Source organism: Actinosynnema sp. NPDC037264 (assembly GCF_055603705.1).
On sequence record NZ_JBVJVK010000011.1, the window covers coordinates 101,418 to 159,088 of the forward strand.

The 57,671-nt window shown below is 73.1% G+C and carries 48 protein-coding genes and 2 pseudogenes (1 of these 50 only partly in view); 29 read left to right on the top strand and 21 right to left on the bottom strand.

Features of this window, described 5'->3' with window-relative positions; all coding sequences use genetic code 11:
- Window positions 1-128: 128 nt before the first annotated feature.
- From ACZ7GX_RS15575 to ACZ7GX_RS15595, 5 genes are all read right to left on the bottom strand, one after another.
- Window positions 129-764, bottom strand: coding sequence for a hypothetical protein (locus ACZ7GX_RS15575; RefSeq protein WP_498777029.1), 636 nt, complete (start codon window positions 762-764; stop codon window positions 129-131).
- Window positions 765-869: 105 nt separating this feature from the next.
- Window positions 870-1,520, bottom strand: coding sequence for an LPXTG cell wall anchor domain-containing protein (locus ACZ7GX_RS15580; RefSeq protein ID WP_498777031.1), 651 nt, complete (start codon window positions 1,518-1,520; stop codon window positions 870-872).
- Between the two features lie 115 nt (window positions 1,521-1,635).
- Window positions 1,636-5,076, bottom strand: a complete 3,441-nt coding sequence (locus tag ACZ7GX_RS15585) for a TM0106 family RecB-like putative nuclease (protein WP_498777033.1) — start codon at window positions 5,074-5,076, stop codon at window positions 1,636-1,638.
- A gap of 148 nt (window positions 5,077-5,224) precedes the next feature.
- Window positions 5,225-6,370: an aKG-HExxH-type peptide beta-hydroxylase gene (locus tag ACZ7GX_RS15590; protein WP_498777035.1), complete on the bottom strand. Its 1,146-nt coding sequence runs from the start codon at window positions 6,368-6,370 to the stop codon at window positions 5,225-5,227.
- Window positions 6,367-7,497 carry an FxsB family cyclophane-forming radical SAM/SPASM peptide maturase gene (locus ACZ7GX_RS15595; RefSeq protein ID WP_498777037.1) on the bottom strand — a complete coding sequence of 377 codons (1,131 nt, stop codon included), beginning with the start codon at window positions 7,495-7,497 and terminating at the stop codon, window positions 6,367-6,369. The genes ACZ7GX_RS15590 and ACZ7GX_RS15595 overlap by 4 nt, the downstream gene beginning before the upstream one ends.
- Window positions 7,498-7,710: 213 nt before the next feature.
- Between ACZ7GX_RS15595 and fxsA the strand changes: the two genes are divergently transcribed.
- The 5 genes and pseudogenes from fxsA to ACZ7GX_RS15620 all read left to right on the top strand — a co-directional run bounded on the left by fxsA (window position 7,711) and on the right by ACZ7GX_RS15620 (window position 13,897).
- The gene (fxsA, locus tag ACZ7GX_RS15600) at window positions 7,711-7,878 is read left to right on the top strand and encodes an FxSxx-COOH cyclophane-containing RiPP peptide (RefSeq protein ID WP_498777039.1); all 168 of its coding nucleotides are present in this window, start codon (window positions 7,711-7,713) and stop codon (window positions 7,876-7,878) included.
- A gap of 98 nt (window positions 7,879-7,976) precedes the next feature.
- Window positions 7,977-8,111 (top strand): annotated as a pseudogene (locus tag ACZ7GX_RS15605) (cellulose synthase operon protein YhjQ/BcsQ); the annotation flags it as partial.
- A gap of 213 nt (window positions 8,112-8,324) precedes the next feature.
- Window positions 8,325-11,711: an FxSxx-COOH system tetratricopeptide repeat protein gene (gene fxsT, locus ACZ7GX_RS15610; RefSeq protein WP_498777204.1), complete on the top strand. Its 3,387-nt coding sequence runs from the start codon at window positions 8,325-8,327 to the stop codon at window positions 11,709-11,711.
- Window positions 11,712-11,730: 19 nt separating this feature from the next.
- Window positions 11,731-12,693: a hypothetical protein gene (locus ACZ7GX_RS15615; protein ID WP_498777041.1), complete on the top strand. Its 963-nt coding sequence runs from the start codon at window positions 11,731-11,733 to the stop codon at window positions 12,691-12,693.
- Between the two features lie 31 nt (window positions 12,694-12,724).
- Window positions 12,725-13,897 carry a hypothetical protein gene (locus ACZ7GX_RS15620; protein ID WP_498777043.1) on the top strand — a complete coding sequence of 391 codons (1,173 nt, stop codon included), beginning with the start codon at window positions 12,725-12,727 and terminating at the stop codon, window positions 13,895-13,897.
- A gap of 85 nt (window positions 13,898-13,982) precedes the next feature.
- Here ACZ7GX_RS15620 and ACZ7GX_RS15625 read toward each other — a convergent pair whose 3' ends face one another.
- The 3 genes from ACZ7GX_RS15625 to ACZ7GX_RS15635 form a co-directional block, all read right to left on the bottom strand.
- On the bottom strand, window positions 13,983-16,268 hold the full coding sequence (locus ACZ7GX_RS15625) for a hypothetical protein (protein ID WP_498777045.1): 2,286 nt from the start codon (window positions 16,266-16,268) through the stop codon (window positions 13,983-13,985).
- Entirely contained in the window at window positions 16,265-17,212 is a 948-nt protein-coding gene (locus ACZ7GX_RS15630) for a hypothetical protein (RefSeq protein WP_498777047.1), read from the bottom strand. Before ACZ7GX_RS15630 ends, ACZ7GX_RS15625 begins: the two co-directional genes overlap by 4 nt.
- Before the next feature lie 243 nt (window positions 17,213-17,455).
- On the bottom strand, window positions 17,456-18,844 hold the full coding sequence (locus ACZ7GX_RS15635; RefSeq protein ID WP_498777049.1) for an SDR family NAD(P)-dependent oxidoreductase: 1,389 nt from the start codon (window positions 18,842-18,844) through the stop codon (window positions 17,456-17,458).
- 76 nt (window positions 18,845-18,920) lie between these two features.
- Here ACZ7GX_RS15635 and ACZ7GX_RS15640 point away from each other — a divergent pair, with 76 nt between their 5' ends.
- From ACZ7GX_RS15640 to ACZ7GX_RS15655, 4 genes are all read left to right on the top strand, one after another.
- On the top strand, window positions 18,921-20,618 hold the full coding sequence (locus ACZ7GX_RS15640; protein WP_498777051.1) for a hypothetical protein: 1,698 nt from the start codon (window positions 18,921-18,923) through the stop codon (window positions 20,616-20,618).
- Window positions 20,615-21,055: a hypothetical protein gene (locus tag ACZ7GX_RS15645; RefSeq protein ID WP_498777053.1), complete on the top strand. Its 441-nt coding sequence runs from the start codon at window positions 20,615-20,617 to the stop codon at window positions 21,053-21,055. Before ACZ7GX_RS15640 ends, ACZ7GX_RS15645 begins: the two co-directional genes overlap by 4 nt.
- Window positions 21,056-21,454: 399 nt before the next feature.
- The gene (locus ACZ7GX_RS15650) at window positions 21,455-21,814 is read left to right on the top strand and encodes a cupin domain-containing protein (RefSeq protein ID WP_498777206.1); all 360 of its coding nucleotides are present in this window, start codon (window positions 21,455-21,457) and stop codon (window positions 21,812-21,814) included.
- 87 nt (window positions 21,815-21,901) lie between these two features.
- Window positions 21,902-22,612 (top strand): AfsR/SARP family transcriptional regulator, encoded by a 711-nt coding sequence (locus ACZ7GX_RS15655; RefSeq protein ID WP_498777055.1) that lies wholly within the window; start codon window positions 21,902-21,904, stop codon window positions 22,610-22,612.
- Between the two features lie 133 nt (window positions 22,613-22,745).
- On the opposite strand, the gene ACZ7GX_RS15660 is transcribed toward ACZ7GX_RS15655, so the two are convergent.
- Window positions 22,746-23,702, bottom strand: a complete 957-nt coding sequence (locus ACZ7GX_RS15660) for a LysR family transcriptional regulator (protein ID WP_498777208.1) — start codon at window positions 23,700-23,702, stop codon at window positions 22,746-22,748.
- A 212-nt stretch (window positions 23,703-23,914) separates the two neighbouring features.
- Here ACZ7GX_RS15660 and ACZ7GX_RS15665 point away from each other — a divergent pair, with 212 nt between their 5' ends.
- The 8 genes from ACZ7GX_RS15665 to ACZ7GX_RS15700 all read left to right on the top strand — a co-directional run bounded on the left by ACZ7GX_RS15665 (window position 23,915) and on the right by ACZ7GX_RS15700 (window position 33,071).
- Window positions 23,915-24,712, top strand: coding sequence for a 2-amino-3,7-dideoxy-D-threo-hept-6-ulosonate synthase (locus tag ACZ7GX_RS15665; protein ID WP_498777057.1), 798 nt, complete (start codon window positions 23,915-23,917; stop codon window positions 24,710-24,712).
- 85 nt (window positions 24,713-24,797) lie between these two features.
- Window positions 24,798-25,871 (top strand): 3-dehydroquinate synthase II family protein, encoded by a 1,074-nt coding sequence (locus ACZ7GX_RS15670; RefSeq protein WP_498777059.1) that lies wholly within the window; start codon window positions 24,798-24,800, stop codon window positions 25,869-25,871.
- 6 nt (window positions 25,872-25,877) lie between these two features.
- Window positions 25,878-27,233, top strand: a complete 1,356-nt coding sequence (locus ACZ7GX_RS15675) for a class I adenylate-forming enzyme family protein (RefSeq protein ID WP_498777061.1) — start codon at window positions 25,878-25,880, stop codon at window positions 27,231-27,233.
- Window positions 27,234-27,258: 25 nt separating this feature from the next.
- Window positions 27,259-27,837, top strand: a complete 579-nt coding sequence (gene idi, locus ACZ7GX_RS15680; protein ID WP_498777063.1) for an isopentenyl-diphosphate Delta-isomerase — start codon at window positions 27,259-27,261, stop codon at window positions 27,835-27,837.
- A gap of 175 nt (window positions 27,838-28,012) precedes the next feature.
- Window positions 28,013-29,275, top strand: a complete 1,263-nt coding sequence (locus ACZ7GX_RS15685) for a DUF1996 domain-containing protein (protein WP_498777065.1) — start codon at window positions 28,013-28,015, stop codon at window positions 29,273-29,275.
- Window positions 29,272-30,981, top strand: a complete 1,710-nt coding sequence (locus ACZ7GX_RS15690; RefSeq protein WP_498777067.1) for a discoidin domain-containing protein — start codon at window positions 29,272-29,274, stop codon at window positions 30,979-30,981. The genes ACZ7GX_RS15685 and ACZ7GX_RS15690 overlap by 4 nt, the downstream gene beginning before the upstream one ends.
- A gap of 54 nt (window positions 30,982-31,035) precedes the next feature.
- Window positions 31,036-32,022, top strand: a complete 987-nt coding sequence (locus tag ACZ7GX_RS15695; protein WP_498777069.1) for a LacI family DNA-binding transcriptional regulator — start codon at window positions 31,036-31,038, stop codon at window positions 32,020-32,022.
- Window positions 32,023-32,351: 329 nt separating this feature from the next.
- A complete protein-coding gene (locus ACZ7GX_RS15700; RefSeq protein ID WP_498777071.1) occupies window positions 32,352-33,071 on the top strand; it encodes a DUF998 domain-containing protein in 720 nt (239 codons plus the stop codon).
- Here ACZ7GX_RS15700 and ACZ7GX_RS15705 read toward each other — a convergent pair.
- A complete protein-coding gene (locus ACZ7GX_RS15705) occupies window positions 33,038-34,645 on the bottom strand; it encodes an AMP-dependent synthetase/ligase (protein WP_498777073.1) in 1,608 nt (535 codons plus the stop codon). The genes ACZ7GX_RS15700 and ACZ7GX_RS15705 overlap by 34 nt on opposite strands.
- 45 nt (window positions 34,646-34,690) lie before the next feature.
- Here ACZ7GX_RS15705 and ACZ7GX_RS15710 point away from each other — a divergent pair, with 45 nt between their 5' ends.
- The 6 genes from ACZ7GX_RS15710 to ACZ7GX_RS15735 all read left to right on the top strand — a co-directional run bounded on the left by ACZ7GX_RS15710 (window position 34,691) and on the right by ACZ7GX_RS15735 (window position 40,628).
- A complete protein-coding gene (locus ACZ7GX_RS15710; RefSeq protein ID WP_498777075.1) occupies window positions 34,691-35,239 on the top strand; it encodes a TetR/AcrR family transcriptional regulator in 549 nt (182 codons plus the stop codon).
- Between the two features lie 4 nt (window positions 35,240-35,243).
- Complete coding sequence (locus ACZ7GX_RS15715) at window positions 35,244-35,651, top strand: hypothetical protein (RefSeq protein ID WP_498777077.1); 408 nt, start codon at window positions 35,244-35,246, stop codon at window positions 35,649-35,651.
- A gap of 38 nt (window positions 35,652-35,689) precedes the next feature.
- Window positions 35,690-36,088: a hypothetical protein gene (locus tag ACZ7GX_RS15720; protein ID WP_498777079.1), complete on the top strand. Its 399-nt coding sequence runs from the start codon at window positions 35,690-35,692 to the stop codon at window positions 36,086-36,088.
- A gap of 165 nt (window positions 36,089-36,253) precedes the next feature.
- Window positions 36,254-37,654: a cellulase family glycosylhydrolase gene (locus tag ACZ7GX_RS15725; protein WP_498777082.1), complete on the top strand. Its 1,401-nt coding sequence runs from the start codon at window positions 36,254-36,256 to the stop codon at window positions 37,652-37,654.
- Window positions 37,655-37,770: 116 nt separating this feature from the next.
- Complete coding sequence (locus ACZ7GX_RS15730) at window positions 37,771-39,015, top strand: SEL1-like repeat protein (protein WP_498777084.1); 1,245 nt, start codon at window positions 37,771-37,773, stop codon at window positions 39,013-39,015.
- A gap of 320 nt (window positions 39,016-39,335) precedes the next feature.
- The gene (locus ACZ7GX_RS15735; protein WP_498777086.1) at window positions 39,336-40,628 is read left to right on the top strand and encodes an eCIS core domain-containing protein; all 1,293 of its coding nucleotides are present in this window, start codon (window positions 39,336-39,338) and stop codon (window positions 40,626-40,628) included.
- A 10-nt stretch (window positions 40,629-40,638) separates the two neighbouring features.
- Here ACZ7GX_RS15735 and ACZ7GX_RS15740 read toward each other — a convergent pair whose 3' ends face one another.
- Genes ACZ7GX_RS15740 through ACZ7GX_RS15750 form a run of 3 tightly spaced genes read right to left on the bottom strand, consistent with a single transcriptional unit; the run spans window position 40,639 to window position 43,641 of the window.
- Window positions 40,639-42,117, bottom strand: coding sequence for a glutamate-cysteine ligase family protein (locus tag ACZ7GX_RS15740; protein ID WP_498777088.1), 1,479 nt, complete (start codon window positions 42,115-42,117; stop codon window positions 40,639-40,641).
- A gap of 22 nt (window positions 42,118-42,139) precedes the next feature.
- Window positions 42,140-42,799, bottom strand: coding sequence for a 4'-phosphopantetheinyl transferase family protein (locus ACZ7GX_RS15745; protein WP_498777090.1), 660 nt, complete (start codon window positions 42,797-42,799; stop codon window positions 42,140-42,142).
- Window positions 42,796-43,641, bottom strand: a complete 846-nt coding sequence (locus ACZ7GX_RS15750; protein WP_498777092.1) for a metallophosphoesterase family protein — start codon at window positions 43,639-43,641, stop codon at window positions 42,796-42,798. Before ACZ7GX_RS15750 ends, ACZ7GX_RS15745 begins: the two co-directional genes overlap by 4 nt.
- A 417-nt stretch (window positions 43,642-44,058) precedes the next feature.
- Between ACZ7GX_RS15750 and ACZ7GX_RS15755 the strand changes: the two are divergent.
- The 3 genes and pseudogenes from ACZ7GX_RS15755 to ACZ7GX_RS15765 all read left to right on the top strand — a co-directional run.
- A pseudogene (locus tag ACZ7GX_RS15755) lies at window positions 44,059-44,400 on the top strand (transposase); the annotation flags it as partial.
- Between the two features lie 102 nt (window positions 44,401-44,502).
- Window positions 44,503-44,754, top strand: a complete 252-nt coding sequence (locus ACZ7GX_RS15760; RefSeq protein ID WP_498777094.1) for a hypothetical protein — start codon at window positions 44,503-44,505, stop codon at window positions 44,752-44,754.
- 24 nt (window positions 44,755-44,778) lie between these two features.
- Window positions 44,779-45,579 (top strand): alpha/beta fold hydrolase, encoded by an 801-nt coding sequence (locus ACZ7GX_RS15765; RefSeq protein ID WP_498777096.1) that lies wholly within the window; start codon window positions 44,779-44,781, stop codon window positions 45,577-45,579.
- Here ACZ7GX_RS15765 and ACZ7GX_RS15770 read toward each other — a convergent pair.
- Window positions 45,576-45,971, bottom strand: a complete 396-nt coding sequence (locus tag ACZ7GX_RS15770; RefSeq protein WP_498777098.1) for a winged helix-turn-helix transcriptional regulator — start codon at window positions 45,969-45,971, stop codon at window positions 45,576-45,578. The two genes, ACZ7GX_RS15765 and ACZ7GX_RS15770, sit on opposite strands and share 4 nt — an antisense overlap.
- 86 nt (window positions 45,972-46,057) lie before the next feature.
- On the opposite strand from ACZ7GX_RS15770, the gene ACZ7GX_RS15775 reads away from it, so the two are divergent.
- On the top strand, window positions 46,058-46,900 hold the full coding sequence (locus ACZ7GX_RS15775) for an NAD(P)H-binding protein (RefSeq protein WP_498777101.1): 843 nt from the start codon (window positions 46,058-46,060) through the stop codon (window positions 46,898-46,900).
- A 7-nt stretch (window positions 46,901-46,907) separates the two neighbouring features.
- Here the strand turns inward: ACZ7GX_RS15775 and ACZ7GX_RS15780 are convergent, their stop codons facing one another.
- From ACZ7GX_RS15780 to ACZ7GX_RS15790, 3 genes are read right to left on the bottom strand one after another with little or no spacing between them, the layout of a single operon-like run.
- Entirely contained in the window at window positions 46,908-49,802 is a 2,895-nt protein-coding gene (locus ACZ7GX_RS15780) for a TIR domain-containing protein (RefSeq protein ID WP_498777103.1), read from the bottom strand.
- Between the two features lie 19 nt (window positions 49,803-49,821).
- A complete protein-coding gene (locus ACZ7GX_RS15785; protein ID WP_498777106.1) occupies window positions 49,822-50,994 on the bottom strand; it encodes a GAF domain-containing sensor histidine kinase in 1,173 nt (390 codons plus the stop codon).
- Window positions 50,991-52,712: a sodium/solute symporter gene (locus ACZ7GX_RS15790; RefSeq protein ID WP_498777108.1), complete on the bottom strand. Its 1,722-nt coding sequence runs from the start codon at window positions 52,710-52,712 to the stop codon at window positions 50,991-50,993. Before ACZ7GX_RS15790 ends, ACZ7GX_RS15785 begins: the two co-directional genes overlap by 4 nt.
- Window positions 52,713-52,825: 113 nt before the next feature.
- Here ACZ7GX_RS15790 and ACZ7GX_RS15795 point away from each other — a divergent pair, with 113 nt between their 5' ends.
- Complete coding sequence (locus ACZ7GX_RS15795; protein WP_498777110.1) at window positions 52,826-53,998, top strand: RNA-guided endonuclease InsQ/TnpB family protein; 1,173 nt, start codon at window positions 52,826-52,828, stop codon at window positions 53,996-53,998.
- An 89-nt stretch (window positions 53,999-54,087) separates the two neighbouring features.
- Here ACZ7GX_RS15795 and ACZ7GX_RS15800 read toward each other — a convergent pair whose 3' ends face one another.
- From ACZ7GX_RS15800 to ACZ7GX_RS15810, 3 genes are read right to left on the bottom strand one after another with little or no spacing between them, the layout of a single operon-like run.
- The gene (locus ACZ7GX_RS15800) at window positions 54,088-54,474 is read right to left on the bottom strand and encodes a DUF485 domain-containing protein (protein WP_498777112.1); all 387 of its coding nucleotides are present in this window, start codon (window positions 54,472-54,474) and stop codon (window positions 54,088-54,090) included.
- Entirely contained in the window at window positions 54,471-55,310 is an 840-nt protein-coding gene (locus tag ACZ7GX_RS15805; RefSeq protein ID WP_230569251.1) for a LytR/AlgR family response regulator transcription factor, read from the bottom strand. The genes ACZ7GX_RS15800 and ACZ7GX_RS15805 overlap by 4 nt, the downstream gene beginning before the upstream one ends.
- Window positions 55,311-55,346: 36 nt before the next feature.
- Window positions 55,347-55,655 carry a hypothetical protein gene (locus tag ACZ7GX_RS15810; protein ID WP_053721693.1) on the bottom strand — a complete coding sequence of 103 codons (309 nt, stop codon included), beginning with the start codon at window positions 55,653-55,655 and terminating at the stop codon, window positions 55,347-55,349.
- 37 nt (window positions 55,656-55,692) lie between these two features.
- On the opposite strand from ACZ7GX_RS15810, the gene ACZ7GX_RS15815 reads away from it, so the two are divergent.
- Window positions 55,693-55,860 carry a hypothetical protein gene (locus ACZ7GX_RS15815; protein WP_498777115.1) on the top strand — a complete coding sequence of 56 codons (168 nt, stop codon included), beginning with the start codon at window positions 55,693-55,695 and terminating at the stop codon, window positions 55,858-55,860.
- A 17-nt stretch (window positions 55,861-55,877) separates the two neighbouring features.
- On the opposite strand, the gene ACZ7GX_RS15820 is transcribed toward ACZ7GX_RS15815, so the two are convergent.
- On the bottom strand, window positions 55,878-57,671 hold the 3' portion of the coding sequence (locus tag ACZ7GX_RS15820) for an AfsR/SARP family transcriptional regulator (protein ID WP_498777117.1). The gene runs 1,155 nt beyond the window's last position; 1,794 of the gene's 2,949 nt are visible here — the last part of the coding sequence; the start codon falls outside the window, past its right edge; the stop codon is at window positions 55,878-55,880.

Below are 57,671 nucleotides of genomic sequence, written 5' to 3' on the forward strand. Positions count from 1 at the left end.
CGGCACCCCCCCCCCCCCCCCCTCCCCCCCCTCCCCCCCCCCCCCCCCCCCCCCCCCCCCCCCCCCCCCCCCCCCCCCCCCCCCCCCCCCCCCCCCCCCCCCCCCCCCCCCCCCCGAGGCGGTGGGCGCTAGTTGTTCGCCGCGCGCTTGCGCAGCACGATCAGCAGGGCCGCGCCGCCGCCGAGCAGCACGACGCCGATCACCAGCGGGATCGCGATGCTCGCGCCGGTGTTGGCCAGGCCGTCACCCGTGTCGGCCACCGGCACGACCTCGGGGGTCGTGGTCGTGGTGGTGGGCGCCGAGGACGGGGACTCCGTCGTGGTCGGCGGCACGGTGGTGCTCGGCTCGGTCGTCGTCGTCGGCGGGAGCGTCGTGGTGGTCGGCGACGTGGTGGTGGTCGTCGGGACGACGCACGCCTCGACGGTCTTCTTCTCCGTGAAGGAGTACTGGTTGCCGTCGTGCGCGGTCACCTCGACCACGAACACGCGCTTGACGTCGCCGCTGACGGAGTAGGAGCCCTCGAAGCTGCGGCCGAAGTCCTTGTTCTCCAGCTCTTCGTCACCAACGGTGACCTTGATGCGGTTGGACTTCTGCGAGGTGCTCTCGGCGTACGCCGTGAGCTTCACGCTGAGGGTCGTCGTGCCGTCCTGGCACTTCGCCTCGAGCTTGGGGGTGTGCGCGGAGGCGGGAACGGCGGCGAAGACGGTCGCGGCGAGGGCGGCGACTGCGGCGCCGACGAGGGCGCCGACTCTGGCGAACTGCATGTGAGGGCTCCTGAGGGAAGGGCTGAGGAGAACCGCGCCACCCTATCGGGGGGTTTATAACAACACGATCCGGGGTTCGGTAACTACTTTCCGTGAATCCGTGACCTAGCGCCGGAGCCGTCGCCGGAGGACGAAGAGGACCGCGGTCCCGCCGCTGAGCAGCAGCACGCCGAGTACAAGGGGGACGGTGACGTCCGCGCCGGTGTCCGGCAGGCCGCGGTCGTCGGCGGCGGGCACCACCAGAGCTTTCCGTTGTGTGGTGGGCCAGTCGAACGTCAGCGGCGTGGTCGTGGTCGTCGTGGTGGTGGTCGCTTCGACGGGAGTCGTAGTCGTGACGGTCGTGGTGGTGTTGACGGGGACCGTGGTGGTGGTCGTGGTGGTCGTCGTCGGCGTCACGCACGGGGGCGCGGTCAATCGCCTCGTGAACGACCAGCCACGTTCCCCCCTCGGGTCATCCCACGCCCGCACGGTCACGGTGAAGACGTGCTCGACGGTTCCTGGCTCGCTGTAGGACCTCCGGAACGACTCGCGGAACCGGCCGTCCTCGAGGGACCGCCCGTTATCCTCGACGGTGACCGCATTGGACCGGCGGCCGTCGTACCGGGTGAGACCGACGGTGAGCACGGCGTTGCCGTCGACGCACCCGGACTTGAGCGACGGGGTGTGCGCGGAGGCGGGTGCGGCGGCCAGCAGGCCGGCGGACGCGACGGCCGCCGCGACGCAGAGTGGTGCCCGGACGGCCCGTGCGAACTGCATGGTGGCTCCTGTGGACGGCGGTGGCGCGGCGGGGAACGCACACCCCTATACGGACGCCACGGCCCGAGCGTTCACCCCGGAGCCTGATGGATCCGGGTGACGCCGCCGCACGGCTTCAGCGGTGCCGCTCGACCTCCCACGGGGCGGCGTCGGCCATCAGGCCGATCATCCCCGAGACGAGGCGGAGCTGGTCGACGCCGCGGATGTCGGCCTCGACCAACCTCGGCGAGCACACCACGACCGCCACGGCCTGCGCCCGCGACAGCGCGACGTTCAACCGGTTGCGGGACAACAGGAAGTCCAGCCCGCGCGGCAGGTCGACGGCGGCCGACGAGGTCATCGTGGTGATCACCACGGGCGCTTCCTGGCCCTGGAACCGGTCCACGGTGCCGACCCGCACGTGCTCGTAGCCGTGCTTCTCCAGCTCGCGCCGCACCAGTCGCACCTGGAGGTTGTACGGCGCCACCACCAGGACGTCGGAGTCGTCCAGCGCCCGCGCGTCCGGCCCGTCCGTCCACATGCGACCCATCAGCGACCGCACCACGCCGACCACCGCGTCCGCCTCCTCGGTGGACGACGTGGTGTTGTGGGAGTGGGGCACCGAGTGCACGTACACGCCCGACGGCACGCCGTCGATCCCGCGCGCGGCGGCACTGGGGTGCGCGTGCAGCAGCCCGGCGTAGGACAGGTTGGACACCGGCGCGCACACGGCCGGGTGCATGCGCCGCGTCTGGTCCAGGAAGTAGCCGAGCTCCGGCGGGATCACGTCGGCGTCGCCGATCAGGTGCCCCAGCGCCGACGCCTCCGCGCCCGCCGGGTGCGTGCCCTGCACGACCTGCGGCAGCTGCTGCGGATCGCCCAGCAGCACGAGGTTGCGCGCGCACGTCGACACGGCCAGCGCGTCGGCCAGCGCGAACTGCCCGGCCTCGTCCACGATCAGCACGTCGAACGGCTGCTCGCGCAGCGCCGCGTTGGCGAACGTCCACGCCGTGCCGCCGACCAGGTGTCCGCCGCCCTGGTCGGCGCGCCACCGCACCAACGCCGGGTTGTCGCGCGGCTGCTCCCACGAGCAGTCCTTCGCGGGCGCGCCCTTCGCGCGCTTGGCCGTGGGGATCGGCACGCCCAGCTCCCGGCCCGCCGCCAAGGCCGCGCTCAGCACGTTCTCCACGGCTTTGTGGCTGGTGGACGTCACGCCGACGCTGCGACCGCCGCGGATCAGGTGCGCGATCAGCCGTCCCGCCAGGTACGTCTTGCCCGCGCCGGGCGGGCCCTGCACGGCGAGCGTGGAGCCGTCCAACGCGTCGACGGCCGCGATCACGTCGGCGATCAGGTCGTCGCTGCGGGGCAGCGCGCCGGTCTTCAGGCGCGGCGGCGTGCGGCGGACCAGGTCGACGCCGGGGTGCGGCGGGAGCGCCGGCAGCCCGTCCACCACCGTGCGCGCCAGCTCGTAGACCGCCTCGTCCTTCGGCTTCGGCTGCACCGGGCTGCCGGGCAGGACCGCGAGGGGCTGGTCACCGTGCACGTCGTCGGGCGCGACGCTCTCCAGCACCACCATGTCCTCGGCGGACTCGGCGAGCACCACGGCGTCACGGGTCACGTTCGCGGGCTTGCCGGGGTAGAGCAGGCGGACCTGGTCGCCCTTCGCGAAGGGGTGCGGCCGGTCCGGGTCGCACCACACCCGCACCTCGCGCTTGGCCTTGCGGACCCGGCCGGACGGCATCGCCCAGTCCTGCGCCCGCACCGACACCGGCACCGCGCACGCGCTGTCGGACTCCAGCTCGGACAGCGGCGCGGCCATCTGGCGGAAGAAGTCCCACCAGGCCGGGTTCGTCTCGCGCCGGTGGTAGCCGACGGCGGCGGCGAGCAGCGCGCGCGCCCGTTCGTCGTCGGTCGCCTCGGCCGGGTTGTCCGGCAGGCCCTCCAGCAGCGGGTCGACGACGGCGGCGAGGCGTTCGGCGCGCTCGGCCCGGCGCTGGGCGGCGAGCTCGTCCTCGATCTCCTCGGTGAACGACGGCTCGGCCTCGTGCGGCTCGATGCCCGCCTCCGCGCGCACCTCCAGCAGGAACCGGTAGAGCCGCAGCGTGGAGACGCAGTCGTAGGTGTTGTAGTCGGCGATGCCGGTGAGCACGTCCTCGGCGCGGGCCGGGTCGACGTGGCGCAGGGCCAGGAACTCCTCGTAGGCCTCGATGCTGGAGACGGCCGTGGTGACGTCGCCCGCGCGTGCACCCGGCATGTAGAGCGGCTCGAGGTACTTGATCGAGTACGACCGCTGGGACACGCGCAGGGCCTTGCGCACGACGGCGTAGAGGTCGACCAGCGCGCCGGAGCGCAGCAGGTGGTCGACGGCCTCCTCACGCGTGCCGTGCAGGGCGGCGAGCTTCTTGAGCGCGTTCACCTCGTACGGCGCGTAGTGGTAGACGTGCGCGTCCGGGTGATCTTGCAGCGTCCGGGTGGCGTGGTCGACGAACCGCTCGAACGCGACCTTCTCCTGCGGGCGGGTGTGCGCCCAGAACGGCGTGAAGCGCTCGTCCGCGTCGACCACGCCGAACAGGTACTCCAGGCCCTCGCCGTCGAGGGCGAACGGGTCGCCCTCCATGTCGAAGAACAGGTCGCCGCGGCTGGGCACGGGCAGCGTGGCCAGGGCTTCCGGCCCGACGACCTCGTAGGCGACCTTGCCGATCGGGTCGTCGTCGGTACGGGAGTCGTCCTGGATGACCTGGAGCGCGGCCTGGGCGCGCAGGCCGGTGAACGTGGCGGCGGACATCGTCGCGGGGCGGTCGGCGCGGGTGGCGTTGGCGAGGGCGTCGATCGTGCCGAGGCCGGCGGCGACGAGCTTGCGGCGCTGGTCGGTGCGGATGCCGGCGACCAGGGAGAGGTCGCGGTCCCGTTCCCGGCCGGTGGCGCAGTGCCTGCCGAAGCGGCAGGTGGCGCACGCCGGGCGTTCGTCGTCCCAGAGCCGTTCGGGCAGGGCCGGTGGTGCGGCGAGGCGTGCTTTCAGGCGGGTCTGGAGGTCGCGGACCAACGGGAGGAAGTCGGCGACCTGGAACGTCTTGGTGGTGCCGTCGCCGAGCAGGAGGTGCATGGCGGGGCCGGCGTGGTCGCGCAGGGCGTTGGCGTAGGCGGTGAGCTGGACGACGGCGGCCGGGGTGGCGTGCCGGGCGAGCTTGGCGTCGTGCGGCTCGTAGCCCCGGTCGGTGGCGACGAGGAAGTCGGCGCGGCCGTGGAAGCCGTCGGCGTAGAAGACGGCCTGGTAGATCACCGGCGCGCGGTCCGCCATCGCCCGTGCGGTCGCCTCGGCCGCTTCGGTGAGGGCGGCGTGCGTGGGCGCGGGTTGGCCGATCTCGACCACGTCGTGCTCGGCGCGGAACCTCGCGAGCACGGCCTGCTCGTGCGCGTGGCCGTGCCGGGTGGCGAGGGTGTCGGGCTGGGCGTCCGGGACGGGCGCGCCGGGCAGGCCGGTGGCCAGGGCGAGCGAGAGCCGGGCGCGGTGGTCGCACTCCAACAGGTCCACCAGGTCCGCCGGGGAGTGCACCAGGTGGCCGTCGGCGGTGAGCATGGCGGGCAGTATCGCGGCCGGACCGGCGAACCCGGCGGACCGCGCACGGCGAGTCGCCGGACTGCTGCCTCCGCCACCTGGCCCACGTCCTGCGTCCTGCGCGTTCAGGTGCCGGGTGTCGAAGGCCGGTGGGTCCTGCGTTCGGGGGTCAGGTCCGGGGGAGGGGGCCGTTGGTGGCTCGCCAGCGGGCTTGGTGGGCGGCGGCTTCGGCGGCGGCCACGGCCTCGGCGGCCGGGGGGAGGGGTTCGGCGCACCAGGCGCGCAGGACGGTGGCCAGCTCGGTGACGAACCGGGTGCCGGTCGGGGTCAGCTCGTCGCCGGCCAGCAGGGTCTCGGCGGTGATCAGGGCCGCGGAACGCCAGCGCGCGTACTCGACCCGCGCGGCCATGCCGGGGCGGGAGCGCCAGAAGCCCGCCACGCCCAGGTGCGCGTACGTGCCGTGCAGCAGACCGGCCGCCGGCCGCGGGTCTTCCCGCCACGGCGCGTAGAACCGGGCCTCGCTGCCGGGCTTGACCAGCGCGAACAGGTCCATCAACGCCACCAGCTTGCTGTGCTGCGCCTCGTGCGCGAGCGTCACGGCCAACGTCTCCGCGTCCGGCGTCGGCGACAGGAACACGCACCCGAACGCGTCGGCCAACGTCGCGCTGCTCGTGCCCGTCGGCGACGACGGCATCGGCGTCAGCACCGACACCACCTCGGCGAACTCCGCGGCGAGCGCCGGGTGGTCCCGGGTCAGCAGGTCCCACGCCGAGCCGAGCGCGTCCCGCCACCGCGGCAGGTCGACCGACGCGGCCACCGGCAGCTCGTCGGGCACGCCGCCACCGGCCCACAGGTCCACCTGGAGGGTGTGCGCGCCCAAGCGGATCTCCGGCAACGGCTCGTAGGCCAACCCCGGCCCCACCACCACGCCCAACGACGGCAGCGAGAACACCTCCACCGGCGGGAACTCCAGGTCCACCGCCACCCCCGCGCGCACCGCCGCCGCGGCCGCCGTGAACGCCAGCTCCGCCGGCCGGGCCTCGTCGCCCCGACGCACCGCCAACGCCGTCCGCGTCGCCCAGGCGCCGACCGACGGGTGGTCGAGCACCCGGTCCACCGCCTCCGGCGCCACCCGCGCCACCTCGCGCAGCAACGAGAACGCCTCCCGCGCCGCCGGGTCCGCCGCGATCGACCTGATCAGCAGCAACGTCCGGCTGCGCCGCGCCAGCCGCAACGTGCGCACCGCCGCACCACCACCGCCCCGCGCGAGGGCGGCGAAGTCCGAAGCGGAAACCCGGAAGGGCCCGACCGTCACGCCAGCGCCGCCAGGTCCGCCGCCACGCGCGACCGCACGTGCCCGATCAGCCGCACGAGGTCCGGGCAGTACACCGACGGCCGGTCGAACCCGGCGCCCTCCAGGAACCGGTGCGCCCGCAACCCGCCGCCGCACGCCGACACCACCGGGCACCGCCGGCACTGCTCCGACAACCCGGCCAACCCGGCACGACCGGCGCGCACGGCCGGCAGGTCCAGCGCCGCGTCGAACGGGTCGCGCGCCACGTGCAGCCCGGTCGCCGAGGCCGCCGGCGAGGACGACGCCAGGATGTCGGAGGCCTCGATCGTGCCGTCGGTCTCCACCACCACCTGGGCCGACGGGCTCAACCCGATCCCCTCCACCCCGGACCGCCCGCCGAGCAACACCGCCAGCAGCTCCTCGAACAGCCGCACGCGCGTGCGCGGCCTGCCGTACCAGACGTCGAACACGGCGATCAGCCACTCCGCGTACGGCGTGGAGTCGTCGTCCGCGACCCGTCCCGGCGGCGGCGCGGACCAGTTGCCGTGCGGCAGCAGGAAATCCACCGCGGGCGGCGAGAATTCCAGCAACGACTCGTAGACGCGCACCGGGTCTTCAGCGACGTCCACCACGCACAGCAGGCCGCCGTACACCTCCGGGAACGAGCGCAAAGCCGTCAACGCCGCCCGCACCGCCGCCCAACTGCCGCCGCCGTCCGGCCGAACGCGGTGCCGGTCGTGCGCTTCCGGCGTGCCGTCCACGCTCACCCCGACCCGAACACCGCGCGCGGAGAACAGCTCCAGGAATTCCCGGTCCAGCAATGTCGCGTTCGTCTGCACGGTGAACCGCACCGGCGCGGGCACGACCGAGCGGAACCGGGTGACGATCGACTCGATCGCGGCACGTCCGGCGAGCAGCGGCTCACCGCCGTGCAACACCACTTCGACTTCGGACAACCGGTGTCCGCGCACGTGTTCGGCCACCCGTTCGGCGGTGTGCGCGACGATCTCCGGCGACATCGCCCGCGGCCGGGAACGCCACCGCTGGTCGGCCAGTTCGTAGACGTAGCAGTAGTCGCACGCCAGGTTGCACCTGCCGTGCACCTTGAGCACGAACTGGCGGAACGGCAACCCATTCCCCGAGTTCACCGCCACCACCCCCGACATTCCCCGCGCCACAAGCAAACCGGAGACCCCACCAGCAATCAAACACAGCGCGCCGCCCGCTACCTCCGCCAATCGGAGGATTCCCGACGGTGACCGTTGTCGTTCACTACGATGGGAAGTGCGCCGTCGGCGTTCGCCGGCAATCAGGCGGCTGCGGTGAAACCCGCAGCATTGCGGTGAGGGGGTAGGTCGGACATGACTTCCGAACCCGTCCTGGAGTCCGAACTCCTGGACGTCACGGGCGTGGACCTGGCCCGGTTGGCGGATCTGCCGGACACCGCGCTGCGCGCCGCGCTGCACCGGATCCTCGCGGAGAACGCCGAGCTGCCCGACCGGTTCGCGGCCTTCGAGAGCTCCTTGTGACCGTGCCTGCTGCCGTTCGGGTGAAACGCGGCTGAGTCGCGGGCGCGCGGCCCGCGCAACCGGTATTCCCAAGTCCCCCCGCCGCTCTGGAGCAGCAGATGAGCACCCCGCGCACCACACCGGGCCCCACCGGGGTCACCGCCTTCCTGTCGGCGACCGGAGGGACCGGCCGCACGAGCGCGGTGGCGAACCTGGCGTGGGCGCTGGCCGCGGCCGGGCAACGGGTCCTGGTCGTGGACTGGGGTTCCGAGGTGCCGCGGGTGCGCGAGTACCTGGAGCCGTTCCTGGTGGCCCGCCTGGGGTTGCCGGACGCGCTGGGCCGCGGCCTGCTGGCCGCGTACCGGGCGGACCCGCTGCGCGAGGACGACCCGGCGCCCGTCGTGGAGCGGTTCGCGCCGCCGGCGGGCGACGTCACGGTCCCCGGCCACATCGACGTGGTGTCGCCGATGCCGGTCGACGCGGCGGGCCGGCCGCAACCCGAGACCAGGCACGGTGACGCGGGCGCGATCGCCGAGCTGCGCGCGCGACTGGCGGAGTCCGACTACGACCAGGTGCTGATCGACGCGCCGACCGGGGCGGGCGACGAGTCGCTGACGCTGATCGCGACGCTGTGCGAGCTGGCGGTGGTGTGCTTCCGCCCGCGTCCCCGGGCCATCGCCGACGCGGCGGACCTGGCCGCGCGGCTGCGCAAGCGCGCGCCGATCCGGATCGACGTGGTGCCGGTGGCGACGTTGTTCGACGACGCCGACGAGTTGTCGCGGGCGCAGCGCATCCGGTCCGCGATCCGCGCCGCGTTCGCCGAACTGCTGGCCGGGCAGGCGAAACGGGTGCCCGACGGCGGCACGATCGAGATCCCCTACCGCCCGTTCGACGCGTTCGACCCGCTGCTGGCGATCCTGGTGGAGGAGCCCACCAGCGGCGGCGCGCTGGAGGCCCAGTACGGCAGGCTGGCCGCGGCGGTCACCGGCGGCGCGGTCACCGAGGTGGTCTCGGTGTCGCCGGTGCTGCGCGCCCGCTACCGGCGGGTGTTCGGGCTGACGTCGACCACCGCGCCGGACCGCGTGGTCCTGGTGTACGCGCCGCGCGACCGGCCCTGGGCGGACTGGGTGCGCGGCCAGCTGGAACGCGCGGGCGCGCAGGTGGCCCGGCTGTCCGAGGCGCGCGGGTGGTTCGAGGCCGACGTGCCGCCGGGCGTGCTGATCCTGTCGTCGCCGCACCTGGGCCCGGTGGAGCTGCCCGCGCTGCCGCTGACCGTGCTGCGGCTGCGGTTGTCCGACGAAGGCCCCGCGGACGGCGGGCTGGCCGTGCACGACCACACCCCGGAGACGTTGAGCGCCCGGCTGCTGGGCCACTTCGGCCTGATCGACCGGCCGGGCACGGTGCACGAGCCGGGCATGCGGGTGCCGGGCAGCGACCCGGCCGTGTTCGAGCTGCCGCCGCGCCACCCCGGCTTCGTCGGCCGGGACGAGGACCTGGAGGCGTTGCGCGACCAGTTCGCGGCGGCCGGCGACGGTCGCGCCGTGGTGACGGTGAACGGCGTGCCCGGCGTCGGCAAGAGCGAGCTGGCGCTGGAGTACGCCTACCGGTTCTCGTCGGACTACGCGGCGGTGTGGTGGCTGTCCGCGCACGACCGGCAGTCGGTGCTCGGCGGCCTGGCCGAGCTGGCGGTCCGGCTGCGCCAGCCGGGCTCGACCGACTACGGCACGCTGTCCGCGCTGGAGCGGCTGTCGGACGACCCGGCGTACGCGCGGTTCCTGCTGGTCTACGACAACGCCGACGACCCGGACGTGCTCGCCGACCTGTTACCCGGCGGCGCCACCGGGCACGTGCTGATCACGTCCGGACCGGGCGCCGGCCAGGCCGTCGAGCTGGTGCCGATGCGCGCCGAGGACAGCGTGCGCCTGCTGCTGGACCGGGTGCCGGGGCTGACCGCGGAGGACGCCGGCCGGGTCGCGGAGGCCGTCGACCACCTGCCGCTGGCGCTGGACCTGGCGTCGTCCTGGCTCGGCGAGACGGCGCGGACCGAGGTCGGCGCGGGTTCCCGGGACGCCGACGCCGCCACCTGGGCCACGCGCACCCTGTTCGAACGCCTCGGCCGGTCCGAAGTGGACGGTGTGGCGCGGGTCGTCGACGTCGCGGTGGACGCGTTGCGGGGCAACGGCACCGGCCGGTTGGCGGTACTGGTCGCGGAGCTGTCGGCGTTCCTCTCGCCGGAGGGCGCGAACCTGGGCCTGGTGCGCTCGCCCGCGTTCCTCGGCCGGGTGATCGCGGCGGGCGGCGTGGACGCCGAGCCGCTGGAGCTGGACGCCGCCGAGATCGACCGGGTGCTCTGGTACGGCGCGCGGTACGGGCTGTTCCGCGTCGACTGGGGCGACCAGTACTCGCTGCGCCTGCACCGCGTGGTGCAGCGCGCGCTGCGCGACCGGATGACCAGGGCCGAGCGCGAGGAGCGGCGGGCCGACGTGCTGCGGGCGCTGGCCGCGGTGGCGCCGACCGAGGTGGAGGACAACTCGCCGACCCGGCACGCCCGGTTCGCCGAGCTGCAGAAGCACGTCATCCCGTCCGGCGCGCTGGGCAGCGACGACCCGAAGGTGCGCCGCTGGCTGGTCAACCAGGTGCGGTTCCTGTTCACCGACGGCGGCGCGGGCGTGCGCCGGGCCGCGCTGGGACCGGGCCGCGCCCTGCTGGACGCGTGGACCCTGCGGTTCGGCCCGGCCGACCCGCTGCGCAACCGGCTGGCCACCGAGCTGGCCAACGTGCACCGCGTGCTCGGCGAGCCGACCGAGGCGCTGCGGCTGGACGACCTGGCCCTGGCCCAGCAGCGGCGCGCGCTCGACCTCACCCACCCGCGCCCGCTGATCACGGCCCGCGGCCGCGGCGGCGACCTGCGCGGGCTCGGCCTGTTCGCCGAGGCGCTGGCGGAGGACCAGGCCACCTGGGAGAGCCTGCGCTCGGTGCTCGGCGAGGACCACCCGGACACCCGCCGCGCGGCGAACAACCTGGCGTCCTCGATGTTCCTCTCCGGTGACGCGGCGGGCGCGCTGGCGCTGGAGGAGGACAACTACCGCAGGCGGCGGCGGCTGTTCGGCACGGGCGACTCGCGGACCTGGGCGACCCTCGCCCAGATCGGCCTGTACCAACGGGAACTGGGGCGTTACCCGGAGGCGCTGGACTCGCTGCTGTACGCGTCGCAGCAGTTGCAGGCGCTGCGGCACGAGCTGAACCAGGTGCAGATCGGCGTGCAGTGGAACCGCGCCATCGCGTTGCGCCTGGTCGGGCGGGTCAAGGAGGCCAAGGAACGCACCGGCAAGGCGTTGCGGGACTACCGCGAGGTCCTCGGCCCGCACCACCCCTACACGCTGGGCTGCGCGTTGAGCTTCGCCGCCGACCACCGCCGCGTCGGCGTCGACCCCGAGCTGGCCGTCGAACTCGCCCGCACCGCGCTGAACGGCTTCCAGCAGCACGTCGGGCTGCGCGACGATCACCCGTTCGTGGCGCTGTGCAAGCTCGGCCTCGGGCTGGCGCTGCGCGCGGCGGGCGACCCGGCCGGCGCGGTGAGCCAGGTGGAGGCCGCGACGCGGACGTTGCGCGCGCGGCTCGGCGACACGCACCCGTGGACGTTGGCGTCGGCGATCGACGAGGCACGGGTGCACGCCGCGGCCGGGAACGCGGACCGGGCCGCCGAACTGATCGCCGAGGCGCACACCGACTGCCTGGAGTTCCTGGGGCACGATCACCCGCACACCGCCGCGGCGGCGCACGACCTGCGACTCGCGGCACACCCGACCGACCAGGACTGGCGGGAGTGCGATGTCGACATCCCGCACACCTGAGCGCGCAGGAGGGAGCGGCGTGGAGCTGCACGAGGAGCAGGCCGAGCACGTCGGACCGGAGTTCGACCTGGCCAGGCAGGCGTGCCGGGCGGCGATCGCGGAGACACCCGCGCTGCACTACCTCGCGCACTACAGCAGCGGCGTGTTCGACTTCGGCGTCGACGCCCTCGGCGACCCGCCGCCCGCGCCGGACGCGCTGCCCGGCGGCACCCGCCGCGAGGAGCTCAAGCGGCTGGGCAGGCACCTCACGTTCCAGGTCGCCACGCTGGACCGGGCGTTGCAGGAGGTGCGCACGGGCCGGCTGATCCGCACCGTGCTGCACACCGAGGAGGGCGCGCTGTTCTGCGACTCCGTGGTGCCGACCGAGCACGTCGTCGGCCTGGTGCTGGACCACGCGGGCGCCGGGCCGCTGTTCGGCCACCCCGCCGTCGACGAGGCGGACCGGGCGGTGGCCGGGCTCGCCACCCGGCTGCGCGCCCAGCTCAGCCTCGGCTCGCTCAACCCCGGTGGCTGGGAGAGCTCGGCGGACGTCGCGCCGTTGCCGGTGCGCGAAGCCGTGAGCCCGCACGTGACGGCGGGGGAGGGGCCGCTGACCGCGTGCCTGGCGGCGGTGCGGCCGGAGGACCTGCACCTGGTCGCGCACGTCGTCGGCGGCGAGGTGCGGGCGATGGTCGACTGCCTGGGCGACCCGTCGCTGGCGCCGTTCTTCAAGCAGGTCACGGTGGAGGCGCGGCGCCGGTTCTACCACGGGTTCGTGCAGGAGCTCGGCGCGTTGACGACCAAGCTGAACCGGGCGGTGAGCCCCGTCGTCGGCGGGCTCATGGCGCGGCTCGTGCTCGACGTCGAGATGGGCGCGATCTACCACTACCGGTTGCGCGCCGGGGAATACCTGGTCGGCGTGACGATCGACCAGTCACGGGTGCGGGCGGCGGATGATCGAATGTCCGCTTTGGCCGCCGAACTCACTCCAATCGGTCCTTGAACGCTCATCCACCCGTGCCTACCGTGGAATGGTGACGCCCGTGATCCGCTCGGCCGTGCTCCTCTCGGCCCTCGGCGCGGGCTGGCTCTGCGCCTGGCAGTTCGGACTCCGCGAAGTCGACCGCTCGCCGGTGTACGGGTATTTCATCACCGCGTTGCTCGGATTCGGTTTGTACGCGAGCACCAGCGGGATCGTGATCGCGGAATTCCGCAGGCAACTGCGCACCGTGGTGATCGCCGTCACGCTCGGTGTGCTGGCGAAAGTCGCGCTGATCTTCGGCGTGATGTTCTTCGCGTTCCGCGACCCGGCGTACCTGATCCTCGCGGTGGCGGTGGCGCAGATCGACCCGCTGTCGGTGGCCGCGATGCACGCGAAGTCGCGGATGTCGGACTCGGCGAAGGCGCTGCTGTCGGCGTGGGCGTCGTTCGACGACCCGATCACCGTGCTGCTCACGGTGTACATCACCGCGTTCGCGCTGAACGGCGGCGCGGTCGGCGGCGTGGGGACGTTCGCGGTCAACCTGGTGCTGAACCTGGCGCTGGCCGGGGTGGCGTTCGTGCTGTGGGCGCTGGTGCGCGGGCGGGTGCGGCGGGCCGAGGCCGGCGGGCGTGCGGTCCGGTACGCGGTGCGCGCGGTGATGGTGGTGGCGGTGCTGGCCGTCGGGTTCGTCGCGGTGCAGTACTCGCTGCTGCTGGCGTTGGCGCTGCTGGGCTTGTTCTTCCGGCCGAACCTGGGTCGGTGGGTGGACGGGTTGGCGCAGGCGGGCATGGTGCTGGCCCTCGCCGCGGTCGGGTTGGTGCTGGCCGCCGAGTTCAGCTGGGTGCTGGCCGGTGTCGGCGCGGTGCTCGGCGTGGCGGCGTTCGGCGCGCAGGCCGTGGTGGCGTTCGCGCTGACGGTGCCGAAGCGGTGGCGCGGCGACCGGGTGCGGCTGGCGCTGGGCCAGCAGAACGGCCTGACCGCGATCATCCTGGCGCTGCTGCTGGAACCGACGTTCCCGGGCGCCATCGCGGTGGTCGCGCCCGCCGTCGTCGTGGTGAACCTGCTGCACGCCGTCGCGAACGGCGCCTACGACCGCGTGACGGCCCGTCCGACCCCGGCACCGGCGGCGCCCGCCCGACCGCCGAAGCGCGTGCCGCGCGTGCCGCTCAAGCCCGCGCCCGCACCGCAGGCGACCCCGGCCTACCGGGTGAAGCCGACCCCCTGAGCGTTCACCCCACCCGTTCCGGCGCCCCGAGTCGAACGCTCGGATCACGCCGGGGACGAGCGGAACACCGCGTGGAACGCTCGGGTCACGCCGGGGACGAGCGGAACACCGCGCGGCGCACGCGGGGGCTCAGGTTGCGCAACGCCTCGTGCACGCGGGCCCGGCGCGAGCCCTGGCCCACCTCGGCCACCAGGCCGCCCGCCCGCGCCGACCACGGCGGCAGCTTGAACAGCGGGTCCAGCAGGAACAGCGGCAGGAACTCCACGATCCCGTCGTAGATGCCGCACAGCTCCTCCAGCCGGTCCTGCGCGTCGGTGTCCTCGGCCGACTGGTACCACTGCGACACCGCGGCCCGGAACGCCTGCACGGCCTTGCGCATGAACTCCGCCTGCGCCGCCGCCTGGGTGAACTCCGGCGTCCGCAGCCGCCGGTGCACGGCCTCCTGGGTGGCCGTCGGCGCGTGGTCGAACGCCTCCTCGAACATCACGTCGACCTGCGTCAGGTCCTCCAACGCGTCCACCGCGTCCCGGAACAGCCGCTCCACCTCGCCGGGCAGCCTGCTCGTCGCCGCCTCCGCCGCCCGGCCCGGCGTGCCGCCCGCCAGCGCGCCGAGCTGCCGCTGGATCGCGCCGAGCTGCCGGTCCGACGACGCCCGCACCCCGTCCATGTGCTCGGCCAGGTGCTCGATGAACCCGTAGATGCTCGACTGCTGCTTGGCCAGCTGGTCCATCCGCCACCGCAGCGCCGACAACGGGTCCGCGTCGCCGGCCGGCCGCCGTCCCGTCGCGCTGACCAGCGCCTTGAAGTCGTCGGCGAACGTCCGGTCGACGTACACCAGCGGCTCGCGGCCGAGCAGCTCCCGCAGCTGGATCGCCACGCCGTCCGCCACCACGCCGTTGACCAGCAGGATCAGCTCGGCGTCCGGCTCGGCCTCGCGCACCGCCGAGATCCGCCGCCGCACCACGCCGAGGTCCGCGTTCTCCAGCAGCGACCGGGTGATCAGCACGGCGCAGCCGGTCGTGTGCTCGGGGAAGGTGACCCAGAAGTCCGCCAGCGAGTCCTCGGCCGTGCCGAGCAGGTGCCGGTGCAGGTAGTCCAGGCCGTTCGCGTCGAGCAGCCGGCGCACCACGCCGTCGATGTCGTCCGAGCTCAACGACCCGAACAGGTCGCGGGCCGCCTGCCGCACCATGTCCTCGGTGACGGCGAACTCGTGGCCGGGCGTGCGCGACAGGTCGTCGGCCATCCGGAACACCCGGTGGCACAACCGGATCACGTTGCGCGCGTTGCCCCGGGCGAGGTCGCGCAGGTACCGCGTGGTGTCCACGGTGAACGGCGCCAGCTGCCGCGTGCCGAACACCTGCTCCTGCGCCAGCTCGACGAACTCGCGCACCTCGCCCTGGCTGAGCCCCGACATCACCACCGTGTACGGGATCCGCTGCCGCACCGCCGGCGGCAGCACGGACTTGAAGTCCGGCAGCCCGCACAGCACCAGGCACGCGCCCGCCTTGGCGAAGACCTGCAACAACGTCTGGAACGCGGCCATGGTCCTGGCCTGCGGCCGGCTGTCGGCGGAGAAGATCTTGTCCAGCTCGTCGACCGCCAGCACGAACCGCCGCTGCCTGCCGCCGAACAGCAGGGCGAACACGCCCATCGCCTCCAGCGCGGCCACCTCGCTGTCGATCGGCGTGTCGATGCCGCGTTCCACGAGCACCTGGTCCGGCGCGCCGCCGAGCAGCCACGACCACACCGAGTGCTCGAACCCCGGCCGCAGCAGCAGGGTGAGCGCGGTGCCGAAGTCCTTGTTGTTCGTCACCTCGCGCAGCGTGTCCTGGACCTTGCGCAGCAGCGCGCTCTCCATCAGGCCCAGCCGTTCCACGACCTCCTGCGGCTCCAGCTGCCTGCTGCCGAGCCACTCCAGCATGTCGCTGGTCAGGCCGCTGCTCTGCAACGAGTCCGCGACGATGTCCGCGTAGTACTCGCTGACCTGCGCGCGCACGCCCTCGCGACCGAGCTTCTGCATGAACCGCCGGTACAGCTCGATGAAGCTCTCCGCGGTCGCGTCGAGGTACAGCGCGTGCGTCGGGTCGGCCAGCACCTGCCGGGCGTGCCGGACCAGCCGCACCGCGAGGTGCGTCTTGCCCGTGCCGTAGTCGCCCAGCACGGCCACCACGGTGCCGGTGCGGTCACGGCCGCCGCGCGCGGGCGGCGCGTCCAGGTAGGAGGTGAGGTGCGCGAGCGCCTGCCGCGTCGCGTCGGTGGTGATCGCCACGTCGACCGCGTCGGGGTCGGCGTCGAAGTCCGTGATCCGGGCGACCGCCATCGGCGAGAAGGGGTTCTTCCGCGAGGGCGGGAGATCGCTGCGGTCGCTCATGGCCCATTCACCGGTCCATTCCGGGACTTCGTGTTCAAGAACGCCCTGATGTCCTCGACGGTCACCAGATCGGCCTCGGTGTAGCCTAGTCCCGCTTCACGTTTGTGTTCGTACGTGCCATGTAAGAATCTCTGCAGCATGGCGACCGATTGGCAGTGCTTCGCCACCAATTCGATCGCGTCATCACTCATCCGTGGATAAGTTCCCGCTTCCGCGTGACGAGACAGCCGGTCTTCGGCGAATCGCTGCGCGTCACCGGTGTCGAGCGGACCGACGTGCAGGGTGATCGGCGGGACCCAGGTTTCCAGTTGCCGCACGACATCGGCCACCTCGTCCGTGCTCAGGTACGCGGATTCGGTCAGGAACAGCACTTTCGCGCTGTTGAGCGTCCGCGCGTAGCGGATCACCTCGTCCACCAGCTCGTTCGGGCTCGGCAGCAGCACGATCAGCGCGACGTCCTCGCGCAGCGCCTGCCCGAGGCGGGGGAACACGCGGCGCGGCACGTCCCGGACCGCGTCGAGCCGGTCCTCGCTCTCCTGGCGCAGCGCGCCGTCGTCCACGAGCAGGTCGAACATCCGGTCGCACACCTCGGCGGTGCGCTGGTCGATGGACAGCTCCTGGTCGGTCGGCAGGCAGCCGGTCAGGTCGAGCACGAGGCCGCGCATGTCCCGCCGCGCGAGCTCGCCGACGACCCAGTCCGCGCACCGGTTGACCAACGCGGTCTTGCCGCACCCGGACTCGCCGGTGACCAGCGCGAGGCGGCCGTACTCCAGCAGCACGCCGAGGTCGCCCATCTCCTGCCGGAACTGGTCGAACGCCTCTTCGGTGCCGTCGACGGGCACGTAGTAGTCGCGGTGCGCCGGCCGGTGCCACGGGCGCAGCGGGCGCATCGGCGTGCTCTCCCAGCCCGGCAGCGGGAACGGGTTGACGCGGGGCTCGGTCACCACGGCGCCACCGGCCCGGTCACGCGCGGCAGTGCGGCGGCTCGACCGGCCCGCCCGCCGTCCATGCCCACCCCCGTCGCCTCGCGGCGGCCTAGCGAAAGCTTCAGCCTACCGACGGAGAGTCGCACACGGACGCGGTTCCGTTAACCGCCGCACCCCGTTCGGCCCAGCCACGTTGGTGCCGGCGGGGAATGCGCGGGGCGGTCGCGGTCGACGCTGAGGTGAACGGTTGCGGCGAACGGCTCACCAGGGCGCGGGCGCGTAGTCCTTCAGGAAGCAGCCGTACAGGTCCTCGCCGAGCTCGCCGCGCACGATCGGGTCGTACACCCTGGCCGCGCCGTCGACCAGGTCCAGCGGCGCGTGGAAACCCTCGGCGGCCAGCCGCATCTTGGTCGGGTGCGGCCGTTCGTCGGTGATCCAGCCGGTGTCGACGGCGGTCATGAGGATGCCGTCCTCGGTCAGCATCTCCTCCGCGCTGGTGCGGGTCAGCATGTTCAGCGCGGCCTTGGCCATGTTCGTGTGCGGGTGGCCCGGTCCCTTGTAGGCGCGGCTGAACTGGCCTTCCATCGCCGAGACGTTGACCACGTACTTGCGGCGCGCGGGCGAGGCGGCCATCGCCGGGCGCAGCCGGGAGATCAGGATGAACGGCGCGGTGCTGTTGCACAGCTGCACTTCCAGCAGCTCCACCGGGTCGACCTCGTCCACCCGCTGCACCCAGCTGTTGACCGGCGCCTCGTCGGGCACCAGGCCGCCCGCGTCGATCTCCTTGGACCCGGCGGTCAGCGCCAGCGCGGTGACCGCGGGGATGGTGTCGGCCAACGTGCCCGCCAGCGCCACCGGGTGCGCGGACGTGGTGTGCCCGAACGTCACCAGCTCGGGCAAGGGTCCCGAGGGCAGCGCGGCGGACTCGGCCGCCACCAGGGGCGCGTAGGCGTTCGACGAGCGGCGCACGGTCTGCGCGGCGTTGTTGATCAGGATGTCGAGCGGCCCGGCGGCGGCCACCGAGTCGGCCAGCTGCACGACCTGGGCCGGGTCGCGCAGGTCGATGCCGACCACGCGCAGCCGGTGCAGCCAGTCGGCGCTGTCGGGCATGGACGCGAAGCGGCGCACCGCGTCGCGCGGGAACCGGGTGGTGATGGTGGTGTGCGCGCCGTCGCGCAGCAGCCGCAGCGCGATGTACATGCCGATCTTGGCCCGGCCGCCGGTGAGCAGGGCCCGCTTGCCGGTCAGGTCCGCGCCCTGGTCGCGCTTGGCCCGGTTCAGCGCCGCGCAGTCCGGGCACAGCTGGTGGTAGAAGGCGTCCACCTCGGTGTACCGCTTCTTGCACGTGTAGCAGGACCGGGCGCGCAGCAGCGTGCCCGCCTTCGCGCCGGGTTCCGGCTCGCGCAGCAGCAGGCCGCGGGTCTCGTCGTCGATGCGGGACGGCGAGCCGGTCGCGGTCGCCTCGATGACGGCGCGGTCGGCGGCCGTGACCGAGGCCCGGCGGTCGGCCTTGCGGCGCTTGCGCAGGCTCTTCCAGATGCCGGCGGTGGCCCGGCGGACGGCTACCGCGTCCGGGTGCTCGGTGTCCAGTTCGTCCACTTGGGCGAGCACCCGTAGGGCGATTTCCAGTTCGGCGGGGTCAATCGACACGTCCAGCACTCTACCTGCGGTGAAATCCGACCTCGGACGGGTGAAATTCACGTGAGCCACCGCTAGGGTGCCCGGCATGCCTACAGCGGGTACCGGCCCACGGGTGCGGCGACTGGCCCATCCCGACGCCGACATCCGGGCGCGTGCCCTCGGCCTGCCGCGCGGGCGCCCGGTCCTGGCGGTGTTCGGCTCGGCCGACGCCCTGAGCACCGAACTCGCCGCCGCCGTGCTCCCGGTGCTGCGCTCGGTGCTCGCGGCGGCGGCCGGAGCGGACGCGGTCGTGGTCACGGCGGGCGCCGACGTCGGCGTGACGCACCTGGTCGGCCTGGCCGCCGAGTCGTTGGACGGCCGGTGGCCGCGGCTGGTCGGCGTCGCGCCGTCCGGGCGGGTGGCCGCGGAGGACGCGGAGCCCGCGGACGGTGAGGTACGGCTCAACGTGAACCACGACACGGCGGTGCTCGTGCCGGGGTCGAAGTGGGGCGAGGAACTGCCCGCGCTGTTCCGCGCGGTGGACGCCGTCACCGGGTCGAAGCGCCCGGCGCTCGCGCTGCTGATCGGCGGCGGCGAGGGCGCGCGGGCCGCGTTGGTCGACCACCTGGGCCGCGACCGGCCGCTGCTGGTGCTCGCGGGCACGGGAGGGTTGGCCGACGAGATCGCGGGCGGTGCGCCCCAGCCCGGCGTGGTGGTAGGGGGTGTACCCCAGCCCGGCGTGATCGCGGGCGGCGCGCCTCAGCCTGGCGTGATCGCCGGCGGTGAGCTCCAGACCGGCACGCCCGGCACGCCCGGCGCGGTCGCGGGCGGTGGGTCCCCGCCGGCCGATGCCGAAGTCGCGCGCGTCACGGGCGCGGCTGCCAAGGTCGCCGCCGCCGGAGCCGCGGGCGTGCAGGCCGCTGCCGCCGAGATCGCGGGTGTGAAGGGCACTGCCGCCGAGATCCCGGGCGTGAAGCGCACTGCCGCCGGGACCGCGGGTGTGAAGGGCACTGCCGCCGAGGTCGCCGCCGTCGAGACCGGGACCGGGAGCGGGAGCGGGAGCGCGAAGGACGCCGCCGGTCCCTTCCCCGCTGCTTCTGTTCCCGCGGCCCCCGCCGCCACCGCGCCGACCCCGTCCGCGGCCGGGAGCGCGCAGGCCGACCCCGCCGAGCGCGACGACGACCTCGCGGTGCTGGTGCGCAGCGGCCAGGTCGCGCTCGTGCACCTGGACGAAGGCGCGGACAAGGTGGTGGCCGTGGTGCGGCGGGTGCTGGGCAACCGGCCCGGCGCGAAGCTGCACGCCGACGTGCCGCCGCCCGCCGTGTGGCCGCGGGTGCCGTTCCGGGCGCCCGAGCCGCACCCCGTGATCGACCCCGGCTACGTGCTCGACTACCCGCTGCTCGCCGACGCGATCCACGAGGCGAACCAGGTGGTGGCCCCCGTGCTGCACGAGTGCGAGGTCGCCGCCCTCCGGTCGCGCGAACGCGCCCGCCTGCTCGTGGTGCTCGCCATCGCCGCCGGCTTCGGCACCACGGTGTCCGCCGCGCTGCAGGTCTGGCTGCGGGACGAGCCGTGGCCCGGTGTGCTGCTGGCCGTGTCCGGCGCGGCGGCGGCGGTGCTCGCGGTCGTGGCGCGGTCCGGCGACGACCCCGACGCCAAGGTCCGGGCCGAGCAGCTGCGCGCCTTGTACTTCGACCACCTGGCCGCACCACCGGCCGTCGACGACGCCGAGCGCGACGAGCGCGCCCGCGAGTTGGCGACGGCCGTGGCGCGGCTCCGGCACGAAGCGGTGAGCCGCACATGACCCGTCCCGGATCGTCCGCCCGGCCGACGGTGGTCCACGACCACCGCGAGCAGTTCCTCCGCGCCTACCTGCGCCACCGGGTCGGCGAACGGCTCGCCGGGTTCGAGCAGGCCCAGGCCCGCTACACCGCCGCACGCCGGTGGACCACGAGCCTGTCGGTGCTGCTGTTCACCGCGGCGGCGGCGTTGGGCGCGGTGGCCGTCGCCGATGACGGGCGGCGCGCGCTGTGGGCGTTCCTGGCGACGGCCGCGGCGGCGCTGGCCACGGCGGTCACCGTCTACGAGGCGGCGTTCTCGTTCCGCGCGCTGTCCCGCCGGTCCGCGAGCGGCGTGGCGTTGCTGCACCTGCTGCAAGCGCACGGCGCGCCCGAGGGCGAGGACGGCGTCAACGCGTTCCGCACGGAGGTGGAGAGCGTGCTGCGGCACGCGGACCGCTGATCGGTCGGCACTCCGGGCTTTCGCGTTCCCGAAGGGCGAGCGGGCCGCGCCGGTGGCGACCCGGCCGACCGGGTCCGGCCTGCCCGCACCCTCCGACCTGCGGCACGACCGGGTCGGACGCGCGCCGGCGGAGGTGGACGGCGAACCGGTGACCGAACTCGTCGGGCACTCGTGGCGAACGTGCGCGCCCCAGCGTGTGGCCGTCGCGCACCGTGGTCGATAGGTTCTGGCGGTAGGCCGTTCGGTGGCAATGGGTTTCCGCCCCGACGTGCCGTGGCGACAACCTCCGGCGGCCACGCCGAGAGTTCGCCGTCGACAACGTCGGATTCCGGTCGGCGCCTGGGAGAGCACCGTGGGACACGTGGAGCCTGCCGCCGTGGTGGGGCGGTAGCCGTGGAGATGCGCCGACTCGACCCGCGGGAACTGGTCCGGGACAGCGGGCTGGTGGCCCGCAGGCTCATGCCGTGGCCGCTGGTGAACGCGCCGTTCGACGGCTCGTGGTGCGTGGTGCAGCCGGGCGCGGCGTCGAGCACCCACTCCCACCGCGAGCACGAGGTCTGGGTGGCCGTGTCCGGTGAGGCCGAGATCGTCGTCGACGAGGGCAGGCTGCCGTTCGCGGCGGGCGACATCGTGCACTTCCGCCCGTACGAGGAGCACCAGCTGGTCAACGACGGCGAGGCGGACTTCCAGTTCTTCGCCGCCTGGTGGGACGTGGAGATGGCCGAGCGCTTCAGCGCGCGCGACGAGGACGCCCGCTGAGTCGTCCGTCCGGCGGAACCATCGCGCGAAACTGCTCGTCACAGTCGCAGATCTATTCGTTAAAGTTCAACGCGACTGGGGGTCGGAGTGGAACTGCGGATCCTGGGCCCGGTCGAGGTCCGGCGCGACGGCGCGGAGCCGAGGGCGTTGCGGCGCAAGCCGGGCCAGGTCCTGGCGGTGCTCGCGGCGCACTGCGGCAAACGGGTGCCGGTGGACCGGCTGCTCGACCTGGTGTGGGGCGAGGACCTGCCGCCACGCGCCCGCAAGTCGCTCCAGGTGCACATCTCGGTCCTGCGCGGCGAGGGCGTGCCGGTGACGCACCAGGACGGCGGGTACGTGTTGCGGGCCGAACCGGACCAGGTGGACGCCCTGCGGTTCCGCCGCCTGACCGCGCGAGCCGCCGTCACCGCCGACCTGAGACACCGGCGCGACCTCTACACCACGGCGCTGGCCCTGTGGCGCGGCACGCCCCTGGCCGGCGCGGAGTCCGAACCGCTGCGCGCCTGGCTCTGCGCGCCGCTGGAGGCGCACCACCTGGCCACCCTCGAAGCGGCCATCGGGACCGACCTGGCGCTGGGCAGGCACGCCCAGGCGGTGGAGGCGCTGACGCAGCTGGTCGCCGAGCACCCGTTCTCGGAGACCCTGCGCCAGCAGCTCATGACGGCGCTGCTGTCCTGCGGCCGGCGCACCGAGGCGCTGCGCGTCTTCCAGGACGTCCGCCGCACGCTGGCCGACGAGCTCGGCGTGCCGCCGGGACCGCGGCTGCGCGAGCTGTACCGCGAAGCGCTGCGCGTTTAGGCGCCGCTTTACCGCAGACCGTTAACTTCACCCCGCCGGGACGACCGGTGAGACTCCGGGCCGTGGGCCAGTGCTGGGCGGCACCCAGGCCCACGGCCCGGGACCCCGACGCCGGGAGCGTCCGGTCCGGAACTCAGCTGGCCGCCACGCTCAGCCCGGTGGCGGCGAGCTTCGCCGTGCGCGGACCGTGCGCCCAGATCCGCTCCTGGTAGGCGCGCAACAGCGCCGCGTGCAGCTCGTCGACGTACTCGGCCGCCGGGCAGTCGCGCCGCCACACCACCGTCACCCGCCGGTGCACCGGGTTGCCCACGATCGGCTTCAGCAGCACGCCGGGCAAGTCGTGCCCGGTCGGGAAGAAGCACGCCACGGTGTGGCCCGAGCGCACCAGCTCCGCGGCCGACGCCGGGTCGACCCCGAAGTGCGCGCAGCGCGGCGTGAACCCGGCCGCCTCGCACGCCAGGTGCAGGTTCAACCGCCCGCCGCCGTAGCTCTCGTCGGGCACCGCCCACTCCTCGTCGGCCAGTTCGGACAGCCGAATCTCGTTTCGCGCCGACAACCGGTGCCCCACCGCGAGTCCGACCAGCATCGGTTCCGTCACGACGGTCCGGCAGTCGGCCTGTTCGGGGATCCGCAGTGGACTCTGGGGGAACTCCGTGACCAGCGCGAGGTCCAGCTTCCCGGTCCGCACCAGGTCGAGCACGGCGTCGCTGGTGCGCTCGAGGTGGGTGGTCTGCTGGTGCGTCGGCAGCAGCGAGCGCACCACGCCGACCAACAACGGCGTCAGCGAACCCGCCACACCGCCGAGCCGGATGCCCGTCACGTCGCTCTCCGCGGCCAGCTTGCGCGCGGTGACGAGCAGGTCGTCGAACCGTTCCACCAGGTCGCGGGATCGCAGCACGACGTGGCGGCCGAGTTCGGTCAGCTCGACGCCGTCGGTGCGCCGCAGGAACAACGGACCACCGAAGCCCCGCTCGATGCGCCGCAACTGCGCGGTCAACCCGGCCTGCGCGATCTTCAGCAGTGAGGCGGCTCGGCTGATGCTGCCCGCTTCCGCCACGGTCAGCACGACGTGGAGATGCCTGAGCTCCATGTTCACTGCGGCAGCCTAGGGCAACGAGACGAACCGGACACCGACCGCGCTTGCGGTCCTCGGGAGGGCTCCGCGTCGGCAAGCACCCCCGCCCGTTGCTCCAACAGGTGCATAACTGGTGAGTTATCGCAACCTCACACCTCCCGCCGCGCTCACCGGTTCGACCACCCTGCTGGAAGGCCGGCACCGAACACCGGGGAGGTGTGAGCGACATGGCGAAAGCGTTGCGACTGCGACGCCTTTCCCGTCCGCGCGACGACAGGTACCTCTTCGTCCCGCTCGACCACAGCGTCTCGGACGGTCCGGTGGTGCCGCGCGACCGGTGGCACGAGCTCATCGACTCGGTCGTCGTCGGCGGCGCCGACGCCATCATCGTCCACAAAGGACGGGTGCGCACGATCGACCCGGACGTGCTCGCCGGCTGCGCGCTGGTCGTGCACCTCAGCGCGGGCACCGCGCACGCCGCCGACACCAACGCCAAGGTCATCGTCGGCGAGGTCGACGAGGCGCTGCGGCTGGGCGCCGACGCGGTGAGCGTGCACGTCAACATCGGCTCGGACACCGAGGAGCGGCAGCTCGCCGACCTCGGCGTGGTCGCCAAGGCGTGCGACGAGTGGAACGTGCCGCTGATCGCCATGGCCTACCCGCGCGGGCCGCGCATCGCCGACCCGAACGACCCCGCGCTGCTCGCGCACGTGGTCAACATCGCGGTCGACCTCGGCGCGGACATCGTCAAGACCAACCTCGCGCGGCCCGCCCAGCGGATGGCCGACGTGATCGCCAGCTGCCCGATCCCGGTGCTCGTCGCGGGCGGTCCCGCCACCGACGGCAGCGTGGTCGAGCACGCCCGCACCGCGATGGCGGTCGGCTGCGCCGGCCTGGCCGTCGGCCGCCGCGTGTTCACCGCGCCCGCGCCCATGTCGCTGGTCGCGGAACTGGCCTCGATCGTCCACGACGACACCGAAGCGGACCTCGTCCGCGCCATGACGGGCGTCGTGGCCACGTCATGAGCTTGTCGCCAACGGCCGCCGCCGGTCCTCCGACCGGCGGCGGCCCGTCCGCACGCCGATCGGGCTCTCACCCCTTGGAGAACCGTTGAAGTTCGCCTGGATCGACCTCCGACCCGTCCCCGAAGCCCACCGCGAAGCCGTCGTGGACGCCGCCGTGCACGCCCGCCTCGCCGGCGTCGTCTCCGACGACCCGGCGCTGCTGGACGCGCTGCCGCCCACGATCACCCGGGTGCTCGTCGCCGACTCGGCGGTCGACGGCCCGCACCTGGTCACCGTGGTCGTCGACGACCAGGACGCGCTGGAGCGGCTCACCACCGACGCCGCGTTCGTGCAGGTCCGCGACGACCGCACGCTCAAGCTCGCGTGCGCCGCGGCCGTGCGGCTCGGGCACACCGTGGTCGCGTTCGCCGATCCGACGAAGATCCCGCTGGAGATCGTCATCGCCGCCGCCGACGGCGCGCCCGGCAAGCTGATCACCGTCGTGGCCGACCTCGAAGAGGCCGCGATCGTGCTCGACGTGCTGGAGCACGGCTCCGACGGCGTGCTCATGGCCCCGCGCGACGCCAACGACGTGTTCAAGCTGGCCAGGCTCCTGGAAGCGACCACGCCGCCGCTGAACCTCACCACGCTCACCGTCGAGGGCATCACCCACAACGGCCTCGGCGACCGCGTCTGCGTCGACACCGCCTCGCACTTCCAGGAGGACGAGGGCATCCTCGTCGGCTCGTTCTCCTCCGGCTTCATCCTCTGCTGCAGCGAGACCCACCCGCTGCCCTACATGCCGACCCGGCCGTTCCGGGTCAACGCCGGCGCCCTGCACTCCTACGTGCTCGGCCCGGACAACCGCACCAACTACCTGTCCGAACTGCGTTCGGGCAGCACGGTGCTCGCCGTCAACTCCGAGGGTCGCACCCGCAAGCTCACCGTCGGCCGGGCCAAGCTCGAATCACGCCCGATCCTGACCATCACCGCGCACTCGCCCGAGGGCGTCGAGGTGAGCCTCACCGTGCAGGACGACTGGCACGTGCGGGTGCTCGGCCCCGGCGGGAAGGTCCGCAACGTCACCGAGCTGCGGCGCGGTGACGAGCTGCTCGGCTACATCGCGACCGAGCAGCGGCACGTGGGCATCCCCATCGGCGAGTTCTGCAAGGAGACCTGAGCCAAGATGCGCGAGTTCGTCACCGACCTGTTGCGCCGCCACGGCGACGACGTGCCGGTGTTCAGCCACGACCACACCGTGACCCACGGCGCCCTGCGCGCCTCGGTCGCCGCCGAGGCGGGCCGGTTCGCCGCCGCCGGGGTGGGTGAGGGCAGCACGGTCGTGGTGCAAGTGCCCCCGAGCTTCACCCAGCCGACCGTGGTGCTGGCGCTGTGGAGCCTCGGCGCCAGGGTGATCTCGATCGACCACCGGCTCACCCCGCCCGAGGTCGAGGTGGTGTTCGGGCTGACCGGGCCGCAGTTCGTCGTGCGCGCCGAGCCCCCGTTCACCGGCGCCTACCGCGAGCGGTACGAGCCGGTCGTCCGACGGCGGCCGGAAGGCGAGCCCGCCGCCACGCGGCACCGGCTGGTCCAGTTCACCTCCGGCTCCACCGGGCGGCCGAAGGTCGTCGGCCGCAGCACCGAGTCGATCATCCGCGAGGTGCTGCGGTTCGGCGCGGCCGAGGGCATGCCGCAACGCGGCGAGCGGCTGCTGATGCTCGGCCCCACCGCGCACAGCTTCGGCCTGATGGGCGGGCTGCTGCACGCGTTGGCCGCGGGCGTGCACCTGGTGTTCGCCCGGACGCCGTCCGCACCGCCGGACGTCCTCGCCACCGCCGCCCGCCACGAGGTCGACTTCATCACCGGCGTGCCGCTGCACTTCGACCTGCTCGCCTCCGCGCCCGACCGCTCGGCGTTGCGCACGGTGCGCGGCGCGTTCGCGGGCGGCGAGCTGATGCGGCCCGACGTGGCCGAGCGGTTCGCCGCCGCCTACGGCTTCCCGGTCGGGGAGTGCTTCGGCACCACCGAGACCGGCGCGCTGACCATGGACGTGACGGGCGCGAGCCGGCCGTCGGTGGGCAAGCCGTTGTCCGACACCACGATCCGGGTGCGCGACGGCCTGGTCGAGGTGGCGCTGGACCAGTCGCCGTACCTGGACGGTGGCCACCCCGACCGTTACCTGGACGGGTGGTTCCGGACGGGTGACCGGGGCGAGTTCGACGCCCGGGGGAACCTGAGGCTGCTGGGCCGGGCCGACTCGGTGGTCATGGTGCACGGCTTCACCGTGGACCTGACCGAGGTGGAGGCGGCGCTGCGGGCGCACCCGCTGGTCGGCGAGGCCATCGCGGTGCACGACGCGGCGGTCGAGGGGTACGTGTCGACCACGTCCGACTCGCTGACCGCGGCCGACGTGGCCGCGTGGTGCGCCGAGCGGTTGGCCGAGTACAAGCTGCCGCGGCGGGTGCACGTGCTGCGGGCCCTGCCGCGCACGCCGAGCGGCAAGCTCGTGCGCGACCCCAGGGTCCTCGCCGACGCGCGATGATCGCGGGTGTGGCAGGGTGGGCGCCGTGGAACAAGTCGTGCTCCTGGACGAGTCCGGTGCCGGGATCGGCGTGGCCGACAAGGCTTCCGTGCACCACGCGTCCACCCCGCTGCACCTGGCGTTCTCGTCGTACCTGTTCGACGCGGAGGGCAGGCTGCTGCTGACCCGTCGCGCGCTGCACAAGAAGACGTGGCCGGGCGTGTGGACCAACTCGTGCTGCGGCCACCCGGCGCCCGACGAGCCGATGGCGTCGGCCGTGTCGCGGCGGCTCGCGGACGAACTGGGCCTGGCCGACGTCACCCTCGACCTGGTGCTGCCCGCGTTCCGCTACCGGGCGGTGATGGAGAACGGCGTCACGGAGAACGAGATGTGCCCGGTGTTCCGGGGCCTGGTCTCCGGCGACCCGGCGCCGAACCCGGACGAGGTCGACTCGTTCGAGTGGGCGCCGTGGGCCGAGTTCGCCCCGGCCGTCCTGGCCGGCGCCCGTCCCGTCTCCCCGTGGTGCGTGCTCCAGGTGGCCGAGCTGTGGGCCCTGGGCCCCGACCCGCTGGCCTGGCCGACCGCCTCCCCGGCCGCCCTCCCACCCGCCGCCCGCCTGTCCTGAACGCCCGACGCACCCGCCGCGAGTTCGACGCTCAGGTCAGAGAGCGCTCTCTGGGTCGGTGTTCCGGGATGACCGGAACCGGCTGCTTTCCTTGACTGACACAGGGGGCCGTCTTACGTTCCGCTGTGAGAGCGCTCTCTGAACCCTCCCTGCAACGCCCTTCGAAAGGGGAGTCGTGATCCCCACCATTCGCCGATGGCGTCGTCTGGTCACCACACTCGCCGTCGCGGCACTCACCGCGTCTGCGCTGACCTTCGTCACCTCTCCCGCCTCGGCGGCGCCGGAACTGCTGTCCCAGGGCAAACCCGTCACCGCCTCCTCCACCGAGAACGGCGGCACGCCCGCCTCCGCCGCCGTCGACGGCAACGCCGGCACCCGCTGGTCGAGCGCCGCGGCCGACCCCCAGTGGATCCGGGTCGACCTCGGCGCGTCCACCGCAATCAGCCAGGTCACGCTGAACTGGGAGACCGCCTACGCGCGCTCGTTCCAGCTCCAGACCTCGGCCGACGGCAACACCTGGACCACCATCGCCACCGCGTCCGGCAACGTCGGCGTGCAGAACCTGACCGTCTCGGCCACCACCCGGTTCGTCCGCGTCTACACCACCGCCCGCGCCACCCAGTACGGCGTGTCGCTGTGGGAGTTCCAGGTGTTCGGCGTCACGAACTCCAGCGGCCCGATCGTGCGGGTCGCCGAGTTCCTCGCGGACTGCCCGTACAGCCACCGCCTGCCGGACGACCCGATCGTCGCGCCGAACCTCCCCGGCGGCTCGCACATGCACAGCTTCTTCGGCAACACCACCACCAACGCCTACTCCACCGTCCAGTCGCTGCTGGCCGGCCGGAGCAACTGCAACCCGGGCGTCGACCTGTCCTCGTACTGGGTGCCCACCCTGTACGCCGACAACCAGCCCGTCGAGCCGACCGGCACCACGTTCTACTACCTCGGCGAGGGCGTGCGCGACGACGTGATCGCGCGCATCCAGCCGTTCCCGCTCGGCCTGCGGATCGTGGCGGGCAACGCCAAGGCCACCCAGCCCGACGCGAGCACGATCTCCCGCTGGTCCTGCCTGCACGCCGGGCACGTCGGCGCGTCCAAGGACTTCGTGAACTGCCCGTCGGGCACCATGCTCGAGTCCTACCTGGACTTCCCGCAGTGCTGGAACGGCCGCGACCTGGACTCGGCGGACCACAAGAGCCACATGGCGTACCCGGTCAACGCGGACTGCCCGTCCACCCACCCGGTGCCGGTGCCGAAGCTGCGCCAGGTGCTGCGCTACCCGGTCAGCGGCGACCCGTCGCGGTTCCGGCTCGCCTCGGGACCGGGCTTCACCATGCACGGCGACTTCTTCAACGCGTGGCCGGAGGCCGAACTCGCCCGCCGGGTGCGCGACTGCATCAACCCGATCATCAAGTGCGGCGCGGACGGCCGCCCATGAGGGCCCCGATCCGGCTCGGCGCGGCCTTCGCCCTGCTCACCGCCCTGGTCGTGCCGGTCACCGCAGCACAGGCGGCCGAGTGCGGCACGGCCAACGCGGCCCTGAACGCACCCGTCACCGCGTCGTCGGTGGAGACCGGCAGCCCGTTCACCGCCGCCTCGGCGGTCGACGGCAACGCCGGCACCCGCTGGTCGAGCGCGTTCAGCGACCCCCAGTGGCTGCGGGTCGACCTGGGCACGAGCCGCGAGGTGTGCGGCGCGACGCTGCAGTGGGAGGCCGCGTACGCCACGGCCTTCCAGCTCCAGGTCTCCGACGACGGCTCGGCGTGGACGACCGTGCACCAGACCACCACCGGCACGGGCGGCACGCAGAACGTCACCTTCACCGGCACCGGCCGCTACGTCCGGGTCCACACCACGGCACGCGCCACCCAGTACGGCGTGTCGCTGTGGGAGTTCGCCGTGCGCACCGGGACCACCGGTGGCAACCCGCCCGGCGAGCAGCTGCTGTCCTACAACAAGCCCGCGTTCGCCTCGTCGTTCCAGGACGACGGCCACTGCGCGCAGTGCACGCCCGCCAAGGCGCTGGACTTCAACCCGGCCACCCGCTGGGCCACCAGCCCCACCACCGGCTGGGTCGACCCGGGCTGGATCTACGTCGACCTGGGCGCGACGGCGCAGGTCAGCAAGGTCGTGGTGCAGTGGGACCCGGCGTTCGCCACCGGGTTCGAGATCCAGACCTCGGCCACCGCGTCGAGCTGGACCACGATCCACACCGTCACCAACGGCACCGGGTTCAAGCAGACGTTCACCGTGACCGGTACCGGTCGGTACGTCCGGGTGAACCTGACCAAGCGCAGCGGCCAGTACGGCTACTCGCTGTGGGAGTTCCAGGTCTACGGCACCGGCGGCAGCCCCACGCCGCCACCGCAGGCCCCGGACCCCGGCAACCCGCTGCGGCTGGTGTGGAGCGACGAGTTCAACGCGCCCGCGGGCACGCGGCCGGACGCGGGCAAGTGGCGGCCGGAGACCGGCACCGGGCAGAACGCGGAGCTGCAGTACTACACCGACAACCGCAACGCATTCACCGACGGCGCCGGGAACATGGTGCTGGAGGCCAGGCGGGAGGTCACGCCGGGTTCGGCGTGCCCGGTCGACCCGGTCAGCGGCAGCGGCACGTGCCAGTACACCTCGGCCCGGATCATCACCGAGGGCAAGGCGTCGTGGACCTACGGCCGGTTCGAGGCCCGCGTCCGGGTGTCGGGCACCAAGGGCCTGTGGCCCGCGTTCTGGATGCTCGGCACGGACATCTTCAAGGGCACGCCGTGGCCCGCGAGCGGTGAGATCGACATCATGGAGCACCTGGGCCGCGAGCCGAACACCGCGTACCAGACGATCCACGGCCCGGCCTACTTCGGCGGGGGCGGGATCGGGGCGATGAGGGACATCGGCCAGGACTACGCCAACGCGTTCCACGTGTTCCGGGTCGACTGGAACAGCAAGGGCATGGTGTTCAGCATCGACGACGTGACCGTCCTCACCATCGACAAGGCGACGGTGGAGGCGACCCGCGGCCCGTGGGTGTTCGACAAGCCGTTCTTCATCCTGCTCAACAACGCGGTGGGCGGTGACTGGCCCGGCCCGCCGGACGCCACCACGGTCTTCCCGCAGCGCATGCTGGTCGACTACGTCCGCGTCTACCAGTGACGGGTGGGTGCGGTCACGCTTCGGCGTGGCCGCACCCCCGGTATAAAGGCTGCCGTGGACCGCAGACCAGTCACGTTGGAAGAGGTCGCGCGGATCGCGGGGGTTTCCCGGGCCACGGTGTCCCGGGTCGTCAACGGGGTCGCCACGGTGGACCGTGAGCTGCGCCAAGTCGTGGAGAAGGCGATCTCCACGACCGGGTACACGCCCAACCGCGCGGCGCGTTCGCTCGTCACCCGCAGGGCAGGCGCCATCGGGCTCGTCCTGCCGGAGGAGGGGCGCACCGTGCACGACCCGTACTTCGGCCGGGTGGTCAGCGGCGTGCTGCCGGTGATCCGGCCGCTCGGCGTGCAGCTGGTGCTGACCACGGGCGATCACCGCGAGGTGGTGGACGACATCCGGCAGCACCGGCTGGACGGCGTGATCCTGATCCACACCCACGACGCCGACCCGCTGCCCCGGCAGCTGATCGAGGCGAACCTGCCGGTCGTGCTGGCCGCCCGCCCGGTCCGGCCGATGTCGATCACCTACGTCGACGTCGACCAGGCCGCCGGGGCCGGGCTGGCCGCCGACCACCTGGTCGCCTCGGGGTGCCGCCGGCTGGCCACCATCACCGGCCCGCTGGAGACGCCCGCCGGCCAGGACCGGCTGCGCGGCTTCCGCGACGCGGTCGCCCGGCACGGCCTGCCCGAGGCGGTGGTGGTCGAGGGCGACTTCTCCCGAGAGGGCGGCGCCGAGGCGGCACGGCGCCTGGTGGACGCCGAGGTGGACGGTCTGCTCGTCGCCTCGGACCTGATGGCGACCGGCGCGCTGCCGGTGCTGCGCCACGGCGGACGGCGGGTGCCCGAGGACCTCAAGGTGGTCGGCTTCGACGACAGCAGCCCGGCCGTCGAGTGCGACCCGCCGCTGACCACGGTGCGCCAGCCGGTGGAGGACATGGCCGCCGAGATGGCCCGCCTGCTGGTGCAGCGGGTCGAACGCCCGGACCGCCCGGTCAGCTCCGTCGTGTTCGCGCCGACGCTGGTGGTCCGCCAGTCCAGCTGAGGTCCGGCTGTCGTCCGGCGCCAGTCCGGCTGTCGTCCGGCGCTGTCGTCCGGCGCTGTCGTCCCGCACCTCCCATCGACACCCGCAACTTCCATCGACACCCGCACCTTCGCACCGACCCGCGTGCCGTGCCTGCCCACCCGTGGTCGCCGCCGGGCCGGCCGTTTTATCCGGCTAACGGGAGACATGCGATTCGGGTTGTCACAGGTTGCACTCTTCGCCCGGTCGAGTGATCGAGTTCCGGGGGTCGCCGAGCCGGTCCGCTGTCGACGAGCTGTCGATCCGCCCGGTCCGGAACAACACGCCGGTCGCCGTCCGTTCTGTCCGTTGTGCTGACCGCCGAACTCGCCCCGACCCGTTCCCCGGCCCGCTTCGTCGCCCTCGCGGGCGCTGTCGCCGTCGTCCTCACCGTCGCCCTCGTCGGCGGGATGGACCTGTACCGGCTGGGCGACTCCACCAGACACCTCCGCCGCACCATCAGCGAGTACGCCCTCGGGCCGCAGCGCTGGGTGTTCGACACCGCCGTCCTGCTGCTGGTGTTCGGCTCCGCGGCGATCCTGGCGGTGCTGGTGCGGCGCGGTGTGGCGAAGTGGAACTCGGTGGGCTCGGCGGCGTTCGCCGCGTGGTCGGTCGGGCTGACCCTGGTGGTGATCTTCCCCAAGAACAACTGGGCGATCGGCCCGAGCATGAGCGGCAGCATCCACCGGTTCGGCAGCCTGCTCGCGTTCGTCGCGCTCCCGATCGCCGCGATGATGCTGGCCCGACCGTGGCGGCGCGACCCGGAGTGGGGCGCGCACGCCCGGTGGACGTTCCGGTTCGGCGTGCTGTCCGCCCTGGCGTTCACGCCGATCCTGTACGCGATCGGCGTGAACGCGGTCGTCGGCACGTCCTGGTGGCGGGTGATCCCGCTCGGGTACGTCGAACGCCTGCTGGTGCTGACCGAGGTGGTGGCCGTGCTGGTGGCGGCGGTGTGGGCCATCGCGGTGGCGCACCGGCCCGCCCGCGCACCCCTGGCTCAGGAGTACAAGCCGTCCAGCACGTCCTTGTAGCGCCCCTCGATCTCCTTGCGCCGCATCTTCAGGCTCGCCGTGAGCGTGCCGTCGTCCACCGAGAAGTCCTTCGGCAGCACGGCGAACTTCTTGATCGTCTCGTGCCGCGCCAGCTTCTCGTTCGCCGCCGACACGGCCCGGCCGACCTCGGCGTCCGCGTCGAGGTCGGCGGGCGCGAGGTCGGCGTCGAGGGTGACCAGCGCGACGCAGTAGTTGCGGCCGTCGCCGTGCACGAGCACGTTGCCGATGTACGGGCTGTTCGCCTTGACCAGGCCCTCCACCGCCTGCGGCGCGACGTACTTGCCGCCGGAGGTCTTGATCAGCTCCTTCTTCCGGTCGGTGATGCGCAGCCGGCCGGCCTCGTCCAGCTCGCCGATGTCGCCGGTGTGCAGCCACCCGTCCCGCAACGTCTCGGCGGTCTCGTCCGGCAGACCGTGGTAACCGCGCATGATGCCGCGCCCGCCGATCAGCACCTCGCCGTCGTCGGCGATGCGGACCTCGGTGCCGACCAGCGGCTTGCCGACCGTGCCGAGCTTGTTCGCGCCGGGCCGGTTCACGAACGACGCCGCCGACGACTCGGTCAGGCCGTAGCCCTCCAGGATCGTGATGCCCGCGCGGTCGAAGAACTCGCCGACCGGGCGCGACAGCGGCGCGGAGCCGGACACGAAGTACTTGATCCGGCCGCCGACCCGCTCGCGCAGCTTGCTGAACACCAGCTTGTCGGCGACCTTGCGGCGGATCGTCCAGTCCGGGTGCTCGGCCACGGTCAGCGCCCAGTCGAACAGCTTCGCCTTCACCCCGCCCGCCTCGCGCATGGAGGCCACCACCCGCTGGTGGATCTTCTCGAAGATCCGCGGCGCGGCGGCCACCACGGTCGGGCGCAGTTCGAGCAGGTTGGCCGCGATCCGGTCCACGTCGCCGTCCACGGCGGTGGGCGCGCCGGTCGCGAGCATCCCGACCTGGAGCACCTTGCCGAACGCGTGGGACATCGGCAGCCACAGGAAGTGCAGGTCCTCCGGGGTCAGCACGCCCAGCTCGCGGATCGCCTCGGCGGTGTAGAGCCAGTTGTCGTGGGTCAGCTCGACGCCCTTGGGCGTGCCCGTGGTGCCGGAGGTGTAGATCAGCGTGGCCAGCCGGTCCGGGGTGATCTCGTCGACCATCGCGTCGTAGTCGCCGTCGACCTCGTCGGGCTCCCAGTCGGGCGTGACGACCTTCGCGTCGACCTTGCCCGCCAGGTCGGGGTCGGCGACCACGAGCACGCTCTCCGAGTCGCGGACGATGTGCGCGACGACGTCCGGCGTGCTGCTCGGGTAGATGGTCGTCGTCACGCCGCCCGCCGCGAGCACGGCCAGGTCGGTGAGGATCCAGTCCACGCTGGTGGCCGCCATGATCGCGACCCTGGCCTCGTCGCGCACGCCGAGCCCGCGGAAGCCCAGCGCCCGCCTGCGCACCTGCTCGCCGACCTCGGCCCAGGTCAGCGACGTCCACTCGGTCCCGGTGCGGTGGCGCAGCGCCTCGGCGTCGGGGGTCTCCCGCACGCGTTCACGCAGCAGATCGGGGATGGAACGGGCCACGGCGACCTCCAGGGGAGCGATGCTCTAGAGCGGTACTCTAGCCCGGTGAGATCGACTGGTCAGCGGGCAGTGCTCGACGCGGCCCTCGCGCTGGTCGACGAGGGTGGGCTCGACGCGGTCACGATCAGCGCGCTGACCGCGCGGTCGGGGGTGTCCAACGGCAGCGTGTACCACCACTTCGGCAGCCGGGCGGGCTTGTTCGCCGTGCTGTACGGGGAGAGCTTCGCGCACTGCGTGGCGGCGGTGGCGCCCGCGCTGGACGTCGGCGACGCGGAGAAGGCCGTGCGGGCGGTGGTGGCGCGGTACCTGGGCTGGGTGGCCGAGCACCCCGGCCGGGCGCGGTTCCTCTACGCCGCGCCGGCGACCGCCGACCCCGCGGTGAAAGCGGACGTGTTCGAGCCGGTCGCGCGCTGGTTCGCGGCCCGCATGGCGGCGGGCGAGCTGCGCGAGATCCCGTTGTGGGCGTTGGACGCCGTGGTGATGGGGCCCGCGCACGAGTGCGCCCGGCGGCACCTGATGGGCGTGCTCGACCTGACCGAGGCGGCGGATCTGGTCGGGGATGCGGTGTGGGCGGCCGTCGCGCCCGTAGGGTGATCGCATGGCCACTTGGGGCGACCTCGCCGCATACGTCCACGACACCTACGACGTGATCGCGGAGAACGAGGACGAGATCCGGATCCTGTTCAACTTCGAGCAGTACGACGAGGACGACGAGCGGACCCAGGTGGTCATCCTGGTCCGCGAAGTGCTCGACAAGCTGCACGAGTGGGTGCAGATCGCCTCGCCGATCGGGCTGGCGGCGAACGTCGACCTGCACGCGTTCCTCGCCGAGGTCGGCAACTCGACCATCGCGTGCGGCGCGGCGATCATGGGGGAGCACGTCGTGCTGCGGCACTCGTTGCCGTTGTCGGACCTGGACATCCACGAGTTCACCGAGCCGCTGGCGCTGCTCGCGGGCACGGCGGACCGGCTGGAGGAAACGTTCTTCGGCGGCGACGACTACTAGTGCTAAGTTAGCCTAACCTAACCGAGGGAAGGCGTTGAGTGTCCAGACGGCCTGTCGCGACCGCCGGGTACGAGTCCATGGCCATCCAGGTGCGCGCGGGCCTGGGTGAACGACGGCTGGTCGCCGCCGTGCGGTCCCTGTTCGTGCGGCACGAGGTGCTGCGCGCCGACGGCTTCACCGCCGAGTCGTGCGTCCACCGGGTGGCGCTGCCGTCGTGCCTGGTGGCGCTGGCCACCGTCGAGGACGTGGCGGGAGACGTGCCGCTGCGGGTGGTGTGGTTGGACGGCGGCGCGTCCGGTCGGATCGTGCTGAGCGTGCGCCGCGACGTGCTCGCCCGCCTGCCGTGGCACGTGCTGCTGCCCGGCCTGGTGTCGGCCTGGAGCGCGAGCACCCACCTGCGCGCCCGCCGGGTCGCGAGCCCGGTTCCGGTGTCCTGAGCCGGCTCTCCGCACGGCTTGCCGAACCGTTGACAGCGGGTGTGCCGGGGTGCTGTGATCCCACCCAACAGATAGGAAAGTTTCCTAACTGTACCGCCGCCACCGTGTTCACCCTGCAACCGTGGGAGGCGCCCTGTGGCACCCCGATGGCCCGTAACGACCCTCTTGGCGCCGCTCGTCGCGGCCGCCCTGTCCGTGCCGACGGCCTCGGCGGACGACCTCGGCACGACGGCCGTCACCGAGCACCAGGCGGAGAGCGCGACGATCTCCAACGGCCTGGTCGAGTCCAACCACGCGGGCTACACCGGCAGCGGCTTCGTCAACTACGACAACGAGTCCGGCGCGTACGTCGAGTTCACCGTGACCGCCGCGACCGCCGGCGCCGCGACCCTGTCCTTCCGCTACGCCAACGGCACCACCGCCAACCGGCCGGTGAGCGTCACGGTCAACGGCTCGGCCGGCGTGAGCGTGGCCTTCCCCGGCACCGGCGCGTGGTCCACCTGGGGCACGGGCTCCGCGACCGCGCGGCTGACCGCCGGCGCGAACCGCGTGCGCGTCACCGCGACCACCGCCAACGGCGGGCCGAACCTCGACCGGCTCACCGTCGACACCGGCACGACCGGCGCCGGCCGGCCCGCGGACGTCAACGGGCAGCTGCGGGTGTGCGGCGTGAAGCTGTGCAACCAGCACGGCCACCCGATCCAGCTGCGCGGCATGAGCACGCACGGCATCCAGTGGTACTCGCAGTGCGTCAAGGCCGCCTCGCTGGACGCGTTGGCGAACGACTGGGGCGCGGACGTCCTGCGGATCTCGATGTACGTGCAGGAGGGCGGGTACGAGACGGACCCGCGCAAGTTCACCGACCTGGTGCACGGCTACATCGAGGAGGCCACGCGGCGCGGCCTGTACGCGCTGGTCGACTGGCACCAGCTCGACCCGGGCGACCCGAACGCGAACATCTCGTTGGCGCGCACGTTCTTCACCGAGGTCGCGCAGCGGCACCGGGACAAGACCAACATCATCTACGACATCGCGAACGAGCCGAACAACGTGTCGTGGGCGGGGATCAAGTCCTACGCCGAGCAGATGATCCCGGTGATCCGGGCGCAGGACCCCGACGGCGTGGTGTTCGTCGGCACGCACGGCTGGGGGTCGCTCGGCATCTCCGACGGGCGCAGCGAGCAGGACATCATCGCCAACCCCGTCAACGCCACGAACTTCATGTACACCTTCCACTTCTACGCGGCGTCGCACCAGGACGAGTACTTCGCCGCGCTGCAGCGGGCGGCGGCGCGGCTGCCGATCTTCGTGACCGAGTTCGGCACCCAGACCTACACCGGCGACGGGGCCAACGACTTCGCCTACAGCCAGAAGTACCTGGACTTCCTGGCCGCGAACAAGATCGGCTGGACGAACTGGAACTTCTCCGACGACTTCCGCTCCGGCGCGGTGTTCAAGGAGGGCACGTGCGCCGGTTCCACGTTCACCGGCACGGGTGTGCTCAAGCCCGCGGGCGTCTGGATCCGCGACCGCATGAGGACCCCGGACAACTTCCCGACGAGCTGACCGACCCACCGCCGCCGACCCGGGCGTCCCCCGGTTCGGCGGCGATCGGGGGATCTTCGGCGGCGTGGGCCCGCGGTCTGGGAGCATCGGTGGTGGGGCGAGGCCAAGGGGGACACGTGCTCAAGAAGACGGGCAACGACGACACGGCGGCCGTGGTCGGCTTCGGGGTGGCCGCGGCACGCGCCGGCGACGTCGCGGCGGCGGAGGTCTGGTACCGCGCCGCCGCCGATCGCGGAGACGTCGACGGCATGAACCTGCTGGCGCTGATCTGCGAGGAACGCGGCGCGTCCGCCGAAGCCTCGCGCTGGTACGCCCGCGCCGCCGAGCTGGGCGACACGACCGCGATGCACGGCCTGGCCCGGCTCGCCCGGCAGGACGACCGGCTCGACGCCGCCGAGCGCTGGTACCGGGACGCCGCCGACCGCGGTGACCAGGAGGCGATGACCGCGCTGGCCGACCTGCTCTCGGCGACGGGCCGCTCCGGCGACGACGACGCGTGGTACCGCCGGGCCGCCGAGTCGGGCGACCCGCGGGCGCTCGCGGTGATCAGCACCCGGCTGCGGGCCAGGGGTGAGACCGACGAGGCGGAGCGGTGGTTGCGCCGGGCCGTGGAGGCGACCGGCGAGCCGTTCTTCCTGGTGGAGCTCGGCGAGCTGCTGGCCGGGCGCGGAGACCTGGACGGCGCGGAGACCTCGCACCGCCGTGCCGCCGAGGCCGGTGACGTCGGCGCGATGGCCCACCTCGGGTCGGTGCTGGTGGCCAGGGGCCGGGTGGAGGAGGCCGAGGGGTGGTACCGGAAAGCGGTCGCCGCCGGTCGTGCGTCCGCCATGGCGGACCTCGCTCTGCTGCTCGTGCACCGGGGCGAGACGGCCGAGGCCGAACGGCTGCTGGACCGGGCGTCCGGCGCGGGCGAGGTGGACCACGACCTGTGGGACGCGCTGCCCCCGCTGGAGCCCTCGGTGCTCGACCGGCGGGAACGGGAGGCCGCGCCGCGGGTGCTCGTCGTGCTCGGCGTCCTGGCCCGGCGGCGTGACGACCTCGACGGCGCCGAGCGCTGCTTCCGCCGTGCGGCGGACGCGGGCGACGCCCAGGCCATGTACGAGCTGGGGATGCTGCTGACGCGGTGGGGCACGGCGAGCGCCCGTGCCGCGATGCGCCGTCCGGGCCGCCGGGTCGGGTCGTCGTCGGACGAGGCGGAGACCTGGTTCCGCCGCGCCGCCGAGGGCGGCCACCCGGACGCCATGTTCAGCCTCTCCGCCCTGCACAAGGGGAGCGCGGAGGGCGAGCTGTGGTGGAACCGCGCCGTCGAGGCCCGGCGGGCCGACGCGATGAAGGCTTTGGAGGCGCAGACCCCGAGCTGACCGCGCGCCGCAGCACGAGCCTGACCACGCGCCACAGCCCGGACCGACCACGCGTCGCGGGTGCGGACCGCCCACCCAGCCTGGGTCTGACCGCGCGCCCAGCCCGGGCCTGATCGCCCACCCAGCCTGGGTCTGATCGCGCGCCCAGCCTGGGCCTGACCGCGCGCCCAGCCTGGGCCTGACCGCGCGCCTCGGGCGCCGACCACGTGCCGGCGAGGGCAACGACATTGCCCGGGCACTGCCCGTCGGGGCCTGTCCGGCCCCCGCGCGGCCGATGAGCATGTGAACCGTCGCACTCGCCCGCGAGGATGGGGACGGTCATGCACGTGCACGACAAAGCCGAACGGGACGCCCACCCGGCGCGGACACCGCGGCGCGCCGAGGAGTCGGGGGCAACGGCCCGGGCGATCGAGTCGGGCGCCCGGCGCCCGGGACCACCCTCACCGGCCGCGGTGCCGGCACTGCAACGCGCCATCGGCAACGCCGCGGTGGCCAGGATGATGTCCGGCACGCGCGACGACGGCGACCCGGCCGACGCCCACCAGCACCCCGTCCAGCGGTCGGCCGTGCACGAGGTGCTGAGCTCGCCGGGGCGCCCGCTCGACGAGTCGACCCGGACCGAGATGGAGGCGAGGCTGGGCGCGGACTTCTCCGACGTCCGCGTGCACGCCGGCTCGGAGTCGCGGCGGTCCGCGGCCGAGATCGGCGCGCGCGCCTACACCTCGGGCAGCCACGTGGTGATCGGCGAGGGCGGCGGGGACAAGCACACCCTCGCCCACGAGTTGACCCACGTCATCCAGCAGCGCCGGGGAGCGGTGGCGGGCACCGACAACGGCGCGGGGCTGAGCCTGTCCGACCCCGGCGACCGGTTCGAGCGCGAGGCCGAGGCCACCGCCCACGCCGTCCTGCGCGGGCCGGTCCCGGGCACGTCGGCCGCCGGGCCGGCGGAGGCGGAGGCCGTCGACCACGCACCGCACCTCCAGGCGCCCGTGCAGCGGGCCCCGGCGACCGACCAGGCGGAGGAGGAGGTGGCGCAGGACCCGGTCTTCACCTTCGCCGAGGACAGCGACCTGCCCCCGAACCCCACGATGTGGAGCGACGGGATGCCTCCGTTCATGAACTTCTGGATCGGCGGGGAACGCCCGGACTTCGAGATCAAGGTCGAGCAGTTCTGCGCGTACATGTCCGTCCACTGGCTGCTGAACGGCCAGGGCACCGGCGGCCTGCGGTTCACGGACTTCGCCGCCGGTACCCGCCTGCACGCGGCCCGGACGTTGCGGGAGTGGTGGGCGAGCGGGGGCCGGGAGGGCCAGAAGCAGTACGCCGCCGAGCGGATGGGCGGCCACGAGGTGAGCCTCGCCAGCCTCGACAACGACGCCCGCAAGGGCACCCTGCCCGTGGGCAGCACGATCTGGTTCGGCAACGACGACCACGCCGAAGCCGCCGTGAAGACCGGGAAGGACAGCTACCTGATGTACGACCCGAACTCCGGGCTGACGACCAAGCGGAACAGCACGGCGTTCCGCTCCTACATCGCGAGCAAGAACGTCTTCGTGGTCAAGCCCGGGCCGGGCGCGGATCCCGAGTCCTGCATGTGCTGCGCCGTCATGTGACGGAACGGGTTCAGGGCACCGGCCAGGTGTGGACCGGTTCGTTGGTGTGCATCAGGTCCCGGTACGAGCGCAGCATCCGGCGCAGCGCCTCGGGCCGGTCCAGCGCCGTGTGGTCGTACTGCCGGTGGAACGCGCGCGCCTGCCAGGTGGCCCCGTTCACGCCGGTCAGGCACCGCTGCTCGATCACGCCCAGCAGCCGGTCGCGCTCGGCCGGGTCCACCTTCATCCGCACCAGGCCCTCGTGCGCCATCGGCAGCAGGCGGCGCAGCACCAGCTCCACCACCGGCACCGTGCCCAGCCCCGGCCAGTACACCTGCGCGTCGATCCCCGACCGGGCGCCCGAGGTGAAGTTCTCCTCCGCCGCGCTGAACGACATCTGCGACCACAGCGGCCGCTCCTCCTCGGCCAGCACGCGCACCAGGCCGTAGTAGAACGCGCCGTTCGCCAGCATGTCGACCACGGTCGGCCCGGACGGCAGCGTGCGGTTCTCCACGCGCAGGTGCGGCTGGTCGCGCACCACGTCGTACACGGGCCGGTTCCAGCGGTAGATCGTGCCGTTGTGCAGCCGCAGCTCCGCCAGCGACGGCGTGTCGCCGCGCTCCAGCACCTGCAACGGGTCCTCCTCGTCGCAGATGGGCAGCAACGCCGGGAAGTACCGCACGTTCTCCTCGAACAGGTCGAAGATCGACGTGATCCACCGCTCCCCGAACCACACCCGCGGCCGGACGCCCTGTTCCTTCAGCTCGTCGCTGCGCGTGTCCGTGGCCTGCTGGAACAACGCGATCCGCGTCTCCCGCCACAGCTCCTTGCCCAGCAGGAACGGCGAGTTGGCCCCGATCGCGACCTGCACGCCCGCGATGGCCTGCGCCGCGTTCCAGTACGCCGCGAAGTCCTCCGGCGACACCTGCAGGTGGAACTGCGTGCTGGTGCACGCGGCCTCGGGCACGATCGAGTCCGCGGTGAGCTGCAGCCGCTCGATCCCGCTGATCCCGATCTGGAGGTCCTCGCCCCGCGCGGCCAGCACCTGCTCGTTGAGCAGCGTGTACCGGGGGTTGCCCGACAGCGCGTCCACGGCCAGGTGCTTCGGCTGCAACGTCGGCAGGATCCCGATCATCACCATGTGCGCGTCCACGCCGCGCGCCTTGTGCTCGGCCTCGTTCAACGACGCCCGCACGACGTCCTCGAACGCCGTGATCCCGCCGCCGGTCAGCAGCCGGGGCGCGACGTTGATCTCCAGGTTCCACTGGCCGAGCTCGGTGACGAAGTCCGGGTCGGCGATGGCCTCCAGCGCCTCGGCGTTGCGCATCGCCGGGTCGCCCGCGTCGTCGACCAGGTTGAGCTCGATCTCCAACCCGGTCGTCGGCCGGTCGAACTCGAACCGGGACTCGCCGAGCATCCGGGCGAACACGTCCAGGCAGCGACGCACCTTCGTGCGGTACCGCGTCCGGTCGTCTCGGGTGAACTGCTGTCGCCCGACCTCGTCGCCCATACCGCCGCCTTCCCAAGCCCGATCAGCGCGCGGGTACCGCGATCGCGGTCACCACAAACCCCTCCCGCGCCAGCCAGCGACCGGTGAACCCGTCCAGCGCCACGCCGTCCACCACGGGCGGCTCGACGAGGATCCGCGCGGTGAAGGTGCCGTCGTCCGGGTTGAGGGTCACCTCCGCATCCTCGAACCCCAGCCACGTCCGCGCCAGCGGGAACCACGCCTTGTAGACGGTCTCCTTCGCGCTGAACAGCAGCCGGTCCCACGCCACCTTGTCGCCCGACGCCCGCAGCTCACCCATCCGGGCCAGCTCGGCGGGCACCGCGATGGCCTCCAGCACGCCGTCCGGGGTCGGCTCGTTCGGCTCGGCGTCGATCCCGATCGTCCACAGCTCGGACGACCGGCCGACGGCCGCCGCCCGGTAGCCCTTGCAGTGCGTGATGCTGCCGACCACGCCCTCCGGCCACGTCGGCTCGCGCTTCGGCCCCGGCAGCAGCGGCACGGGCGGGAACCCGAGGGCGGCCAACGCCGTGCGCGCGCAGTGCCGGCCCGTGGTGAACTCCTTGCGCCTCTTCTCCACCGCCCGGGCGACGTGCTCCTCCTCTTCGGGGAACAGCACCACCCCGTCGGGGTCGTCGAACGCGTCGAACGCCGACACCGGCGGCGGCAGCAGGTCCGTGATCACCGTGCGTCCCCCTCGCGCAGCACGTCCAGCAGCGGGGCGGCGGTCCAGCCGCGCGGCTGCCACTCCCGCGGGTAACCGAGCGACACCTCGTCGAAGCGGACGCCGTCCTTGCGGATCGTGCGCGGGATGTGCAGGTGCCCGTAGACCATCACCGCCGCGCGGAACCGCAGGTGCCAGTCCGCGGTCCGCTCGGAGCCGCACCACAGGGCGAATTCGGGGTACCGCAGCACGAACGTGGGATCGCGCACGAGGGGCCAGTGGTTGATCAGCACGGTGCGCAACGAGCTGTCCACGGCCCGCAACCGCCGCTCGCTCTCCGCGATCCGCGCCGCGCACCACGCCTCACGGCTCGGGTACGGGTCCGGGTGCAGGAAGTACTCGTCGGTGCAGATCACCCCGGCCTCCTGCGCCGCGGCCAGCGCGGACGCCTTGTCCGTCGTGCCCGCCGGGCGGAAGGTGTAGTCGTAGAGCGTGAACAGCGGCGCCACCGCCACCGGCCCGCCGGAGCCCTCGAACACCGCGAACTCGTCGTCGGGCGTGAGCACGTCGATGCTGCGGCACAGCTCGACCAGCTGCTTGTAGCGCACCTCGCCGCGGGCCTGCGCCGGGTCGTCCTTCGTGGTCCACAGCTCGTGGTTGCCCGGCGACCAGACCACCTTGGCGAACCGGCCGCGCAGCACGCCCAGCGCCCACTCGACGTCGTCGAACTTCTCCGCCACGTCGCCCGCCACGATCAGCCAGTCGTCGGGCGAGTGGGGCTGGATCGCGTCCACGAACGCGCGGTTCTGCTGGTACGTCACGTGCAGGTCGCTGGTGGCGAGGAGTCGCGGCGCAGTGCTCACACCTTCGAGCGTATCCGTGCACAGCCGGTATCGGGGAGTGACCGCTCATCCGCTCGTCGCTCCTGTGTAGCCGTTCGGCGGAGTGCTGGTGGCCGCGTGACGCTGGACCACTCCCGTTCGTCGCGCGTTCCCTTACCAGGGAGCGCCGGTGTTCCTAGCGTGATGGGCATCACGACGTCCTGGGCGGAGGACCTGATGACCAACTACGTACGACCAGCGCAGCCGTTCGGTCGAACGGTGGGCGCGGAGATCGCCCGCCAGGTGCAACAGCACGCGCACCCCGCGGTCGCCCCCAGGCGCACGGACGACGCCGCCCTGGCCATGTTGCTGCGCGCCCGCCAGCGCGGTGACGCCCAGCGGCAGGAGCCGTGGGTGCGCCGGGCGCCGGAGGCGCCACCCCGACCGCCGCACGCCGACGTGATCGAGCAGCTGGCCGTGCGCCTGGTGCCGCCGTCGCTGTGGGCCGTGGTGGAGCCGCTGCTGCCGCCGGCCAAGGTGCGCCGCCAGGGCGGTGGCCGCGGCCGGGTGTCGGATCGGGCCATCTTCACCGCGATCGTGTTCGTCCTGACCAGCGGTTGCGCGTGGCGGCACCTGCCGCCGACGTTCGGCGTGACCGTGCCGACCGTGCACCGCCGGTTCCAGGAGTGGAGCGAGGCCGGGCTGTGGCTGCGGCTGCGCCGGGTGGCGGTGGAGGGCGCGGCGGGCGACACCGAGTGGCTGCGGCTGGTGCTGGAAGCGGCGGAACGACGCGGCGCGCGCGCAGCGGGCTGAACGGCACGGGGAACGACGGTGGCAACGCGGGCGTCCCAACTGTGAACCGGGACGTCCGCCAGACCGTTCGTCCCAATGGAGGTGTTCGTCATGAAGGAGCTGTCCAGACGTGAGCTCGCGCTGCTGCGGGCGACGGTCGCGAACCGGGTCGACCTGACCCGCAGCGCCGAGCCCGACGTGCGGGTGGACGGTCTGCCGTTCTGCGATCCGACCGCGGCGCGCGCCCTGGTGCACGCCGGTCTGATCGCACCGGCGAGCGCGGTCGCGCCGGGTGACCGCGCGCCCGCCCGCCTCACCGCCGCCGGCGCGGCGGCCCTGGGACTGGCGGTCCTCGCGGCCTGACTCCTCGGCCGGTTGACTGGGGGCGTGACTCCTGTCCACGTGACCGTCGTCGAAGGCCCCGCGGACGTGCCACCGGCCGTGTTCCTGCACGGGGTGCTCAGCTGGGGGAGCGACGACGACTACGGCTTCGGCCACCAGCGCCCGCTCGCCGAACGCCGGCGGCTGCTCCTGGTGGACCGCCGCGGCTTCGGCGCGAGCCCCGACCTCGACGGGCCGCACCGCAGCGACTACGAGGTGGACGCCGAGGACGCCGTCGCCCTGCTGGACGGCGGGGCCCACCTGGTCGGCCACTCCTACGGCGCGGTCGCCGCGATGCTCGCCGCCGTGGCCGAGCCGGGGCTGGTGCGCTCGTTGTGCCTGGTCCAGCCGGGTGCGCTGCGGCCGGCGGAGGACCACCCGGCGGTCGCCGAGGCGCTGGCCCGCGCCCGTGCCGCGGTCGGCGGGCTCCCGCCGGACCTGACGCCCGAGGACTACCTGAGGCTGTCCACCGAGGCGGTCGGCATGCCCGCGCCCGAGCCGACGCCCGCCCGGCTGCGCGCCGCCCGCACGACGATGGCCGAACGCCCGTGCTGGGACGCCGACGTGCCGCTGGAGCCGTTGGCCGGGGCGCCGTGGCCCGCGCTCGTGATCCGGGGCGACTGGTCGGGCGCGCCCGAGGAGTACCGCAGGCTCGCGGGCGTCCCGCTCCAGGCCGCCGCCGAGGTGATCGCCGAGCGGATCGGCGCGGACCTGCTCACCGTGCCCGGCTTCTACCCGCACGTCCAGCAGCCGGCCGCGGTCAACGCCGCGCTCGCCGAGCTGTGGGACCGGGCCGACAACGGCTAGCCGGCCTCGTCGTACCGCCGCCGGGCGTCCAGCACGTCCGGGACCCGGTCGCCGACCCACTCCAGCACCGCGCCCAGCCGGGCGGCGAACTGGCTGCCCAGCGGGGTGAGCGCGTAGGTCACCCGGGGCGGGGTCGTCGGTTCCACCTCGCGGGTCAGCAGGCCGTCGCGGACCAGTTCGCGCAGGTTCTGCGAGAGCACCTTCTCGCTGATGCCGCCGACCCGGTCGCGCAGCCGGTGGAAGCGCTGCGGGCCGGGGCGCAACGCGGTCATCAGCACGATCCCCCACCGGCTGGTGGCGTGGCGGAACAGCACGTGCCCCGGGCAGTCGGGGTGAAACCCGTCACCCGGCGACGCGCCCGCGCCCTGCCCTTCCTGGACTCCTACCCCCACACCCGGAGCTTACCCACGGGTCAGCCCTTACCGGGTCGATCGCCGCGCGCCTACGGTCGCCGCCGACGAGAGGGAGGGATCCGGTGGTGGGGAACAAGGTCCTGGTGACCGGTGCGACGGGGAACGTGGGCGCGCAGGTGGTCGGACTGCTGTCGGCGGCCGGTGTCGCGCCGAGGGCGCTGAGCCGGCGGTCGGACGCGGGGCTGCCGGCCGGGGTCGAGGTCGTGCGGGGTCACCACTTCGACCCGGCGACGCTGGAGGCGGCGCTGGTCGGCGTCGACCGGGTGTTCCTGGTGTGGCCCGCGTTCACGGCCGGCGCCGCCGAGGCGGTGGCGGAGCTGATCGGCGCGCGACGGGTGGTCCTGCTGTCCTCCGGCGCGGTGGTGGACGGCGTGGCGGAGCAGCCTCACCCGATCGGGCGGTTCCACGCCGAGGTCGAACGGGCGCTGGCGCGGGCCGGGGCGGAGTGGACGTTCCTGCGCCCGCACGGCTTCGCCACCAACACCCGCGCCTGGGCGCCGGAGATCCGCGCCGGCGACGTGGTGCGCGGCGCGTACGGGAGGGCGGCGTCGACGTTGATCCACGAGGCCGACATCGCGGCGGTGGCGGTGCGGGCGTTGACCACGACCGGGCACGCCGGTGCGCGCTACGAGCTGACCGGGCCCGAGGTGCTGACCAAGGTCGAGCAGGTGCGCGTGATCGGCGAGGCCCTCGGCCGGCCGCTGCGGTGGGAGGAGCTGTCCCGCGCGGAGGAGCGGGAGCGGTCGCTGTCGTGGCTGCCCGAGTCCGTGGTGGACGCGGTGCTCGACGGCCAGGCCGAGCTGGTCCACCGGCCGTCGGCGCCGACGGCCGCGGTCGAGGAGGTGACCGGGACGCCCGCCCGCCCGTTCCGCGAGTGGGTGGCCGACCACGTGCACGAGTTCCGCTGACCGCGGCTCAGCCGGACAGCTTCGCCAGCCTGGCCGCCAGGTCGGCCAGCACGCGTTCGCCGTCGTGCGGCGGCAGCTCGCTCAGCGTCGACTTCGCGGGCACGCCCTGGAACCGGCTCAGCGCGGGCGTCTCGTGGAACAGGCTCGGGCCGACCAGGACCGGGATGATCCGGCAGCCACCCTCCTCGGCGGCGGCCAGCAGGCGGGGCAGCTCCTCGGAGTTGATGTAGTCCGAGGCCAGCGAGTCGGCGCTGACCAGCACCAACGCCGCCTTGGCGCGGGCCAGGGCGGCGGTGATCTCCCGGTGCCACTGGTCGCCGAGCTCGATCCGGCGGTCCGACCAGACGTCCAGGGGCAGCGGCTTGAGGTGCACCTGGAGCCGGGTCAACCAGTGGGCGTCCTGGTGGCTGTAGCAGACGAACACCTGGTCACGCGGCACCGGCAAGCGCTTGCCCGCCAGTTCGACCAGGTCGTCGCGGCGCAGTTGGCCGAGGTAGAACCGGAACTGCGGGTCGTCCGCGACCAACCTGCGCCCGCGCGGGTCGTGGAACAGGTGGTCGCCGCGCAGGCCCTCGAACAGCTCCGCGCGCTGCCCGTCCAGCTTGAGGACCCCGTCCGGCGTGCGGGCCAGCTCCAGCAGCAGGTCGACGCAGACGGCCTCGTCCGGGCGGTCGCGGGTGACGAAGTCGACCACCACGTCGTGGTACTTGAGCTTCAGCCGCTCGGTGACCTTGGCGCGGGCGTGGGCGAGATCGGTGCGCACCGCCTTGCGGCCGGGCTCGGTCTGCTCGACGCCCGCCGTGACCGCGATCTGCCAGCACAGCATCTGCGCGGTGAGCAGGCTGCCCGCCGACGCGCGGGAGATCTCGGCCTTGCGGTCGAACGCGATGTTCAGCGCGTGCTCGCCCTGCTCGATCATCCTGACGATCAGGCCCTCGACGGCCGCGCCGAGCCGGAAGACCCGGATGCGGGTGGCGACGTCCGTGCCGACGGAGACCAGGTGGCGTGCCGTGCCGGGGATGCCCAGCAGCACCAGCCGCCGGCCGGAGGACCCGTTGTCCGCCAACAACTTCAGGTAGTCGGCCAGCTTGTTCTGCAGGTCGGCGGGCAACCGCTGGAAGTCGTCCACCGCCACCAGCCCGGTGTGCTCCTCGGGCAACGCGGTGATGGCGGGCAGGTCGGCGGGGTTGCGGGCGCTCAGCACCGTGACCTCGCCGAGCCGTTCGCGGTCGCGGGCGACCGCGTTGCGCAGCATCGTCGTCTTGCCGATGCCGGACGGCCCTTCGAGCACGATGCCCAAGCCCGGCTGGCGCAGCGACATCCGGAACTCGGCGAAGTCGTCCGGCTCCACGAAGGTCACCGTCGGCACGCCGGCCACGGTGAACACGTCACCGAGGCTGCGGGGTTCCGCCACGGTCTTGGCGTCCACCGGTATCGGCGGCTCGCCGCGCACCTGCCGTGCGGCGAACCGCACCCCTTCGACCACGCTCAGCAGCGCCTCGTCGCGGCTGTTCCACTTGACCATCGGCCGACCACCCGTGGGCAACGGGGCCAGCGACCCGAAGGGCTGCTTTTCCCATGACGTCGGCCGGAACACCACCGGGAGCACCACGGCGGCCTTGGCTCGGTGCCGGTCGAGCACGACGCGCAATTCCCGACTGCTGCCGTACCCGGTTCCGAGCAGGTCCCTGCTGACCAGCAATAGCACCAGGTCGGCGTCGCGCACATACGGAGCTACTGACGTTTCGAGAGCAGCGTTCCCAAGGTCGACGTACCGCGCGCTGATTCGAGCCAGCGTCCCCTCCGCTTGCAGGCCCATCAGCGATTGCGCGAGCTCCATGGCGAAGGATTCATCCGGCTCTGCGTACACCAAGGCCAACTTGAGAGCGCGCGGCTCGTCGCGGACCACCGGCACGGTCGTCGGGCCGGGATCGCCGGGATACCCGGGTCCTTCCACACCGCCGCCCGCGATGCCGAGCGTGCGGAACAACGAGTCGCGAGCCGCCTCCGAGCCGAGACCCACCAGGTCGCAAGTGCGCTGGAACAGCTTCGTCGCGGTCCTCGCCGCGACCTGGACCGCGACGACCTCGCCCGGCAGCTCCCGCGCGGCGGAGATCTCCTGCGCGGACAGGTTCTGCGACACGACGACCACTGTGCGGTCGACGCGGTCGAGCTCCGGCGTGGAGCCGAGGCGTGACGGCCGCAGGGCTCGCGCGTCCAGCACGGCGGAGTATCCGGCCTGGCGGAGCTGGAAGGCGATCCACTCGGCCCACTCCGCGTCGGCCGGGGTGTACACCACCGCGAAGTCCGCCCGCTCCTCCCGCACCGCCCGGGGCTCACCGGTCCGGACCCAGGCGATCGCGCTGGTCTCCTTCACCTCGATCCGGACCCGCTCGTACGCGCCGGCCTCGTCGGTGTGCCTGACGACCTCGTCGAAGAACAGGTCGGAGGCGATGACGCTCACCCCGTGGGCGGTGGCGGCCGCCCGGAACGCTGCGGAGTCGAAGAGTCGGAAGGCCAGGACCACCCCTGGGCCGCTCGGAGCGCCCTCGCCCCGGAGGACTTCGCCCGCGTGCACCGCCACGTGCAGCCCCAGCCGGTCGTCCTCGGACCGGTTGGCGTTGTACCGGTCGAGTCGCCGTGCGAGTTCGCCGAACCACCGCTCGGCGATGGCGGCCTTCGGCACGTCAGCGGGAAAGAGGATCAGATCCCCGTCGCCCCCGGCCTCGCGGTACGCGGTTTCCAAGGTCAGTCCCGCCCGGCGGAATGAACTCTCGATCAGGTCCGACAACGCTTCGTGGCGGTGTTGCTGCACCGCTGCGGTGCGTCCGCGCCAGGCCCCGGCGTCGATGCCGAGGACCACGATGGTGCGGTGCAGAGGGTAGTTGTCCGGGCCTGTCATCCGCACCACCCCGTCGTCGCTAGGCGTGCACGCCCGCCTGGTACTTCGGCACCCGCACGCTGATCTTCGTGCCGAGCCCCTGCGCCGTTTCCACGACCAGACCGTAGTCGTCGCCGTAGCACCGACGCAGTCGCTCGTCGATGTTCCCCAGCCCTATCCCGGCCGTCTCGCCGACCTGGCCCGCCAACGTCCGGCGCAGCGCGTCGGGGTCCATGCCGATGCCGTCGTCCTCGATGGTGATGTGCGCTTCGGCGCCCGCGTCCGCCGCCAGGATCGAGATGTGCCCCGGCCCGACCTTGCCCTCCATCCCGTGCCGCACCGCGTTCTCCACCAGCGGTTGCAGGCACAGGAACGGCACGGTCACCGGCAGGACCTCCGGCGCGATCTGCAACGTCACCTTGAGCCGCTCGCCGAACCGGGCCCGTTCCAGCGCCAGGTACTGGTCGATCGACTTCAGCTCCTCCGACAACGTGGTGAAGTCGCCCGCCCGGCGGAACGAGTAGCGGGTGAAGTCGGCGAAGTCCAGCAACAGCGTGCGAGCGCGCTCGGGGTCCGTGCGCACGTACGACGCGATGGCGGACAACGAGTTGTAGATGAAGTGCGGCGAGATCTGCGCCCGCAGCGCCCGCACCTCCGCCTCGACCAACCGGGTCCGCGACCGGTCCAGCTCGGCCAGTTCCAGCTGGCCCGACGCCCACCTGGCCACCTCGTTGGTCGCCCGCACGAGCCCGGCCGACGCCTCCCGGCTGTACGCCGCCAGCACGCCGACCACCCGTCCCTCCACGGTCAGCGGCGCGAGCACGGCGGTGTGCACGGGGCAGTCGGGCGCGGAGCACGTGATGTCGAACGCCCTGGTGCGGCCGGTGTCGAACACGTCGGCGGCCAGGCCCATGGCCTCGGCCGCGTGGTGCTCGCCGTCGCCCTCCCACGCCACGACCTCGGTCTCGTCGGTCAACGCGAGCGCGGGCGTGCCGAGCAGCGTCCGCAGGTGCTTGGCCGACTTCTTCGCCGCCTCCGGCACCAGCCCGGCGCGCAGCGGGGGAGCGGCGGACCACGCGGTGTGCAGCGTCTCGAACGTGATCCGCTGCTCGTGGGTCAGGAAGTCGTTGCGGGTCCGGGACGTCCACCACAGCGTGATCACCACGGCGAGGCCGACGAGCAGGATCGCGCCCGCCGTCCACAACGCGGTCACAACCGGTCCTGGCTGCGCAGGCCCAGGTTCTCCGGCGCGTGCAAGCGCACCATGACGTGGTTCACCCCCGGAGGCACCTTGCGCGGCGTCAGCAGCGACACCGCGTACATCACGACGAAGCCCAGCGGCACGGTCCACGCGGCGGGCCGGGCCAGGAACACGTGGTACCACGCGCCGCCGCCCCGCGTGCTGATCGTGACCAGACCGGCCACCAGCGCGGGCAGGCCGCCCGCCACCATCCCGGCGACCGCGCCGACCGTGCTGATGCGCGTGCTCCAGATGCCCAGCACGAGCAGCGGGCACAGCGACGACGCCGCCACCGCGAACGCCAGGCCGACCATGTCCGCCACCGGCACCTTGCCCACCAGCCACGTCATGCCCAACGGCACCAGCACGGCCAGCACCGTCGACATGCGGAACCCGCGCACGCCGCGCAGCCGCAGCACGTCCCGGCTCAGCACGCCGGCCAGCGACACCATCAGGCCGGACGACGTGGACAGGAACGCGGCGAACGCCCCGCCGGCCACCAGCGCGCCCAGCAGCTGCCCGCCGAGCCCGTCGATCATCCGGCTCGGCAGCACCAGCACCACCGCGTCCGTGTCGCCGGTCATCAGCAGCTCGGGCGTGTACAGCCGGCCGAGCGCGCCGTAGATCGGAGGCATCAGGTAGAACACGCCCAGCAGGCCCAGCACGATCAACGTGGTGCGCCGCGCCGCCCGGCCGTTCGGGTTGGTGTAGAAGCGCACGATCACGTGCGGCAGGCCCATCGTGCCCAGGAACGTGGCGATGATCAGCGAGTACACCGCGTACAGCGGGAACCGCTCGCCGCCGCGCATCGGCAGCGCCCACACGTCGTTGGTGTTCGACGGGATCGACCGCACGTGCGGCACGGCCGCGCCCTCGGGGAACGTGAGCCGCGTCCCGGCGGACACCACGTGCCGCCCCACGGTCAGCTGCCCGCCGCCGTCGACCCGCTCGCCGTCGACCCGGCCGACGCCGTTGAAGGGCGTGGCGCGGGAGGCGTCGAAGGTCGTGTCGGAGTCGAACGTGACCGTGGTCTGCTTCGGGAACTCGGGGAACTGCGGCCCGGTCAGGTCACGCGCGCCGTGCGCGTGCCAGGCCATCACCAGGAACACCACCGGCACCGCGATCGCGGTCAGCTTGAGCCAGTACTGGAACGCCTGCACGAACGTGATGCTGCGCATCCCGCCGGAGATCACGTTCGTGGTGACGACCACCGCGACCACCAGCGCGCCCACCCAGTCCGGCGCGCCCGTCACCGTGTGCAGGGTCAGCCCGGCGCCCTGCAGCTGCGGCAGCAGGTACAGCCACCCGATGCCCAGCGCGAACACGCTCGCCACCGCGCGCACGGCCGGCGAGGCGAACCGGGCCTCGGCGAAGTCCGGCAGCGTGTACGCGCCGCTGCGGCGCAGGGGAGCGGCGACCAGCGCGAGCAGCACCAGGTAGCCCGCCGTGTAGCCGACCGGGAACCACAGCATGTCCGGCCCGTGCGCGAAGATCAGCCCGGCGATGCCGACGAACGACGCCGCGGACAGGTACTCGCCGCCGATGGCGGAGGCGTTCCACCACGGCGAGACGGTGCGCGAGGCGACGAAGAAGTCCGACGTCGTGCGCGAGATCCGCAGCCCGTACGTGCCGACCAGCATCGTGCCGACCGCGACCACCAGCACCGCGACGATGCCGTACCCGCTGCTCACCGCAGCCCCCGGAGGAAGCCGTGGTCCCTGGCCGCCGGAGATCCGAGCACGCGGCGGGCGGGTCGGCGATCAACCCACCTGATCACCGGGCGGCGTCCGCTAGGCTGATCTTCGTGCGAACGGCGTGCCGCGTCAGGGTCCATCCGGACGCCGATCAGGCCGCGGTGCTCAACCGCACGTTCGGCTGCGTGCGCCTGGTGTGGAACAAGACCCTCGCCGAACGTCGGTGGCGTTACCACGCCGAGGGCAGGCGGACGTCGTACAAGGAGACCGACGCCGCGCTGACGGGCTGGAAGCGCACGGAGGAGTTGGCGTTCCTGTCCGAGGTGTCCTCGGTGCCGCTGCAGCAGACACTGCGCCACCAGCACGCGGCGTTCCAGAGCTTCTTCGCCGGCCACGCGAGGTATCCGAGGTTCAAGTCCCGCACCGGCCGTCAGTCCGCCCACTACACCCGCTCTGCGTTCCGGATGCGGGACGGCAAGCTGTGGCTGGCCAAGACCACCGCCCCACTGGAGTTCGTGTGGTCCTTCGCCGAAGTTGACGTCACCACTCTGAACCCCACGACGGTCGTCGTGTCCCGTGAGCCGGACGGCCGCTGGTACGTGACCTTCGCCGTCGAGACCGAAGAACCCGAACCGAAGGCGGCCACCGGGCACGAGATCGGTGTGGACCTCGGGCTCAAGGACTTCCTCGTGACCAGCGACGGCGACCAGGTCGCCAACCCGCGCCTCATGGAACGCCGGGCGCGGAGCCTGGCCCGCCACCAACGACGCCTCGCCCGCTGCCAACCCGGGTCCAACAACCGGCGAAAGGCCAAAGCCAAGGTCGCCCGTGCACACCGGAAGGTTCGTGACACCCGGCGCGACTTCCTGCACCGCACCAGCACGAACCTGGTGCGGTCGGCCGACCTCATCGCGATCGAGGACCTGGCGGTCGGCCACATGGTGCGCAACCGCCGGCTCGCACGAGCGATCTCCGACGCCGGTTGGGGCGAGTTCCGCCGACAGCTCGAGTACAAGGCGGCTCGCGCCGGACGTACCCTCGTGGTGATCGACCGCTGGCACCCGTCCAGCAAGACCTGCTCCTCGTGCGGACACGTGCTCGCCGAGCTGAAGCTCTCGGTCCGGCACCGGACGTGCCCGCACTGCCGCACCCGACACGATCGGGACCTCAACGCGGCGAAGAACATCCTTGCGGCTGGTCGAGCCGTAGCCCGAAGCGACTCGGGCGATGCCTGTGGAGCTGATGTCAGACGGCAAGGGTCCTCCTTCCGCGATCGGCTGTGAACCAGGAAACCGGCACCGCGAGGTGCAGCGCGTAAGCGCTACGCGCCGCGAAGCGCGTCGGACTCCCGTCTTCCGGGACTGGGAGGAAGTCAAGAACGTTCCACCAACTCCGCGAACTCCCGCTCGCTGCGCTCGGCCTGGCGCACGTAGAACCAGCCCGCCAGCACGAACACGGGGAACACCAGCAAGCCCAGCAGCAGCCACGGCAGCGGCAGGCCCAGCAGCCGTTGCGCGCCGACCTGGGGCGCGAACGTGAACACCAGGGGCAGGGCCGCCACGCTCCCGCACACGACCGCGCACAGCAGCAGCCCGAGCCGCCGCTGGGTGCGGATCAGCGACCGCATGTAGACCGCGCCCAGCTCGCTCTGCTCGTCGATCTCCCGTGACGCGGGGTACGGGCGCGGTGCGCGTGGCGCGCGGGTGCGCGGGCTCGTCACCACGACCCGCTGGGTGTGCGGTCGCTGCGGCGAGGTCACGACGGCTGCCGGTTGCGGCGCACCAGCAGCTGCCGGAGGTGCCGGGCGTGCCGCCGGCTGACCGGCAGCACCGCGCCGCCGATGTTGACGCTCAGGTGGCCGTCCTCCAGCCGCAGCTCGTCGATGTGCCCGAGCGAGACGAGGTGGCTGCGGTGGATGCGCACGAACCCCGCCGAGCGCCACCGCTCCTCCAGGCCGTTGAGCGCGGCGCGGACCAGCCCGCTCCCGGTCGCGGTGTGCAGGCGGGCGTAATCGCCGTGCGCCTCCACGTACCGGATGTCGGCCAACCGGATGAACCTGGTGATGCCGCCGAGTTCGACCGGAATGACTTCGTCGCCCACGTCGGGCGTTTTCTCGGCCGGCGCGGCGGCGGCCGGTTCCGGCGTCTTCGAATCGAGCACCTCGTGCACGATCCGGTGCACGGACTCGGCCAGCCGTTCCGCCCGGACGGGCTTGAGCAGGTAATCGAGAGCTTTCAGCTCGAATGCCTCGACGGCCGGTTCCTGGTGCGCGGTGACGAAAACAATGCGCGGCGGTTGGGCGAACCGGGACAGCACGCGGGCCAGGTCGAGCCCGTCGAGGCCGGGCATGCGGATGTCGAGGAACACGGCGTCGACCGGCTGGCCCGCGTCCATGGCGCGGTGCAGCGTCCGCAGCGCCTTGGTCGCGTCCGTGACGCCCTCGACGTGGGCGACGCGCGGGTCGGAGCGCAGCAGGTAGACGAGGTCCTCCAGCGCGGGGGCCTCGTCGTCCACGGCGAGCACCCTCAGTGTTCGCTCGAGCGCCCCACGGCGCTCCGGGCCCTCGCAGAGAGGGCAGGGAAGTCCTGAGGTCATGGAGTTCCAATGCGGTGTGGTCGGCAGCGTCGGCGATTAGACCACCGGACGCCTATCCTCACCCTTCGGGGTGGCCAAGGGCAATGACCGGCGCGCGGCCTGAGCGTCACCCAGAGTCATCTCCAGCTCGAGGAACGCCTCCTCGGCCCGGCGCGCGGCCAGCGACACCGACGCCGCCGCGGCGCTGCCGACCAGCCGCCGGGTCGGCTCGTGCAACCCGCGCACCACGTCGGACCACTCGTTGGCCAGCCGCGCCAACTCCGTCAGGGCGCAGACCAATTCGGCGGAAGTGCGCGGCGCCGGGTCCACGATCCGCGCCAGTCCGACGTGCGGATCGGAATCCATGGCATCCCCCACGAGTGCGCCGAAGTATCGAAACCCGATGCTCTCGTTCACCGACCACGCGGTCAACGACCCGGAGGAGTGGTCTCAATTGGACGAAATCCGCGTTCCGAACCTTCAGGAGCCCGAGTTCGTCACCCAGGTCGGCCGACCGGGGCACCCGAACGGTGAATTCGGGGGTCGCGAACGTTCGACGCGCGGGCGTTGAACGTTCGACTCACGCGGTCAGGTCAGGTCGGACAGGGCGGCGGAGGCCAGGGACTCGAACTCGCCGAAGCCGCTGCGGGAGGCCAGGTCACGGCCCACGCGGGCGTGGCGGAGGGCGTCCGCGCGGCGGCCGTCGGCGGCCAGGGCGTGGACCAGGTTGACGTGCGAGCGGGCCACGCCGTAGCGGTAGTCCGACGACGTGGCCAGTTCCAGCGCCCGCAGGTGCGCCGCGACGGCACGGGCCGGTTTGCCCAGGTGCCGCAGGACCAGGCCGAGGGCGTTGTGCACCTCCGACTCGATCCGCCTGCTCCCGCCCAGCTCCTGCACCAGCGCCAACGCCCGCTGGGCCGTCCGCATCGCCTCCGCGTGCTCCCCGGCCAGGCACAGCGCCGCCGCGAGGTGGGCCATCGACTCCGCCCGCGGGTGCCGCGCACCACTGCGGTACCACGCCTCCAACGCGTAGCGCTGCAGCTCGGCCGCCCGCGCGTAGTCCCCGGACGCCGTGCTGCACCGCCCGAGCAGCGCCGCGCACGCCGCCTCGATGTTCACCCCGTCGGCCGCCCGCGCCAGCTCCAGCCCTTCGGACAGGAACGACTGCGCCGTCGCCAGGTCGCCGCGCATCAACCACACCGCGCCGAGGCCGGTCAGCGCCGAGATCCCCACGTGCGGCAGCGCGCCCTCGACCTCGCCCAGCTCCGCCATCCGCTCGAACGACGCGAGCGCGGCGGGCAGCTCGCCGAGCTCCAGGTGCACGATCCCGTCCAACCCGACGTGCAGCCACTCCGCCCGCGCGGTCGGCCGCACGGACCGCAGGTACCGCTGCGCGACCCGCAGGTTGCCCAGGTTCCGGTGCTCGGTCGCCAGCCACACCGTCATCAACGTCTCGGCGTCGCGGTCACCGGCCGACCGCGCCGCGCCCAGCGCCGCGCCGACGGCGTTGAGGAACTCCACGTGGTGCCCGTGCGAGCCGAGGTACCCGCTCACCGAGTTGATCAGCTGCCACGCCATCGGCAACGGCCCGTGCGCGGCGCAGTGCTCGGTCGCCGCCAGCACGCTGGCCCGTTCCGCGGCCAGCCACCCCCTGGCCGCGTCCGGGCTCATCCGGGGCGGCCCGGAGGAGCCCAGCTCCGGGTACAGCACGTTGCCGACCTCGATCGCCGTGCGCAGGTACCAGTCGAACAGCCGCAGCCGCGCCGCCGCCATGTCCTCGCCCGACGCCTCGGCGCGGTCGGCCGCGTAGTCGTGCAGCAGGTCGTGCAGCGCGAACCGGTCGGGCCCGACCCGTTGCAGGAGGTGCGCCGACGCCAGGTCCTCCAGCAGCCCGCGCGCCACGTCCTCCGGCGCGTCCAGCAACGCCGCCGCGCCGATCACGCAGAAGTCCGGCCCCGGCAGCAGCCCGGCCAACCGGAACAGCCGCGCCGCGTCCGGGCGCAGCGCCGCGTACGACAGGTCGAACGCCCGCCGCACCGCCGCCGTGTCGTCGTTGTCCACCGCCAGCGCGGCCAGCCGGTCGCCACCGCGCAGCTCCTCCACGTACGACGCCACGTCCACGTGCGAGGAGCCGACCAGGTTCCCCAGCGCGATCCGCAGCGCCAGCGGCAGGTACCCGCACAGCCGGGCCAGCTCGCCGAGCGCGTCGAAGTGCGTCACGGCCGCGTCCGAGCCCAGCGACCGGGCCAGCAGCTTCCACGCCTCGTCGCCCCGCAGCACGTCCAGCCGCACGGTCGTGGCGCGCAGCCGCAGCTCGTTGCGGCTGGTGATCAGCACCGAGGAGCCGGGGTCGGCGGGCAGCAGCGGCCGCACCTGGTCGAC

Bases quoted from the DNA above. Each gene is read 5' to 3' on its own strand.
- ACZ7GX_RS15575 (WP_498777029.1), bottom strand. From the start codon at position 764: ATGCAGTTCGCCAGAGTCGGCGCCCTCGTCGGCGCCGCAGTCGCCGCC.
- ACZ7GX_RS15580 (WP_498777031.1), bottom strand. From the start codon at position 1,520: ATGCAGTTCGCACGGGCCGTCCGGGCACCACTCTGCGTCGCGGCGGCC.
- ACZ7GX_RS15585 (WP_498777033.1), bottom strand. From the start codon at position 5,076: ATGCTCACCGCCGACGGCCACCTGGTGCACTCCCCGGCGGACCTGGTG.
- fxsA (WP_498777039.1), top strand. From the start codon at position 7,711: ATGACTTCCGAACCCGTCCTGGAGTCCGAACTCCTGGACGTCACGGGC.
- fxsT (WP_498777204.1), top strand. From the start codon at position 8,325: ATGCCGGTCGACGCGGCGGGCCGGCCGCAACCCGAGACCAGGCACGGT.
- ACZ7GX_RS15625 (WP_498777045.1), bottom strand. From the start codon at position 16,268: ATGAGCGACCGCAGCGATCTCCCGCCCTCGCGGAAGAACCCCTTCTCG.
- ACZ7GX_RS15640 (WP_498777051.1), top strand. From the start codon at position 18,921: ATGCCTACAGCGGGTACCGGCCCACGGGTGCGGCGACTGGCCCATCCC.
- ACZ7GX_RS15645 (WP_498777053.1), top strand. From the start codon at position 20,615: ATGACCCGTCCCGGATCGTCCGCCCGGCCGACGGTGGTCCACGACCAC.
- ACZ7GX_RS15650 (WP_498777206.1), top strand. From the start codon at position 21,455: ATGCGCCGACTCGACCCGCGGGAACTGGTCCGGGACAGCGGGCTGGTG.
- ACZ7GX_RS15660 (WP_498777208.1), bottom strand. From the start codon at position 23,702: ATGGAGCTCAGGCATCTCCACGTCGTGCTGACCGTGGCGGAAGCGGGC.
- ACZ7GX_RS15665 (WP_498777057.1), top strand. From the start codon at position 23,915: ATGGCGAAAGCGTTGCGACTGCGACGCCTTTCCCGTCCGCGCGACGAC.
- ACZ7GX_RS15675 (WP_498777061.1), top strand. From the start codon at position 25,878: ATGCGCGAGTTCGTCACCGACCTGTTGCGCCGCCACGGCGACGACGTG.
- ACZ7GX_RS15690 (WP_498777067.1), top strand. From the start codon at position 29,272: ATGAGGGCCCCGATCCGGCTCGGCGCGGCCTTCGCCCTGCTCACCGCC.
- ACZ7GX_RS15715 (WP_498777077.1), top strand. From the start codon at position 35,244: ATGGCCACTTGGGGCGACCTCGCCGCATACGTCCACGACACCTACGAC.
- ACZ7GX_RS15735 (WP_498777086.1), top strand. From the start codon at position 39,336: ATGCACGTGCACGACAAAGCCGAACGGGACGCCCACCCGGCGCGGACA.
- ACZ7GX_RS15740 (WP_498777088.1), bottom strand. From the start codon at position 42,117: ATGGGCGACGAGGTCGGGCGACAGCAGTTCACCCGAGACGACCGGACG.
- ACZ7GX_RS15760 (WP_498777094.1), top strand. From the start codon at position 44,503: ATGAAGGAGCTGTCCAGACGTGAGCTCGCGCTGCTGCGGGCGACGGTC.
- ACZ7GX_RS15780 (WP_498777103.1), bottom strand. From the start codon at position 49,802: ATGACAGGCCCGGACAACTACCCTCTGCACCGCACCATCGTGGTCCTC.
- ACZ7GX_RS15805 (WP_230569251.1), bottom strand. From the start codon at position 55,310: ATGACCTCAGGACTTCCCTGCCCTCTCTGCGAGGGCCCGGAGCGCCGT.
- ACZ7GX_RS15810 (WP_053721693.1), bottom strand. From the start codon at position 55,655: ATGGATTCCGATCCGCACGTCGGACTGGCGCGGATCGTGGACCCGGCG.
- ACZ7GX_RS15815 (WP_498777115.1), top strand. From the start codon at position 55,693: ATGCTCTCGTTCACCGACCACGCGGTCAACGACCCGGAGGAGTGGTCT.